This window comes from Streptomyces sp. Q2 (genome assembly GCF_056820935.1).
Genome location: NZ_JBXEJE010000060.1, coordinates 1 through 53,027, shown reverse-complemented (window position 1 = coordinate 53,027; position 53,027 = coordinate 1). Strand labels below are relative to the sequence as shown.

At 70.5% G+C, this 53,027-nt stretch carries 50 protein-coding genes and 1 pseudogene; 31 read left to right on the top strand and 20 right to left on the bottom strand.

Annotated features, from left to right (window positions below):
- Positions 1-506: zf-HC2 domain-containing protein (locus ACWBNA_RS42860; RefSeq protein WP_482710022.1), on the bottom strand; the 506-nt coding region annotated here is incomplete at its 3' end.
- Entirely contained in the window at positions 503-1,129 is a 627-nt protein-coding gene (locus ACWBNA_RS42855; RefSeq protein WP_482710020.1) for an RNA polymerase sigma factor, read from the bottom strand. The genes ACWBNA_RS42860 and ACWBNA_RS42855, both read right to left, overlap by 4 nt.
- Before the next feature lie 236 nt (positions 1,130-1,365).
- Here ACWBNA_RS42855 and ACWBNA_RS42850 point away from each other — a divergent pair, with 236 nt between their 5' ends.
- The 3 genes from ACWBNA_RS42850 to ACWBNA_RS42840 all read left to right on the top strand — a co-directional run bounded on the left by ACWBNA_RS42850 (position 1,366) and on the right by ACWBNA_RS42840 (position 4,845).
- A complete protein-coding gene (locus ACWBNA_RS42850; RefSeq protein WP_482710019.1) occupies positions 1,366-1,593 on the top strand; it encodes a hypothetical protein in 228 nt (75 codons plus the stop codon).
- Between the two features lie 403 nt (positions 1,594-1,996).
- The gene (gene malQ, locus ACWBNA_RS42845; RefSeq protein ID WP_482710026.1) at positions 1,997-4,045 is read left to right on the top strand and encodes a 4-alpha-glucanotransferase; all 2,049 of its coding nucleotides are present in this window, start codon (positions 1,997-1,999) and stop codon (positions 4,043-4,045) included.
- Positions 4,046-4,617: 572 nt separating this feature from the next.
- Positions 4,618-4,845 (top strand): hypothetical protein, encoded by a 228-nt coding sequence (locus ACWBNA_RS42840; RefSeq protein WP_482710025.1) that lies wholly within the window; start codon positions 4,618-4,620, stop codon positions 4,843-4,845.
- A gap of 105 nt (positions 4,846-4,950) precedes the next feature.
- Here the strand turns inward: ACWBNA_RS42840 and ACWBNA_RS42835 are convergent, their stop codons facing one another.
- On the bottom strand, positions 4,951-5,529 hold the full coding sequence (locus ACWBNA_RS42835; RefSeq protein ID WP_482710017.1) for a TetR/AcrR family transcriptional regulator: 579 nt from the start codon (positions 5,527-5,529) through the stop codon (positions 4,951-4,953).
- A gap of 135 nt (positions 5,530-5,664) precedes the next feature.
- Between ACWBNA_RS42835 and ACWBNA_RS42830 the strand changes: the two genes are divergently transcribed.
- Positions 5,665-7,119, top strand: coding sequence for an FAD-dependent monooxygenase (locus ACWBNA_RS42830; protein WP_482710015.1), 1,455 nt, complete (start codon positions 5,665-5,667; stop codon positions 7,117-7,119).
- A 57-nt stretch (positions 7,120-7,176) separates the two neighbouring features.
- Here the strand turns inward: ACWBNA_RS42830 and ACWBNA_RS42825 are convergent, their stop codons facing one another.
- The gene (locus ACWBNA_RS42825; RefSeq protein WP_482710013.1) at positions 7,177-7,683 is read right to left on the bottom strand and encodes a MarR family winged helix-turn-helix transcriptional regulator; all 507 of its coding nucleotides are present in this window, start codon (positions 7,681-7,683) and stop codon (positions 7,177-7,179) included.
- A 108-nt stretch (positions 7,684-7,791) separates the two neighbouring features.
- On the opposite strand from ACWBNA_RS42825, the gene ACWBNA_RS42820 reads away from it, so the two are divergent.
- Positions 7,792-8,751, top strand: coding sequence for an EamA family transporter (locus ACWBNA_RS42820; RefSeq protein ID WP_482710012.1), 960 nt, complete (start codon positions 7,792-7,794; stop codon positions 8,749-8,751).
- 205 nt (positions 8,752-8,956) lie between these two features.
- Here ACWBNA_RS42820 and pepN (ACWBNA_RS42815) read toward each other — a convergent pair whose 3' ends face one another.
- Positions 8,957-11,533, bottom strand: coding sequence for an aminopeptidase N (gene pepN, locus ACWBNA_RS42815; RefSeq protein ID WP_482710011.1), 2,577 nt, complete (start codon positions 11,531-11,533; stop codon positions 8,957-8,959).
- 233 nt (positions 11,534-11,766) lie between these two features.
- On the opposite strand from pepN (ACWBNA_RS42815), the pseudogene ACWBNA_RS42810 reads away from it, so the two are divergent.
- Positions 11,767-12,080 (top strand): annotated as a pseudogene (locus ACWBNA_RS42810) (DUF1203 domain-containing protein).
- A 19-nt stretch (positions 12,081-12,099) separates the two neighbouring features.
- Here the strand turns inward: ACWBNA_RS42810 and ACWBNA_RS42805 are convergent.
- On the bottom strand, positions 12,100-13,116 hold the full coding sequence (locus tag ACWBNA_RS42805; protein WP_482710010.1) for an aspartate-semialdehyde dehydrogenase: 1,017 nt from the start codon (positions 13,114-13,116) through the stop codon (positions 12,100-12,102).
- A gap of 358 nt (positions 13,117-13,474) precedes the next feature.
- On the opposite strand from ACWBNA_RS42805, the gene ACWBNA_RS42800 reads away from it, so the two are divergent.
- The gene (locus ACWBNA_RS42800; protein WP_482710009.1) at positions 13,475-14,014 is read left to right on the top strand and encodes a sigma-70 family RNA polymerase sigma factor; all 540 of its coding nucleotides are present in this window, start codon (positions 13,475-13,477) and stop codon (positions 14,012-14,014) included.
- 1 nt (position 14,015) lies between these two features.
- Positions 14,016-14,753 carry a hypothetical protein gene (locus tag ACWBNA_RS42795; RefSeq protein WP_482710008.1) on the top strand — a complete coding sequence of 246 codons (738 nt, stop codon included), beginning with the start codon at positions 14,016-14,018 and terminating at the stop codon, positions 14,751-14,753.
- A gap of 78 nt (positions 14,754-14,831) precedes the next feature.
- Here the strand turns inward: ACWBNA_RS42795 and ACWBNA_RS42790 are convergent, their stop codons facing one another.
- Positions 14,832-18,137, bottom strand: a complete 3,306-nt coding sequence (locus ACWBNA_RS42790; protein WP_482710007.1) for a S8 family serine peptidase — start codon at positions 18,135-18,137, stop codon at positions 14,832-14,834.
- Between the two features lie 261 nt (positions 18,138-18,398).
- Between ACWBNA_RS42790 and ACWBNA_RS42785 the strand changes: the two genes are divergently transcribed.
- The 3 genes from ACWBNA_RS42785 to ACWBNA_RS42775 all read left to right on the top strand — a co-directional run bounded on the left by ACWBNA_RS42785 (position 18,399) and on the right by ACWBNA_RS42775 (position 22,180).
- Entirely contained in the window at positions 18,399-18,926 is a 528-nt protein-coding gene (locus tag ACWBNA_RS42785) for an NUDIX hydrolase (protein ID WP_482710005.1), read from the top strand.
- 221 nt (positions 18,927-19,147) lie between these two features.
- Positions 19,148-20,911 carry a TIGR03767 family metallophosphoesterase gene (locus tag ACWBNA_RS42780; protein WP_482710004.1) on the top strand — a complete coding sequence of 588 codons (1,764 nt, stop codon included), beginning with the start codon at positions 19,148-19,150 and terminating at the stop codon, positions 20,909-20,911.
- A gap of 123 nt (positions 20,912-21,034) precedes the next feature.
- Positions 21,035-22,180, top strand: a complete 1,146-nt coding sequence (locus tag ACWBNA_RS42775) for a serine hydrolase domain-containing protein (protein WP_482710002.1) — start codon at positions 21,035-21,037, stop codon at positions 22,178-22,180.
- A 96-nt stretch (positions 22,181-22,276) separates the two neighbouring features.
- Here the strand turns inward: ACWBNA_RS42775 and ACWBNA_RS42770 are convergent, their stop codons facing one another.
- A complete protein-coding gene (locus tag ACWBNA_RS42770) occupies positions 22,277-23,344 on the bottom strand; it encodes a hypothetical protein (RefSeq protein ID WP_482710001.1) in 1,068 nt (355 codons plus the stop codon).
- A 209-nt stretch (positions 23,345-23,553) separates the two neighbouring features.
- Positions 23,554-26,133, bottom strand: a complete 2,580-nt coding sequence (pepN, locus tag ACWBNA_RS42765; protein ID WP_482710000.1) for an aminopeptidase N — start codon at positions 26,131-26,133, stop codon at positions 23,554-23,556.
- A 134-nt stretch (positions 26,134-26,267) separates the two neighbouring features.
- On the opposite strand from pepN (ACWBNA_RS42765), the gene ACWBNA_RS42760 reads away from it, so the two are divergent.
- The gene (locus ACWBNA_RS42760) at positions 26,268-26,930 is read left to right on the top strand and encodes a mycothiol-dependent nitroreductase Rv2466c family protein (protein WP_482709999.1); all 663 of its coding nucleotides are present in this window, start codon (positions 26,268-26,270) and stop codon (positions 26,928-26,930) included.
- A gap of 14 nt (positions 26,931-26,944) precedes the next feature.
- Here ACWBNA_RS42760 and ACWBNA_RS42755 read toward each other — a convergent pair whose 3' ends face one another.
- Entirely contained in the window at positions 26,945-27,178 is a 234-nt protein-coding gene (locus ACWBNA_RS42755) for a hypothetical protein (protein ID WP_482709997.1), read from the bottom strand.
- Positions 27,179-27,442: 264 nt separating this feature from the next.
- Here ACWBNA_RS42755 and ACWBNA_RS42750 point away from each other — a divergent pair, with 264 nt between their 5' ends.
- Positions 27,443-28,219: an SAM-dependent methyltransferase gene (locus tag ACWBNA_RS42750; protein ID WP_482709996.1), complete on the top strand. Its 777-nt coding sequence runs from the start codon at positions 27,443-27,445 to the stop codon at positions 28,217-28,219.
- A gap of 213 nt (positions 28,220-28,432) precedes the next feature.
- Here the strand turns inward: ACWBNA_RS42750 and ACWBNA_RS42745 are convergent, their stop codons facing one another.
- The 6 genes from ACWBNA_RS42745 to ACWBNA_RS42720 form a co-directional block, all read right to left on the bottom strand.
- Positions 28,433-29,329 (bottom strand): TauD/TfdA dioxygenase family protein, encoded by an 897-nt coding sequence (locus tag ACWBNA_RS42745; RefSeq protein ID WP_482709995.1) that lies wholly within the window; start codon positions 29,327-29,329, stop codon positions 28,433-28,435.
- Positions 29,330-29,341: 12 nt separating this feature from the next.
- Positions 29,342-30,721 carry an LLM class flavin-dependent oxidoreductase gene (locus ACWBNA_RS42740; protein ID WP_482709994.1) on the bottom strand — a complete coding sequence of 460 codons (1,380 nt, stop codon included), beginning with the start codon at positions 30,719-30,721 and terminating at the stop codon, positions 29,342-29,344.
- The gene (locus tag ACWBNA_RS42735; protein WP_482709993.1) at positions 30,718-31,452 is read right to left on the bottom strand and encodes an ABC transporter ATP-binding protein; all 735 of its coding nucleotides are present in this window, start codon (positions 31,450-31,452) and stop codon (positions 30,718-30,720) included. Before ACWBNA_RS42735 ends, ACWBNA_RS42740 begins: the two co-directional genes overlap by 4 nt.
- Complete coding sequence (locus ACWBNA_RS42730; protein WP_482709992.1) at positions 31,428-32,285, bottom strand: ABC transporter permease; 858 nt, start codon at positions 32,283-32,285, stop codon at positions 31,428-31,430. The genes ACWBNA_RS42735 and ACWBNA_RS42730 overlap by 25 nt, the downstream gene beginning before the upstream one ends.
- Positions 32,286-32,293: 8 nt before the next feature.
- The gene (locus ACWBNA_RS42725; RefSeq protein WP_482709991.1) at positions 32,294-33,358 is read right to left on the bottom strand and encodes an ABC transporter substrate-binding protein; all 1,065 of its coding nucleotides are present in this window, start codon (positions 33,356-33,358) and stop codon (positions 32,294-32,296) included.
- A 220-nt stretch (positions 33,359-33,578) separates the two neighbouring features.
- Positions 33,579-34,910, bottom strand: coding sequence for an ROK family transcriptional regulator (locus tag ACWBNA_RS42720; RefSeq protein ID WP_482710024.1), 1,332 nt, complete (start codon positions 34,908-34,910; stop codon positions 33,579-33,581).
- Between the two features lie 438 nt (positions 34,911-35,348).
- Between ACWBNA_RS42720 and ACWBNA_RS42715 the strand changes: the two genes are divergently transcribed.
- Positions 35,349-35,927: a biotin transporter BioY gene (locus ACWBNA_RS42715; RefSeq protein WP_482709990.1), complete on the top strand. Its 579-nt coding sequence runs from the start codon at positions 35,349-35,351 to the stop codon at positions 35,925-35,927.
- A gap of 186 nt (positions 35,928-36,113) precedes the next feature.
- Here ACWBNA_RS42715 and ACWBNA_RS42710 read toward each other — a convergent pair whose 3' ends face one another.
- Positions 36,114-36,836: an LPXTG cell wall anchor domain-containing protein gene (locus ACWBNA_RS42710; protein WP_482709989.1), complete on the bottom strand. Its 723-nt coding sequence runs from the start codon at positions 36,834-36,836 to the stop codon at positions 36,114-36,116.
- Between the two features lie 182 nt (positions 36,837-37,018).
- On the opposite strand from ACWBNA_RS42710, the gene ACWBNA_RS42705 reads away from it, so the two are divergent.
- Positions 37,019-39,289: a serine/threonine-protein kinase gene (locus tag ACWBNA_RS42705; protein WP_482710023.1), complete on the top strand. Its 2,271-nt coding sequence runs from the start codon at positions 37,019-37,021 to the stop codon at positions 39,287-39,289.
- A 76-nt stretch (positions 39,290-39,365) separates the two neighbouring features.
- Here ACWBNA_RS42705 and ACWBNA_RS42700 read toward each other — a convergent pair whose 3' ends face one another.
- The gene (locus tag ACWBNA_RS42700; RefSeq protein WP_482709988.1) at positions 39,366-40,805 is read right to left on the bottom strand and encodes an amino acid permease; all 1,440 of its coding nucleotides are present in this window, start codon (positions 40,803-40,805) and stop codon (positions 39,366-39,368) included.
- Between the two features lie 229 nt (positions 40,806-41,034).
- Between ACWBNA_RS42700 and ACWBNA_RS42695 the strand changes: the two genes are divergently transcribed.
- Positions 41,035-41,520, top strand: a complete 486-nt coding sequence (locus tag ACWBNA_RS42695) for a ribose-5-phosphate isomerase (RefSeq protein WP_482709987.1) — start codon at positions 41,035-41,037, stop codon at positions 41,518-41,520.
- 101 nt (positions 41,521-41,621) lie between these two features.
- Positions 41,622-42,431 (top strand): Fpg/Nei family DNA glycosylase, encoded by an 810-nt coding sequence (locus tag ACWBNA_RS42690; RefSeq protein WP_482709985.1) that lies wholly within the window; start codon positions 41,622-41,624, stop codon positions 42,429-42,431.
- Positions 42,432-42,482: 51 nt separating this feature from the next.
- Here the strand turns inward: ACWBNA_RS42690 and ACWBNA_RS42685 are convergent, their stop codons facing one another.
- Complete coding sequence (locus tag ACWBNA_RS42685; protein WP_482709984.1) at positions 42,483-43,712, bottom strand: GNAT family N-acetyltransferase; 1,230 nt, start codon at positions 43,710-43,712, stop codon at positions 42,483-42,485.
- 162 nt (positions 43,713-43,874) lie between these two features.
- Between ACWBNA_RS42685 and ACWBNA_RS42680 the strand changes: the two genes are divergently transcribed.
- From ACWBNA_RS42680 to ACWBNA_RS42635, 10 genes are all read left to right on the top strand, one after another.
- Positions 43,875-45,062: a SpoIIE family protein phosphatase gene (locus ACWBNA_RS42680; RefSeq protein ID WP_482709983.1), complete on the top strand. Its 1,188-nt coding sequence runs from the start codon at positions 43,875-43,877 to the stop codon at positions 45,060-45,062.
- 158 nt (positions 45,063-45,220) lie between these two features.
- Positions 45,221-45,547, top strand: coding sequence for a hypothetical protein (locus ACWBNA_RS42675; RefSeq protein ID WP_383874515.1), 327 nt, complete (start codon positions 45,221-45,223; stop codon positions 45,545-45,547).
- A 71-nt stretch (positions 45,548-45,618) separates the two neighbouring features.
- On the top strand, positions 45,619-45,933 hold the full coding sequence (locus ACWBNA_RS42670) for a pore-forming ESAT-6 family protein (protein WP_383874516.1): 315 nt from the start codon (positions 45,619-45,621) through the stop codon (positions 45,931-45,933).
- A 139-nt stretch (positions 45,934-46,072) separates the two neighbouring features.
- Positions 46,073-46,429, top strand: coding sequence for a DUF6507 family protein (locus tag ACWBNA_RS42665; protein WP_482709982.1), 357 nt, complete (start codon positions 46,073-46,075; stop codon positions 46,427-46,429).
- Positions 46,426-46,554: a hypothetical protein gene (locus ACWBNA_RS42660; protein WP_482709981.1), complete on the top strand. Its 129-nt coding sequence runs from the start codon at positions 46,426-46,428 to the stop codon at positions 46,552-46,554. Before ACWBNA_RS42665 ends, ACWBNA_RS42660 begins: the two co-directional genes overlap by 4 nt.
- A gap of 39 nt (positions 46,555-46,593) precedes the next feature.
- A complete protein-coding gene (locus ACWBNA_RS42655) occupies positions 46,594-48,039 on the top strand; it encodes a hypothetical protein (protein WP_482709980.1) in 1,446 nt (481 codons plus the stop codon).
- On the top strand, positions 47,993-48,865 hold the full coding sequence (locus tag ACWBNA_RS42650) for a hypothetical protein (protein WP_482709979.1): 873 nt from the start codon (positions 47,993-47,995) through the stop codon (positions 48,863-48,865). The genes ACWBNA_RS42655 and ACWBNA_RS42650 overlap by 47 nt, the downstream gene beginning before the upstream one ends.
- Positions 48,846-49,481, top strand: coding sequence for a pentapeptide repeat-containing protein (locus ACWBNA_RS42645; protein ID WP_482709978.1), 636 nt, complete (start codon positions 48,846-48,848; stop codon positions 49,479-49,481). The genes ACWBNA_RS42650 and ACWBNA_RS42645 overlap by 20 nt, the downstream gene beginning before the upstream one ends.
- Positions 49,482-49,603: 122 nt before the next feature.
- Positions 49,604-49,987 carry a hypothetical protein gene (locus ACWBNA_RS42640; RefSeq protein WP_482709977.1) on the top strand — a complete coding sequence of 128 codons (384 nt, stop codon included), beginning with the start codon at positions 49,604-49,606 and terminating at the stop codon, positions 49,985-49,987.
- A complete protein-coding gene (locus tag ACWBNA_RS42635; protein ID WP_482709976.1) occupies positions 49,984-50,346 on the top strand; it encodes a toxin-antitoxin system YwqK family antitoxin in 363 nt (120 codons plus the stop codon). Before ACWBNA_RS42640 ends, ACWBNA_RS42635 begins: the two co-directional genes overlap by 4 nt.
- A gap of 50 nt (positions 50,347-50,396) precedes the next feature.
- On the opposite strand, the gene ACWBNA_RS42630 is transcribed toward ACWBNA_RS42635, so the two are convergent.
- Complete coding sequence (locus ACWBNA_RS42630) at positions 50,397-50,810, bottom strand: ATP-binding protein (protein WP_482709975.1); 414 nt, start codon at positions 50,808-50,810, stop codon at positions 50,397-50,399.
- Positions 50,811-51,039: 229 nt separating this feature from the next.
- On the opposite strand from ACWBNA_RS42630, the gene ACWBNA_RS42625 reads away from it, so the two are divergent.
- The 4 genes from ACWBNA_RS42625 to ACWBNA_RS42610 form a co-directional block, all read left to right on the top strand.
- Positions 51,040-51,891 carry a helix-turn-helix domain-containing protein gene (locus tag ACWBNA_RS42625; protein WP_482709974.1) on the top strand — a complete coding sequence of 284 codons (852 nt, stop codon included), beginning with the start codon at positions 51,040-51,042 and terminating at the stop codon, positions 51,889-51,891.
- An 8-nt stretch (positions 51,892-51,899) separates the two neighbouring features.
- The gene (locus ACWBNA_RS42620; RefSeq protein ID WP_482709973.1) at positions 51,900-52,094 is read left to right on the top strand and encodes a DUF397 domain-containing protein; all 195 of its coding nucleotides are present in this window, start codon (positions 51,900-51,902) and stop codon (positions 52,092-52,094) included.
- A gap of 266 nt (positions 52,095-52,360) precedes the next feature.
- Positions 52,361-52,687, top strand: coding sequence for a hypothetical protein (locus ACWBNA_RS42615; protein ID WP_384302047.1), 327 nt, complete (start codon positions 52,361-52,363; stop codon positions 52,685-52,687).
- A gap of 57 nt (positions 52,688-52,744) precedes the next feature.
- On the top strand, positions 52,745-53,027 hold a 283-nt coding region (locus ACWBNA_RS42610), incomplete at its 3' end, for a pore-forming ESAT-6 family protein (protein ID WP_482709971.1).

Sequence of the window (53,027 nt, the reverse complement as noted above, 5' to 3'; positions counted from 1 at the left end):
GCCGCCGACGCCGCTGACGCGGACGCGGACGCGGACGCAGCGGTGGACGCCGGCGCGGGGGCCCGCGTGCGCCCGGGCACGGCCGTGGATGCCGGGGCGGGGACGGCTGCGGCTGTGGTCCGGGGTGCGTTGGGCGCGGTGTTCCCCGGCCCGCCGGGGGTGGCCACCGGCAGTGGTGTCGGGGTGGGTGCGGTTCTGGCCGTGGATGCCGGGGCGGGGACGGCTGCGGCTGTGGTCCGGGGGGCAGCGGGCGCCGTTTTCCCCTCGGCGCCCGCCGCACCCCACGGCACCGCCTCCCCTACGGCGGTCGGGGCCGCGCGCAGCACCGCGACCCGTACGTCCGCCAGTGCCACCCCCGCCGCCGTCTCCCGCACGGCCCGCGAGACGCGGGCCGCGCACCGGCCGCAGCTCTCCAGGTGTTTCTCCAGGGACCAGGCGTCCGGTTCCGGCAGGGTGCCGTCGCCGTAGCGGGTGACCAGGTCGTCGGACGCGTGCCAGCCGGTCATGCCGGGCCTCCCATCGGTGACGGGTTCAACTGGGCGAGGGCCGCGCGCAGTTCGGCGCGGGCGCGCATCGCACGGGACTTCACGGTGCCCTCGGGGATGCCGAGCAGCCGGGCCGTCTCGCGGGTGGTCAGCCCGTCGACGACCGTGGCGCGCAGCACCTCGCGCAGCTCGGGGGAGATCCGGTCGAGGGCGGTGCCGACGTCGCCGTACTCCAGGGCTGCCAGCACCCGGTCCTCCGCGGACGGCGCGGACGCGTACCCGGCGTGGGTCTCGTCGGCCGGCGAGTCCATCGGCGCCGTCCGCAGCCGCGCGGCCCGCTCGTGCGCCCGCCGCGCGTCGACCAGGCGCCGCGCGGCGATGGTCCACAGCCAGCCGCCGGCCTCCTCGCCGCGATGCCCGGCCGCCGACCGCCACACCGTGACGAACGTGTCCTGGAGCACCTCGCGCACGACCTCCGCGTCGGCGCAGCGCCGGGTCAGCCGGGCGTGCAGCCAGCCCGCGTGCCGGTCGTACAGCTCGGCCATCGCCGCCGACTCCCCGGCCGCGACCGCGCGCAGGAGCGCCGCGTCCCCCTCGTCAGCCTCGTTGGAGGTCTCCTCGTCCTTCTCCCGGTGGCCCCCCATGGGGCGGAACAGTCTCACACCCCGTCTATCGACCGGCTCCGGGCACCTGGTTCACGCGCGCCCCGAAAGACCTCCGGACGCCGTTGCCGTCGTGCGGCCTTTGCCCCAATCTGGAGATACCGCGCCGGAACAGAATGTGAGGAGAGGCACGTTGTACCTCTCGGTACGTCTGCCGCCGCGACCGCTGGGTAGGGCTGTGCGGTAACCGATCGTCGCCCTCGACAAGGAGGACCCCCGTGGTCGCATCGGCACACCTTCTGCTCCCGGCCCCTTCCAAACCCGAGGCGGAGCCGTCCGCCCCTTCCGAATTCCACTTCTGCGTGTTCAGCGCGGAGGGAGCCTGCGCCGACACCCCCCTCACCAGTGAACCGCCGTTGCCGGACGCCGAACCCCTGACCAGCGAGCCGCCCCTCGCCGACGCCGCCCCCCTGACCAGCGAGTCCGACGCTCACGCCGAGCACTAGAGCCCGTCTTCCGGATCCGCCCGGCGTCGCGGGCCCCGGCACGCGCGTATGCCGCGTTGTCGTCGGTCGCCGATTCCCCCACTCCCGACTTCGCCCGAGCGGGGGGACCCTGTCGCGTCGACTCCCTCCTCCGCCGTGCGGCCGCACGCACCAGGCCCGCTCGGCTCGGCCGAGGAGGCGCCGTGCCCGAAGCCGACCTGATCCGAAAGGCAGGCCCCAGATGACAGCACCCCGGTCGGACGAGCCGCCCACCGAGGACCTGTCCCGGCTCGCCGCGCTGCACGGCGTCGCGACCTCCTACAGCCCGTCCCCGGGCCGTACGGTCGCGGCCTCGGCCACCGCCGTCACCCGGGCCCTGGCCGCCCTCGGCGTCGACGCGGGCAGCCCCGCGGCCGTCGNGGACCTGTCCCGGCTCGCCGCGCTGCACGGCGTCGCGACCTCCTACAGCCCGTCCCCGGGCCGTACGGTCGCGGCCTCGGCCACCGCCGTCACCCGGGCCCTGGCCGCCCTCGGCGTCGACGCGGGCAGCCCCGCGGCCGTCGAGGGCGCGCTCGCCGCCCGGGACCGGGAACTGCGCGAGCGGCTGCTGCCGCCGACCGTGGCGTGCTGGAGCGGCGGCACGCCCGCCGCCCTCGACGCCCTCCCGGCCGGCACCCGCCTGCGCATCGAGACCGAGCAGGGCGAGACCCGCGCCGGCGCCGAACAACTCCCGCCCGGCGTCCACCGGTTGACCGCCACCGCCCCGGACGGCCGCACCGCCCACGCCCACCTGATCGTCGCCCCGCCCCGGCTGCCCGCGCCGCCCGGCCACTCGTACGGCCTCCTCGTCCAGCTCTACTCCCTGCTCTCACGGCGTTCCTGGGGCATGGGCGACCTCGGCGACCTCGCCGAACTGACCGCCTGGGCCGGCCGCGCGCTCGGCGCCGGATTCGTCCAGGTCAACCCGCTGCACGCGGCCGTACCCGGCGCCCCCACCGACCCGTCCCCCTACCGCCCCTCCTCCCGCCGCTTCCCCGACCCGGTCCATCTGCGGGTCGAGGACATCCCCGAGTACGCCCAGGTCACGGACCACGAGCGGGTGCGGACCCTGCTGGAGCGGGCGGAGCGGCTGCGGGTGTCGGTGCTGGAGAAGGGCGCCCTGATCGACCGGGACGCCGTGTGGGAGCTCAAGCGGGAGGCACTGGAACTGGTGCGGGACGTGCCGCTCGGGCCGGGCCGGCGCGCCGCCTACGTCGACTACCTCGCCGAACAGGGCGAGGCCCTGGAGGACCACGCCACCTGGTGCGCCCTCGCCGAGGTGCACGGCTCCGACTGGCACCGGTGGCCGGCCGCCCTGCGCGACCCCCGCTCGGCCGAAACGGCCCACGCCCGCGGGGAGTTGATGGACCGGGTGGACTTCCACACCCGCCTCGCCTGGCTCACCGACACCCAGCTCCGCGCCGCCCAGCGCGCGGCCCGCGAGGCGGGCATGCAGGTGGGAGTGGTCCACGACCTCGCCGTCGGGGTGCACCCCGGGGGCGCCGACGCGTGGGCGCAGCAGGATCACTTCGCGGCCGGCATGTCGGTGGGCGCGCCCCCGGACGCCTTCAACGCGCGCGGCCAGGACTGGGGCCTGCCGCCCTGGAGGCCGGACCGCCTGGCCGAGTCGGGCTACGCGCCCTTCCGATCCCTGCTGAGGGCCCTGTTCCGCTATGCCGGCGCCCTGCGCATCGACCACGTCATGGGCCTGTTCCGGCTGTGGTGGGTCCCGCAGGGCGAGCCGCCCACCGAGGGCACGTACGTCCGCTACGACGCCGAGGCCATGCTCGCCGTACTGGTCCTGGAAGCCTCGCGCGCAGGGTCGGTGGTGATCGGCGAGGACCTGGGCACGGTGGAACCCGGGGTGCGCGAGACGCTGCGCGAGCGGGGCGTGCTCGGCACGTCGGTGCTGTGGTTCGAGCGAGACTGGGACGGCGACGGCCGCCCCCTGCCCCCCGACCAGTGGCGTGCCGACTGTCTGGCCACCGCCACCACCCACGACCTGCCGCCCACCGCGGCCCGCCTCACCGGCGAACACGTCGAACTCCGCGACGGGCTCGGCCTGTTGACCCGCCCCCTGGACGAGGAACGGGCGGAGGCGTCCGCGGACACGGCGGAATGGCTCGCCCTGCTCGCGCGGCTGGGCTTCCTGCAAGGGTCGGGCGGCGGCATCGACACGTCCTCGGAGGAGGCCCAGATCCAGGCCGTCCACCGCTACCTCCTCCACACCCCGGCCCGCATGGTCGGCATCTGGCTCCCCGACACCATCGGCGACCGCCGCCCGCAGAACCTGCCGGGCACGTGGGACCAGTACCCGAACTGGCGGCTGCCGATCGCCGACACGGACGGGCGTCCGGTGACCCTGGAGGAACTGGCGGCTTCACCAAGGCTGCACGCCCTGGTGGACGTCCTGCGCCAGCCCGGGGCCGGCTGAAGCGGTCGGTCCGCGGGCGGTTGTACCGCCGGGGCAGGCGGTCAGCCCCTGGGGCGGCCGCGCCGCTGGGGCATGCGCTCAGCCCGCTGACGGCCGCGCCGCCGGGGCAGTCCGTCAGCCCCCGCGGGCAGTCGGGGTCAGGGCAGTCCGTCAGCCCGCGCCCAGTGGTGGTCAGGAGAAGCCCGTCAGCCCGCGGGCAGTCGTGCCGCTGGGGCGGCACGGGTGGGCGCGGGCGGCACCCGGAGGCGCCGGACGCGCGACCGTTCCGGGGCACTGCGGCGGGCGGCACCCGGAGGCGCCGGACCGCTCGACCCCTCCCGGGCACTCCGGCGGGCGGCACGCGACAGCGCGGGGCCGCGAGTCGCGGCTTCCCCGGCGGACGGCGCGTGACATCGCCGGGACGCGCACCGCACCCCCCGCCCCGGCCGAGGTACCTCATACGCACCCCCCGCCCCGGCCGAGGCCACCTCATACGCACCCCCGGACGCGCGCCCCTTTCGGCCGTTCGCTACTTTGGCTCCGTGAAGAAGAACGCCCTGCGCGCCGGCGCCCTGGCTGCCGGTACGACGCTGATGATGCTGCTCATGTCGTCCCCCGCGCTCGCGCTGACCCGCGACGACGGTGACGACCCCGGCACCGGCCTGAGCGTCATCGAGACGCTGGGCCTCTTCGTGGTGGCCCCGATCGCCCTGTTCGCGGTCATCGCCGGCCTGGTGTTGGTCCTCGACAAGTCCCACGAGTCCCACCGGGTGACGACCCGCAACATCAAGACCAAGGCCAAGGCCGGCTCCAAGGCCTGACCTGCTCGCACCGCGTGCTCCCTCAGGGCGCCGCCCCGCCGTACGTACGCGCATCCGCCGTACGTGGGCGAGGCCGGCGCCCTCGGTGCGTTTCCGCCCCGGACGTCAGGGGCTGGGTGCCGTCAGATACCGCTGCACCGTGGGCGCCAGCCAGGCCACGATCTCCTGGGGGTGCAACGCCACGACGGGCGGGAGCCTGAGCACATACCGGGTGAGCGCCAGCCCGAGCAGTTGGGTCGCCGCCAGCGCGGCCCGTGCCGGGACCTGCTCGGGGTCCGGGCACATCTGACGGGTGACCGGCATTACCTGGTCCCGGAATATGCCCTGCATGCGCTCGGCCCCGGCCTCGTTGGTCACGCCGACCCTGAGCAGGGCGGTGAGGACCTCGTTGTCCTCCCACATGTGGAGGAAGTGCGTCACGAGCGCCCGGCCGGCGTCCTGCCGGGCCAGTCCGCCGAGGTCCGGCAGTTTCAGGTCGACCGCGACCGCCGCCGCGAACAGGCCTTCCTTGTTGCCGTAGTAGCGCATCACCATCGACGGGTCGATGCCGGCGTCCTTGGCGATGGCGCGGATGGTGGCCCGCTCGTACCCGTCGGCCGCGAACCGCTCGCGGGCGGCGGTGAGGATCGCGTTGCGGGTCGCGTCGGAGCGCCTCGGCTGCGAGGAGGGGGTGCTGTCCGTCATGCCAACAAGTGTAGGCCAACAGATGTTGACTTCGGTGCCAACAAGCGTTGACCCCGGCCCGACGGCGCGCTACCTTCGTCAACAAGCGTTGGCAAACAGTCGTTGGCCAACAAATGTTGGCATCAGGAGGCCTCCATGGACGGCACCCGCACCCGCACCCCCCGCTCCGTGATCGTCGTCGGCTCCGGCCCCACCGGCCTTCTCCTGGCCGGAGACCTCGCCACCGCCGGCGTCCCCGTCACCCTCGTGGAGAAGCGCCCGGGCAAGGTCGGCAACCTCTCCCGCGCCTTCGTCCTGCACGCCCGCAGCCTCGAACAGCTCGACGCCCGCGGGCTCGCCGACGCACTGGAAGCCGCCGGCCGCCCCCTCGACAGCCTCCGCCTCTTCTCCCGGCTCACCATCGGCCTCGACACCCTCCCCTCCCGGTTCAACCACGTCCTGGTCCTCCCGCAGTACGAGGTGGAGCAGGTACTGAAGCGGCGGGCCGTCGAGGCCGGGGCGCAGTTCCGGTACGAGACCGAGGTGACCGGGCTGGCCCAGGACGCGGACGGCGTGACCGTCGAGGTCCGCACCGCCGCCGGGGCGACGGAGGAACTGCGCGCCACGTACGTCGTCGGCGCCGACGGCATGCGCAGCGTCGTACGGGACGCGATCGGGCTGCCCTTCCCCGGCCGCTCCGTGATCCGGTCCGTCGTCCTCGCGGACGTGAGGCTGGCCGAGGAGCCCGACACCCTGCTCACCGTCAACGCCGCCGGCGACGCCTTCGCCTTCCTCGCGCCCTTCGGCGACGGCTACTACCGCGTGATCGGCTGGAATCGTGCCCACGACGTCCCCGACAGCGAGCCCCTCGACCTCGAAGAGGTCAAGGAGGTCACCCGCCTCGCCCTCGGCCGGGACTTCGGGATGTACGACGCCCGCTGGATGTCCCGCTTCCACAGCGACGAACGCCAGGCCCCCGCCTACCGCGTCGGCCGGGTCTTCCTCGCCGGGGACGCCGCGCACGTGCACACCCCGGCCGGCGGCCAGGGCATGAACACCGGGCTCCAGGACGCGGTCAACCTGAGCTGGAAGCTCGCCCAGGTGATCGGCGGCCACGCGGCCCCGGAGCTCCTCGACACCTACCAGGCCGAACGCCACCCGGTCGGCAGGTCGGTGCTCCGCAGCAGCGGCGGCATCGTCCGCCTCGCCATGGCCAAGCACCCCTGGGAACGGGCGCTGCGGGCGGTCCTGGCCATCTTCCTCAACACCGTCGCCCCGGCCCGCCGCAAGGCGACCGGCAACATCACCGGCATCGGCTACCGGTACCGGGCCCCCCGAGGTGCCCACCGCCTCACCGGCACCCGCGTCCCGGACGTCGCCCTCGCCGACGGCGGCCGCCTCTACGAGGCCCTGCGCGGCGGACGGTTCGTGCTGATCACGCCGGACGGGTACGGCGAGGGCGGCGCCCGCAAGGACCGGCTGGTCGTGGCATGTTGGGCGAGCGACCGCCGTACGAGCGTCCTGGTGCGGCCCGACGGATACGTGGCGTGGGCGGCCGACAGCGCCGACCCGGCGACGATCGAGTCGGTCCTCGCCACCTCGGTGGGCTGAACCCCGCCGCTCCCGTTGCTCCGCTGAACCCGTTCCGTCCGCCGGCCCGGCCCGGCTCTAGGACGCCTCGGTGCCCGCCAGCAACTCCCGCAACAGGCCGGCCAGTTGGTCGGCCTGTTCGCCGTTCAGGGCGGATTTCAGGGCCTCCGTCTGGACGGCGAGGCCCGCGCCCACCGCCTCGTCGACGAGCTTCAGCCCCTTCTCCGTCAGGGTCACCTGCAGGCCCCGGCGGTCGTGCGGGTCGGGGGAGCGGCGCAGCAGGCCCGCCCGCTCCAGCTTGTCCAGGCGGCCGGTCATGCCGCCGGTGGTGAGCATCAGGGTCGCGGAGAGCTGGCGGGGGGAGAGGGCGTACGGCTCTCCGGACCGGCGCAGGGTCGCCAGGACGTCGAACTCGCCGCGGCCGATGCCGAGGGAGGCGTACGCCTTCTCCATGCGGTCGCCCATCGCGCGCGAGAGCCGGTAGATCCGGCCGAAGACCTCCATGGCGGCGGTGTCGAGGTCGGGCCGGACCGTGGCCCACTGCTCGATGATCGCGTCGACCGGGTCCTTGCGCTGTGCACTCATGCGGTGAGTATCCGCCCGGTTCCGGTCACCCGCAAGAAAGTAGCTTGACTGTCAGTCGCTTAGCGCTAAGCTACTTTCCATCAAGCTACCTCCTGAAGGGTGCCGGTCATGAAGCGGTCCGCGACCGTCCTGCTCACCGCCCTGGCCCCCGTCTCCTGGGGCACCACCTACGCCGTCACCACCGAGTTCCTGCCGGCCGACCGCCCCCTGTTCACCGGCCTCATGCGCGCTCTGCCCGCCGGCCTCGTCCTGCTGGCCCTCGCCCGGGTGCTGCCGCGCGGTGCCTGGTGGGGGAAGGCGACGGTGCTCGGCGCGCTGAACATCGGGGCGTTCTTCCCGCTGCTGTTCCTGTCGGCGTACCGGATGCCGGGCGGTATGGCGGCGGTCGTCGGATCGGTCGGACCGCTGTTCGTGGTGGGGCTCTCGGCGCTGCTGCTCGGGCAGCGGCCCACGGCCCGCAGTGTGATCACCGGGTTCGTCGCCGCGTCCGGGGTCAGCCTGGTCGTCCTGAAGGCCGCCGGGGCGCTCGACACCGTGGGTGTGCTCGCGGCCCTCGCCTCCACCGCCTCCATGTCCGCGGGCACCGTCCTGACCAAGCGGTGGGGCCGCCCGGACGGCGTGGGTCCGCTCGCGCTCACCGCCTGGCAGCTGACCGCGGGCGGCCTGCTCGTCGCCCCGCTCGCCCTCCTCGTCGAGGGTGCGCCGCCCGCGCTGGACGGGCGGGCGCTCGGCGGCTACCTCTACCTGGCGCTGGCGAACACGGCGGTCGCGTACTGGCTCTGGTTCCGCGGCATCGGCAGGCTCACCGCCACCCAGGTCACTTTCCTCGGCCCGCTGTCGCCGCTGACCGCCGCGGTGGTCGGCTGGGCGGCCCTCGGGCAGACGCTCACGCCGCTGCAACTGGCGGGCATGGCGCTGGCGTTCGGGGCGACGGTCGCGGGCCAGCTGCAACCGGCCCGTCAGTCCGTGGGCTGCGGCTCGCCGGGGGTGGGATGCGCAGCTCGGCGTTACGGGGCGCCTCCTGCGCCCACGCATGCTGCCGCAGCGGCACGATTGCCCGCAGCTTGACGGGGGCCGGGCGGGGGGTGGGATGCGCAGCCCGGCGTTACGGGGCGCCGCCTGCGCCCACCCTCTCCCACTCTCGGCTTCGCTCGAGCGGGGGGACCCCCATCGCCCCAGCGGCACGATTGCCCGCAGGTTGACGCGGTCGTGCGCGAGCGGGGGCGCCCGGTGATGTACCGGGCGCCCCCTGTCGTCGTACGTACGGCGGCCGCTACTCGGTGGCTGCCGCGTCCGCCGCCTGGGCCTTCAGGGCGCGCTCCACGCCCGCGCGGGACTCCGAGACGAGTCGGCGCAGGGACGCGTTGGGCTCCGCCGAGGTCAGCCACTCGTCCGTCTTGCGCAGGGTCTCCTCGGAGACCTGGATCGTCGGGTAGAGGCCGACCGCGATCTGCTGGGCCATCTCGTGCGAACGGGACTCCCAGATGTCCTTGAGCACCTCGAAGTACCGGTCCGTGTAGGGGGCGAGGAGTTCGCGCTGCCCCGTCTGGACGAAGCCGCCGATGACGGCCTCCTGCACGGCGTTGGGGAGCTTGTCGGACTCGATGACCGACGCCCACGCCTCCGCCTTGGCCTCCGGCGTCGGGCGGGCGGCCCGGGCGGTGGCCGCGTGGCGCTCGCCGGCCGCCGTCTTGTCGCGCTCGTACTCGCCCGCGATCTCCGCCTCGTCGAAGCGGCCCACCGCGGCCAGCCGCTGCACCAGCGCCCAGCGCAGCTCCGTGTCGACGGCCAGGCCCTCGATGGTCTGCGTGCCCTCCAGCAGGGCGTCGAGGAGGTCCAGCTGCTCCGGCGTCCGGGCGGTCGCGGCGAACGCGCGCGCCCAGGCCAGCTGGTGGTCGCTGCCGGGCGCCGCCGCGCGCAGGTGCGCGAGCGTGGCGTCCGTCCAGCGGGTCAGCAGGGCCTCGCGGGCGGTCGGGTCGGCGTACAGCTCGATCGCCAGCTTCACCTGGCGCTGCAGCGACTGCACCAGGCCGATGTCGGACTCCTTGCCGATGCCCGACAGGACCAGGGAGAGGTAGTCGCGGGTCGGGAGCTCGGCGTCCCGGGTCATGTCCCATGCCGACGCCCAGCACAGGGCGCGGGGGAGGGACGACTCGAAGTCGCCGAGGTGCTCGGTGACGACGGCGAGGGACTGCTCGTCGAGGCGGACCTTCGCGTACGACAGGTCGTCGTCGTTGAGGAGGATCACCGCGGGGCGGCGCTTGCCCACCAGCTGCGGCACGGCGGTCAGTTCGCCGTCGACGTCCAGCTCGATGCGCTCGTCGCGCACCAGCTTGCCGCTGTCGTCGTCGAGGTCGTACAGGCCGACCGCGATGCGGTGCGGGCGCAGGGTCGGCTCGCCCTTCGCGCCGGCGGGCAGCGCGGGGGCCTCCTGGCGGATCGCGAAGGAGGTGACGACACCGTTCGCGTCCGTCTCGATCTCGGGGCGCAGGATGTTGATGCCGGCGGTCTGGAGCCACTTCTCCGACCAGGTCCCCAGGTCACGGCCGGAGGTCTCCTCCAGCGCGCCGAGCAGGTCGGACAGGCGCGTGTTGCCGAACGCGTGCCGCTTGAAGTACGCCTGCACACCCGCGAAGAACTCGTCCATGCCGACGTACGCGACGAGCTGCTTCAGCACGGAAGCACCCTTGGCGTAGGTGATCCCGTCGAAGTTGACGAGCACGTCGTCCAGGTCGCGGATCTCGGCCATGATCGGGTGCGTGGAGGGCAGCTGGTCCTGCCGGTACGCCCAGGTCTTCATGGAGTTGGCGAAGGTGGTCCAGGAGTGCGGCCACCGGCTGTCCGGCGCGTGCGCCTGGCAGGCGATGGAGGTGTAGGTGGCGAACGACTCGTTCAGCCACAGGTCGTTCCACCACTCCATGGTGACCAGGTCGCCGAACCACATGTGGGCCAGCTCGTGCAGGATCGTCTCGGCCCGCGTCTCGTACGCCGCGTCCGTCACCTTCGACCGGAACACGTACTGGTCGCGGATGGTCACCGCGCCCGCGTTCTCCATCGCGCCCGCGTTGAACTCCGGCACGAACAGCTGGTCGTACTTCTTGAAGGGGTACTGGTAGTCGAACTTCTCCTGGAACCAGTCGAAGCCCTGCCGGGTCACCTCGAAGATGGCGTCCGAGTCGAGGTGCTCGGCCAGCGAGGGGCGGCAGTAGATGCCGAGCGGGACCGACTGGCCGTCCTTCTCGTACACGCTGTGGACCGAGTGGTACGGGCCCACGATCAGCGCGGTGATGTACGACGAGATGCGCGGCGTCGGCTCGAAGATCCAGACGCTGTCCTTCGGCTCCGGGGTGGGCGAGTTGGAGATGACCGTCCAACCCTCCGGCGCCTTCACGGTGAACTGGAAGGTGGCCTTGAGGTCCGGCTGCTCGAAGGACGCGAACACCCTGCGCGCGTCCGGCACCTCGAACTGGGTGTAGAGGTAGGCCTGGTTGTCGACGGGGTCGACGAACCGGTGCAGGCCCTCACCGGTGTTGGTGTACGCGCAGTCCGCGACGACCCGGAGGATGTTGCGGCCCTCCAGCAGTCCCGGCAGCGAGATCCGCGAGTCCGCGAAGAGGTCCGCGGGGTCGAGCTGGTCGCCGTTGAGGGTGATCTCGTGGACGGCCGGGGCGACCAGGTCGATGAAGGACTCCGCACGGCCCTCCGTGACGTCGAAGCGCACCGTGGTAACGGACCTGTAGGTACCGCCCTCCTGCGCGCCGGAGAGGTCGAGATCGATCTCGTACGAGTCAACGGTGAGCAGCTTCGCCCGCTGCTGCGCCTCTTCGCGAGTCAGGTTTGTGCCAGGCACGCGGTCATCTCCTCGATATGTGTGGGTTGCGCCATCCTTCCACGGGCCTGCACGGAACGCGATGTCCGATTCCCGCCGGTGGGCGGGGCGGACGGGCGTGAGCTTGGGGACATGACGACGTACACCGCACGACCCGTCTCTCCGGTGGTCCTGAAGGAGCTGCGCTCTGCTGACGACCGGGGACGCGAGATGGTTCCCATGACCGACGACGAGGGCGGGGGAGGATCGCCCTGGTGTCGTACGCCCCGCTGCGCCGCTGGGCGGCTCGGACGGGGACCGATTCGGGGGCGTACGACGAACAGGGTCCCGTCTTCATCCATGCGCAGGAGTGCTCGGGCCGGACACGGGCCGACTGCCCTTCACGAACGCGCACCGGACGGTGCGCCGGTACTCCGCCGACGGGCACATCCTGGGCGGGCGGCTGGTGGCGGCCCCGGAGGAGTTCGAGGACGCCTTCACGGAAGCGTTCGACGACCCGGCCGCGGCTGTCGTCCACGTCCGGGCCGTCGAATACGGATGCTTCCTCTACGAGGTGCGCAGGCCCTGAGGGGTCAGCTCCTGAGGGGTCAGCCCTTCAGCTCGGCCGCCACCAGCTCCGCGATCTGCACCGCGTTCAGCGCGGCACCCTTGCGGAGGTTGTCGTTGGAGACGAAGAACGCCAGGCCGTTGTCGACGGTCTCGTCCTGGCGGATGCGGCCGACGAACGACGGGTCCTGGCCGGCGGCCTGGAGGGGGGTCGGGACCTCGGTGACCGCCACGCCGGGGGCGCCGCCCAGGAGCTCCTTGGCGCGCTCCACGGTGAGGGGGCGGGCGAAGCGGGCGTTGACCTGGAGGGAGTGGCCCGTGAAGACGGGGACGCGGACGCAGGTGCCGGAGACCTTGAGCCCGGGGATCTCCAGGATCTTGCGGGACTCGTGGCGGAGCTTCTGCTCCTCGTCGGTCTCGTGCAGGCCGTCGTCGACGATGGAGCCGGCCAGCGGGAGCACGTTGTACGCGATCGGGGCGACGTACTTGTTCGGCGCGGGGAACTCGGCCGCCGAGCCGTCGTGGGTCAGCTTCGGCGCGTCCTCGCCGACCTTCTTGACCTGCTCGAACAGCTCGTCCACGCCGGCCAGGCCGGAACCGGAGACCGCCTGGTAGGTGGCGACGACCAGCGCCTCGAGGCCCGCCTCGGCGTGCAGCGGCTTCAGGACCGGCATCGCGGCCATCGTCGTGCAGTTCGGGTTGGCGATGATGCCCTTGGGGCGGTTGGCGATCGCGTGCGGGTTCACCTCGGACACCACGAGCGGTACGTCCGGGTCGCGGCGCCACGCGGAGGAGTTGTCGATCACGACCGCGCCCTGCGAGGCGACCTTTTCGGCCAGCGCCTTGGAGGTCGAGCCGCCCGCGGAGAACAGCACGATGTCCAGGCCGGTGAAGTCCGCGGTCGTCGCGTCCTCCACCGTGACGCCGTCCAGGACCGTCCCCGCCGAGCGGGCCGAGGCGAACAGACGCAGCTCGGTGACGGGGAAGTTCCGCTCCGTGAGGATCCTGCGCATGACCGTGCCCACCTGACCGGTGGCTCCGACGATTCCGACCCTCACGACGACTCCTTCTGCGTGCTCTCTGCGTGACGTACATGTGCCTGCTGCATGGCTGAGGTGTTTCCATCATGCGGTCAGTCCCGGTCCGCGTGTCCACTTCTTTGAGCGGAGTGCCCGAGGAATGGGACGTACCGGGCCCGGGGCGCGACTCCGGTTCTCCGCGCCCGACCCCGCTGAGCTGCAGAAATTGGTCCGGCAGTGGCCCCGCACCGCAAGCTGTGCTGCCCCACCCCTGCCCGCCGTGTCCCGCCGCACGCGAAGGTGTGACGTACGCCTCTGCGGTACGCCGCAAAAAAGGGCCGAACGTTTCGGCCCCCGGCGGCGTCCTAGAGGAAACGCGGCGAGAAGAGGGGGCGCTGTGCTGCGCAGAAAGGTCCGCCGGGGGCAGGGGGACGGCACGCACGACGTGCTGGACGACCCGCTGGACCCTGCTCAGGAACGCCGGGTGCGGGCGGTGCTCGCGCTCGGCGGGGTACCGCAGGCGGACCTGCCGGACGGGGTGCAGCAGGTCCGCCTGCGGTTGCTGGAACGCGCGGCGCGGGGGGACGAGGCGCCGCGCGACGTGTCCGCGTGGGCGGCGGTCGTCGCCTCCAACCTGGCCATGGACTGGCACCGGGCCAAGCGCCGCCAGGAACGCGTCGGGGAACGCCTCGCCTCCCTGCGCCAGTCCGACCATGCCTTGGACGAGGACACCAGCGTGCTGTCCCTCGCCGTCGCCCAGGGTCTGGACGAGCTGCCCGACGCCCAGCGCCAGGTCCTCGTCCTGCGTTTCTACGCCGACCTCCCGGTGCGCGGGATCGCCGAGGAGCTCGGCATCCCCGAGGGCACGGTGAAGAGCCGGCTGCACACGGCGGTACGGGCCCTGCGCGCCCGCCTGCACGAGGACGAGGTGGTGTGACGTGAGCGCCGAGCACGACGGACGCGCCGGCATGGACGCGCTGATGGCCGCCCTGACCGACGAGCCGCTGTCCGACGCCGCCCGGGCGGATGCCGCCTTCATGGCCGAACACCGTTCCGCCGAGGCCGATCTCGTGCTGCTGCGCGAGCAGCTGGGGATCATCGGGCGGACGCTCGCCGAACCCCCTGCGCCCGCCGAGGCTCCCGAGCCCGCTCCCGTACGACGCTCCCGCACCCGGCGGCGCACACTCAACCTCGCCTTCGGCGGCCTCGCGGTGGCGTCCGCCGCGGCTCTGCTGTCGGGCATGGCCTGGCTGCTGGCGCAGGCGGGGGGCGGCATGGCCGACGGGGCGGACAGCGGCAGCGCGGCCTCCAAGGAGGACTCCGGGGCCGGCTCCCTCTTCGGCAGCCCGTCCTACTTCGCCTGCTCCCGCCTGATCGCCGAGGGCCGGGCCACCAGCGTGGAGCAGCTCCCCGGCACCGAGTCGTACCGCGTCACCATCGACGTGACGCGCTACTACAAGCCGGAGAAGCCGGGCGCGGACGACAAGAAGGAGCTCACCTACGTGATCGACGGGAACATCGTCCCCGGCCTCCGCGTGGGCGACCAGGTGCTCTTCGCCGTCCCGAACGGCGAGCGCCAACCCGCGTACTGGCTCGTCGGCGAGAAGCAGATCGCCCAGGACCGGGCCCGGCTCACCGTCTCGGCGGCCGAGTCGCGCGGGCTGCCCTGCGCATGACGAAGGGCGGGCGCCCGCCGGTACCCCGACGAACGCCCGCCCTGACAGCCGTGACGACTACGGCGTGAGCCGCACCGGCTACGGCGTCACCTTCTCGATCTTCACGCTGCCGATGCCCGCGACCGTGCCGCGCGCGTTGAGCAGCTGGACCTGTCCGAAGAACTCACGGCCCTCCGGGGCGGCCGCGGCGGCGACGACGCTGCCGGAGACCGTGGTGGAGGCGCCCGTGGCGAGCTTCACCGGCGTCGAGTCGTCGACGGTGACGCTGCCGAGGGCGGCGGAGAAGAACACGTCCTGGTAGTCGTACGCGGTGGTGCCGGCCGGGATCGCGTAGCCGATGACCTCGATGGTGTAGGTGCCGGCGGCCGGGGCGGCCACGGACACGGACTCCTCCGAGTCACCGTCGGCCGAGCTGCCCGCCTCCTTGCCCGCCGCGTCGTACACGACGAGGTCGAGGTCGGCGGCGGCGTCGGAGACGTTGCCGATGGCGACGTCCAGGGACTTGGCGCCCGCGGGCACCGTGACCGTGGTGGTGTGCGTCTCGCCCTCGGCGATCGTCGGGCGGGCCGACTTGGCCGAGCCGAGCGGACCGCCGGCCAGCTTGCCGTCGATCGCGGCAAAGTTGTTCGTCACCTTCCAGGAGGCGACGGCCGGGGTGCCGACCTTGGCCTCGGGCACGGTCACGGTCTCCGGGTCGAAGGCCGCGCCGAGGACGGCGACGTCCAGCTTGTACGGGTTGTCGAGCAGCGGCGACGTACGGCGCGACTCGACCTCGATCTCCCAGACGCCCGCCACCGGGTCGGCGTACGAACGCACGTCGGGCCTGCAGCCGTTGCCGTCGAGGTAGTTGTTGTAGCAGTTCGGAGTGCTGGTGGTGTCGACCGGGACGCCGTAGGGGTGGATGGCGATGAACCGGGTCTGGCTCTTGTCCTTCAGCCCGCCGATCGCGACCTCCAGCGACTTGGCGCCCGCGGGCACGGTCACGAAGTAGGACCGGGTGCTGTTGCGCTGGACCGTGTTCGACGCCGAGTAGGTGTGCGCGAGCGGCGCGGAGACCACGACCGTCGTCATGACCAGCTTGTCGGTGCCCTCGGTCTTCGGGTCGTCGACCTCGAGGATCGCGCTCTTGAGACCCGCGGAGCCCGGCGCGGCCTGGACCTTGACGGTCACCGGCTGGTTGAGCGGCAGCTTCACCTCGTCGGAGCCGACGATCTTGAAGGTGCCGGCTGTGTTGTTCTCGAAGTGCAGCTCGTGGCGGATCGCCTTGTCGGCGCCGGACGTACGGGTGATCGTGACGTCGTACGTCTTCTTCTGGCCGGCCTTGAGGCCGCCCTCACGGTCGTACAGACCCGAGCCGAAGCCCGGGGTCTTCAGGAACTGGTCGATCGCGGTGTCGACCGGGGCCTTGACCGTGTAGTCGTGCGCGGTGGCGCCGTCGAGGATCGAGTCCCAGGCGTCCGGGATGTTGATGAGGCCGGCCCCCTCCTCGTACGCCTGCACACCACTGATGTGGTCGGCGGTCGAGGTGAGCGCGGTGCGCAGGGTGGCGGGGGCGAGGTCGATCTTCTTCGCCTTGGCGGCACTCAGCAGCAGCGCGGACGCACCCGCGGCCTGCGGGGACGCCATCGAGGTGCCCTGGAGCATGCCGTAGCCGGCCGGCAGGGCGTAGCCCGCCTCGGCGACCGGGGCGCCCGGCAGCCAGGTCTGGATGGTGTTGACGGCGGCACCCGGGGCGACCAGGGTGGGCGTGAACCCGCCTTCCTCACGCGGACCGCGCGAGGAGAACGGCATCATGGCGTACTTCTTCTCCACGACCGAGCCGTAGTTGGCGGCCCAGGTCTGCTTGGAGATGGACGCGCCGACCGAGATGACCTTGTCGGCCAGGCCCGGGTCGCCGATCGTGTTGGCACCGGGACCGGAGTTGCCGGCCGAGATGACCAGTTGGACGCCGTAGGTGTCGATGAGGCGCGTGTACAGCTCGGCGCGCGCGTTGTTGCCGTCGTTCAGCGTCGGCAGACCGCCGATCGACATGTTGACGATGTCGACACCGCGGTTGACGACCAGGTCGATCATGCCCTCGGCGAGCGCGACGTTGGTGCAGCTCGGGCCGAACACGCAGGCACGGGACGAGACGATCTTCGCGCCCGGCGCGGCACCGTTCATGTCGCCGCCGAACAGGCCGTTCGCGGCGGTGATACCGGCCACGTGCGTGCCGTGCTCGCTGGAGATCATGCCGATGTTGACGTAGTCGGCCTTGGCGCCGGCGGCGTTGTAGACGACGTCCTTGCGGATCTCGACGACGAACGGGATGCGCTCGGCGACCTCGGTCGCCGGGTTGTCCGTGCCGAAGTAACCGATCTGGTAGCCGTCCTTGTACGGCTTCATCGGCTGCTCGTCGGCGAAGTCGTGGTCGTCGTCGAGGTCGACGCGTACCGTGCCGGCGGCGGCGTCGTACAGCACGCCCCAGACGTCCGTGGTGTCGCCGTCGCGGTTGACGTCGCCCGCCTGGTCGCCACCGGCGGTCGCGGACTCGTAGAAGTAGTTGAACTTGTACGAGCCGGCCGGCGCCGTGAACGCCTCGGCCGCGCCGCCGACGGGGGTCGCGGAGAACGCCGGGCCGGCCACCGAGGCGAGCATCCGGCGCCACGAGCCGTCGCTGTCGGCGACCGGGTCGGTCGACGTCACCCAGTCGACGATCTTCCGCTCGCCGGTGGTGGTCTTCTGCAGCGCCGGGTGGGAGAGGTCCACACCCGAGTCGAGGACGCCGATGGTGACACCCCGGCCGTCCGCCTTCGGGTGTTCGTCCACGAAGTCGACGGCGCCCGTCTCGAAGGACGGGTTGTACGGGTTCTCGGCGGGGGTCTTCCTGTTCGGCGCCGGGTAGGCGGCCGAGGCCTTGCCCGCGGCGCCCTTGGCGGTGTCCGCGCTCGGCGTCGGGTCGTCCAGCGGGATGTCCTGCCGCAGGTCGATGCCGTGCACGGAGGACAGCTTCGCGGCGGCGGCGATGGCCGAGTCCGCCTTGCCGGTGGGGACCGTCGCGCGGACGTAGCCGAGCTTGTCGTAGGTCCGGCCGACCAGGCCGCCCTGGACCGAGTCGAGCTGCGCGGCGACCTTCTCGGTCTGTCCGGGCGCGGTCGCGACCATCATCGTGACGCTCTTGTCGCCGTCGGACTTGGCCTCGGCGAGGAGTTCGGCGTCGTCGGAGCCGAGCTTGTCGTGGGCGGACTTCACGCCCGGGTCGGCCGCGACGGGAACCTCGGCGTCGGCGAGGGCCATGGGTATCGGCCCCGCCGCGGAGAGCGCGGCCACCAGACCGGCGGCCACGGCTATCCGGGCCACGCGTCTCGCGCCGGATGTCGGTTCGAGCTGGGGGGTGAGGGTCATCGGCATCCCTTGTAGGTAAAGGAACGAGCGGGTGGCGGCCGGGACCGATCGGTCCTGGCCGCGATGGTCCGGAATGCGATCCCGGACGATCGCACAGCTTTACGCATGGGAAGGATGTTTAGGGAGAGTTGACCGAATCGATATGGGCGCATGGGGAAAACCCCCGGCGTCATTTGGGGAGATGGGCGATGAAAGGGGCAAGTCCCCCAAGGGGTGTGCTTCCGGGGGTAAGCGGTTGCCGTCCTGGGGTAACGTCCCCCGATGCGAAGGAAGTTGAGGGTGGCGGCCTACGCCCTGTGTGTCCGTGACGGACAGCTCCTGCTCTCCCGCTCCCCGGCACCGGACGGCGGCCCGCCCGAGTGGGTCCTGCCCGGCGGCGGCATGGAACACGGCGAGGACCCCCACGACACCGTCCTGCGGGAGGTGACCGAGGAGACCGGATACCGCATCGAGGTCACCGGCCTGCTCGGCGTGGACTCCTCCCGCCGCACCTTCCCCCGCCGCTTCGGCCGGAGCGTCGACCACCACGGCGTACGGCTCCTCTACGAGGGCCGGATCACCGGCGGCGACCTGAGCTTCGAGATCGGCGGCTCCACGGACATGGCGGCCTGGCACCACCTGGACGCCGTACCGGACCTGAACCGGGTGAGGCTGGTCGACGTCGGACTGCGGCTGTGGCGGGAGCGGCCGGCGCCGGGACGGCTCGACACCCCGGGGCAGGCCCCGCCGCCACGGCTCGAAACCCCCGGACAGACCCCGCCGGGACCGGTCCCCTACCCGGACAGATGAACGCGGAGTAACCGCCCCCGGGCCGTCCGGGGAGCGGTCGTGGACGCGCAGGGTAGTTCAAGATCGACGTACGGTGATCGGCGTTGCGCGTTGCGGCCTCGTTCACGCGCAGGTCATCCCCGGTGCCAACGATCCGTAGTGAGCGGGAAGTTCGCGTCAGCGCCTGGCAGCGATCACCCGCGACCACTGCCGACGCAGTTCGCACTCGGGGAGATCGCGCCATGTCGCGCACACGCTCTGTCGCCAGCTCCACGCTGGGGGTCAACCGCCGTACCGTCCTCGCCGCCACCGCGGCCGCGACCGTCTCCGCGGGCGTCGGCTACGCCCTGCGGCCCACCGACAGCCGCGCCGCCACCAACGCCTCCGGCACCGCCGCCGAAGGGACGACCGTCGCCCAGTCCCGCAGGGCACCCGCGGCGCCCCTCGCGCCGTACACCCGCGGCACCACGCTCGCCTCCGTCGCCGCCCCGCGGACGGGCTCCGGCTACCGGCGCCTCGGCGACGGGCCCGGCTGGAAGCGGCGGCTGCGGACCGAGCTCGCCGCGCCGCAGTCCGGCCGGGCCGGGCGCCGGACCACCCTCGCCGCGTTCGTGCAGCTCACCGACCTGCACCTGATCGACGCCCAGCACCCGATGCGCCTCGAGTACCTGCGCTCCGCGGACGCCCACGCCTGGCGGCCGCACGAGGCGCTGACCGTGCACGGCGCGGTCTCGCTCGTGGAACGGGTCAACGCGCTGCGGGGCGCCCCCGTCACCGGTGCCCCGCTGCACTTCGCGATGACGACCGGCGACAACACGGACAACAACGCGAGGACCGAGCTGGAGTGGTTCCTGACCGTCATGAGCGGCGGCCGGATCACCCCGAACTCCGGTGACCCGCGCCGCTACGAGGGCGTCCAGAACAGCGGCCTCAAGCAGTACTGGCAGCCCGGCACGAGCGTGCGCGACGCCGACAAGCAGCTCGGCTTCCCGCAGCTGGAGGGCTTCCTGACCGCCGCCGTACGGGAGTTGAACAGCCCCGGCCTCAACCTGCCCTGGTACTCCACCGTCGGCAACCACGACTCCCTGCCGCTCGGCTGCTACGGCCACGGCGACTCCTGGCTCGCCGAGTACGCCATCGGCGGCAAGAAGCTGATGAACCTGTCCGTGTCCGAGGCGAAGAAGCTCCAGGACGCCATCAAGAACGCCAAGGACCCCAAGGGGACCGCGTTCCGCGACTTCCTCAAGGCACACACCCGTGACATGCGCTCGGTCACGCCGGACGAGAAGCGCGCCCCCTACACGGCCGCCGACTACCTCAAGGCCCACCTCGACCCGGCCTACCGCGGAGTCGGCCCGGTCGGCCACGGCTACTCCTCCGCCAACCTCGACGCGGGCACCCAGTACTACAGCTTCCGCATCGCCGACGACGTCATCGGCATCAGCCTCGACACCACCGACGCGGGCGGACACTACAACGGCTCCGTCGGGACGGCCCAACTGAAGTGGCTGGACAAGACACTGCGCGACAACAAGGACTCGTACGCGGTCGTCTTCAGCCACCACACCAGCACGTCGATGACCAACACCCGCCCCGACCCGGCCCGTCCCGGCGAGCGGCGGCACACCGGCCAGGAGGTCGTCGCCCTCCTCGGCAGCCACGCAGGCGTCCTCGCGTGGGTGAACGGGCACATCCACCGCAACGACATCACCCCGCACTCCGCCCCCGACGGCCGCTCCTTCTGGGAGATCTCCACCGCCTCCCACGTCGACTACCCCCAGCTGGCCCGCGTCATCGAGCTGGTCGACAACAAGGACGGCACCCTCTCCCTCTTCACCACCTGCGTCGAGTCCACCGCCCCCCACCGCACCGACTTCACCGACCTCTCCCAGACCGGCCTGGCCGCCCTCTACCGCGAGCTCTCCTACAACGCCCCGGGCGCCCGGACGGACCTGGCCGGGGAGTCGAAGGACCGGAACACGGAGCTGCTGTTGAAGAAGGGCTGAAACCGGCTCAACCGCCCAGGCCGGCCTCAACCTCGGCGTATCCCGCCGGGTCTGTCCCCCCGACCCCGCTCGACGAAGCGACGCAGCGACGGCGAGCGGAACGACGACAACGGGGAGACAGACATGATCGTTCGGACGACCCTGGTGGCGGCGACGGCAGTGGCCCTCACGGCAGCCCTGGCAGCCCCCGCGATCGCCGCGGCACCCGCCGGCACCGGTGGTCGGCACGACGCGACCCGCGAGGCGATCGAGGCCGCGGTGACCGACGGCGTGCCCGGCGTGACGGCCACGGCGAAGGACGTGCACGGAACCTGGTCGGCGACCGCGGGCGTGGGCAACCTCAAGACGCAGAAGCCGCGTTCCCCGCACGACCACTACCGGGTGGGCAGCATCACCAAGACCTTCGTCGCCACGGTGCTGCTCCAACTGGAGGCGGAGGGAGAGCTGTCGCTGGACGACAAGGTGGACACATGGCTGCCGGGCCTGGTCCACGGCAACGGCCACGACGGCCGCCAGATCACGATCCGCCAGCTCCTCAACCACACCAGCGGCATCTTCAACTACACGGACGACGAAGAGCTGATCCGGACGTACTTCCTCAAGGACGGCTTCTTCAAGCACCGCTACGACCAGAAGGCGCCCGAGGACATGGTCGCGCTCGCCATGACCCACCAGCCGAACTTCGCGCCGGGCACGTCCTGGAGCTACTCCAACACCAACTACACCCTGGCCGCGCTGGTGATCGAGAGCGTCACCGGCCGCCCGTACGGGGCGGAGGTCCGCGACCGCATCACCGAGCCCCTGCACCTGCGCGCCACCTCGGTGCCCGGCACGCGTCCCACCCTCCCGCAGCCCAGCAGCCGCGCCTACGGCAAGCTGGCCGAGACGACGACCGGACCGACGTACGACGTCACGGAACTGAACCCCTCCCTGGCCTACGGATCCGGCGACATGATCTCCGACTCGACCGACCTGAACCGCTTCTACACGGCCCTGCTGCGCGGCCGCCTGCTCCCCGCCGAGCAGCTGAAGGCCATGAAGACCACGGTGCGGGCAGAGGGCGTCCCGAACGCCCGCTACGGCCTCGGCCTCATCGACCGCGAGCTCAGCTGCGGCGTCCACGTCTGGGGCCACGGCGGCGGCATCCACGGCTCGTCGTCGGAGGCGACGACCACCGCGAACGGCCGCCACGCCCTCGCCTTCAACTTCAACGGGGACTGGTCGGGGGACAGCGATGCGGTGGTGGAGGCTGAGTACTGCGGCAAGTAGCCGCAGGTGACCGCCGGCAACACCTGAGGAGGGGCCGTCGGGTGCAGCCCAGTCGGCCCCTCCTCTCCCCTCCTGGTGTTTGCCCCCGGCCGGTCACTACCGGGGCAGCACCACGACATACGCGGCTGGGTCGCGGTCGCCGGATGCCATCAGGGCGGTGCGGACCACCGCGGCCTGCTGCTCCCTGGCGTCGCGCAGCTTCCTCGGGGTGATGTGGACGACCGTGATGCCGAGCCGTTCCAGGTGCTCGCGCTTGCGGGCGTATTCGGACCAGAGGGCGTCGTCGTCCTGCCGATGGCCCTGGCGGGGGGCGCGGGTGTCCAGTTCCACCGCCACCGCCTGCTGGGGCCAGTACGCGTCCAGGCCGCCGAGGTGGGGGCCGCCGGGCAGACGCAGGTCCACGTTCCAGACCGGGTCGGGAAGGCCGTACTCCCGCACCATCCTGTACAGGCGGTCCTCCGCGATCGCCCGGCCCTCCGCGAGGAGGGAGTCCACGGCGTCCACCACGTGCGGGCGGCTCAGCAGCTTGGCGTTGTTCAACTCCCGTACCACCGCAGCCGGTTCGCAGTGGCCGCCGCGCACCGCCTCGGTCAGCAGCCGGCATACGGCGTCCGCGTCCGTCAGTTCGGTCACCGCGTCGGCGAGGGCGCGCGGGACCGGCGCGACCGGCAGACCGGTGACCTGTTCCGGGGCGGGCAGGGAAGCCGTACGGACGATGCGGACGCAGCCCGTCGAGCGCAGCCGGCGCAGGCGCGGGACGAGGACGTCGATCCGGTCCAGGGCCGTCAGTGGCGGCGTGGCGGAGAAGCCGTGCAGCGTCAGCGCCGCCAGGCCGGTGATCACCGCGTCGGGGTACACCGGCCGGTGCGGTTCCGCCGCCCCCGGCTGGGCCGGGACGCCCACCACCCGTTCCTTCGCCGCGTACATCAGCACCGCGTGCAGCCGCTCCTCGCGGGTCGGCGGGCCGGGGTGGAGCAGGAAGACGCCGGGGAGCGGTTGCTGCCAGGGACCTCCGGGGCGGCACTGCTCGGTCGCCTCGGCCGGTGTGACGCCGTGTGAGCGGAGCTGAGCTGCCGTCAGGACGTGGCGGTGCACCTCGGAGAGATGGCGCAGCGGGCGGGGGGAGAGTGGCGGGACCGGCGGCAGCGGGGTGTTGTGGTTCATGGCGTCCAGATTCCCGCGATCCGCCGGGCTCTTAACCGCTGTTACACGCTCGTCAACAAATCCGGACAAGGCAGAACTAAAGGACGGATGTTCGGATGCCGAGCAGACAGGGAAAACCCCTGGTCCATTCGGATGGGACCAGGGGTTACGGCTCCTCTTGCCCGGATTCCGTAACGGTCACGGAATGCCCCGTCGCGGGCCGGAGATCGTCAGCCCGCCGCTTTCGCGTCGCACGCCTGTCCGCGCAGCCCCCGCGCCAGGTCGTCCCGCGCCTCCAGCACCAGCCTTCGCAGCGCCGGTGCCGCGTCCTCGTGGGCCGCCAGCCACGCGTCCGTCGCGTCCAGGGTCTCCTGCGAGTGCTGGAGTGCCGGGAACAGCCCCTCGACCACGTGCATGGCGATCTGGATGGAGCGCTCCGACCACACCCGCTCGATCGCCGCGAAGTACTTCTCGGCGTACGGCGCGAGCAGCTCCCGCTGGGACGGCTGGGCGAAGCCCGCGATGGTCGCCTCGACCAGGGCGTTCGACAGGGCGTCGGACTCCACGAGCTGGGCCCACGCCTGCGCCTTGACGGCCGCGGACGGCCGGGCGGCGAGGCAGCGGACCTGGTGGCGCTTGCCGGACGCCGTGTTGTCGCGGACCAGTTCGGCGGCCAGCACCCCCTCGTCCGCGAACCCGTGCGCGGCCAGCGGCTGCAGGAACGCCCAGCGCAGCTCCTGGTCCACCTCCAGCCCCTCGATCGGGGCCGTGCCGTCCAGCAGGCCGCGCAGCAGCCCCATGTCGTCCGCGCCGGACGCCACGGTCGCGAAGAACCGCGCCCACGCCAGCTGGTGCTGGCTGCCCGCCTCCGCGGACCGCAGTTCCCGCAGCGCGCCCTCCGCGAGCAGCCGGCCGCCCGTCTCCCGCCAGGTGGGCGCCACGTAGTTGACCAGCGCCGAGTTGGCCCAGGCGTGCAGCATCTGCAGGACGCCGATGCCGGACTCGCGGCCCGCGAAGCGCAGCACCAGCTCCACGAAGTCCCGCGCCGGCAGCAGCGCGTCCCGCGTCATGTTCCACAGCGCCGACCAGCACAGGGCCCGGGCGAGCGGATCGGTGATGTCTCCCAGGTGACCCTTCAGGGTCTCCAGCGAGGTCTCGTCGAAGCGGATCTTGCAGTACGTCAGGTCGTCGTCGTTGACCAGGACCAGGTCGGGTGCCTCGGAACCGGCCAGTTCCGTCACGACCGTGCGCGGGCCCTCGACGTCCACCTCGGCCCGGGCGTACCGCTCGGGCGCCCCGGACGCGGAACGCCGGTACAGGCCCACCGCCACCCGGTGCGGGCGCAGCTCGGGATGCGACTCCGCCGCCTCCTGCAGCACCGCCAGCTCGTCGACTCGGCCGTCCGGGGCCAGCAGCACCTGCGGGGTCAGCGAGTTGACCCCGGCCGTCTGCAGCCACGCCCGCGACCACGCGCCCATGTCCCGGCCGCTGGTCTCCGCCAGGACCGACAGCAGGTCACCGAGGCGCGTGTTGCCGTACGCGTGCCGCTTGAAGTAGCGCCGTGCGCCTTCGAGGAACGCGTCCTGGCCGACGTACGCCACCAGCTGCTTGAGCACCGACGCGCCCTTGGCGTACGTGATGCCGTCGAAGTTGAGCTTGGCGTCCTGGAGGTCGCGGATGTCGGCGGTGACGGGGTGGGTGGAGGGGAGCTGGTCGGCGCGGTAGGCCCAGGCCTTGCGGCGGTTGGCGAAGGTGATCCAGCCGTCCTTGAAGCGGGTCGCGCCGACCAGGGCGAAGGCGCCCATGAAGTCGGCGAAGGACTCCTTGAGCCACAGGTCGTCCCACCACTCCATGGTGACCAGGTCGCCGAACCACATGTGCGCCATCTCGTGCAGGATGACGTTCGCCCGGCCCTCGTAGGAGGTCTGTGTGACCTTGCCGCGGAAGATGAACTCCTCGCGGAAGGTCACCAGGCCCGGGTTCTCCATCGCGCCGAGGTTGTACTCGGGGACGAACGCCTGGTCGTACTTCCCGAAGGGGTACGGGTAGTCGAAGTGGTCGTGGAAGAAGTCCAGGCCCTGTTTGGTGACGAGGAAGACGTCGTCGGCGTCGAAGTAGGGGGCCAGGCCCTTGCGGCACATGGCGCCGAGGGGGATCTCCAGGGTCGTGCCGTCGTCCAGGACCCGGGAGTACGCGTCCGTGACGTAGTGGTACGGGCCCGCCACCACGCACGTGATGTACGTCGAGATCGGCTTGGTCTCCGCGAACCGCCAGACTCCGTCGGTCGGTTCGCCGACGCCGTTGCTCCAGACCGTCCACTCCTCGGGCGCCCGGACCTCGAAGCGGAACGGCGCCTTGAGGTCCGGCTGCTCGAAGTTCGCGAAGACGCGGCGGGAGTCGGCCGGCTCGTACTGGGTGTAGAGGTAGACCTCGCCGTCCTCCGGGTCGACGAAGCGGTGCAGTCCCTCACCGGTCCGGGAGTACGCGCACTGCGCGTCGACGACCAGCTCGTTCTCGGCGGCCAGGTCCTCCAGGACGATCCGGGAGCCGTCGAAGACCTCGCCCGGGTCGAGGTCCTTGCCGTTGAGGGAGACGGCGGTCACAGCCGGCGCGATCAGGTCCGCGAAGCTCGACGCGCCGGGCTCGCTGCAACGGAAGCGGATCGTGGTCAGGGACCGGAAGGTCCGCGGTCCGTCCACGGTCTCGTCGCCGACGGCGGAGCGGACGTCGAGAGAGACCTCGTAGCCGTCCACGGACAGCAGGGCGGCCCGCTCCCGGGCCTCGTCGCGGGACAGATTCTCACCGGGCACAGGCGGCACTCCCTCGGGTGTGTTCAGTATGCGGACAGGCTGATCCTGCCATGGGGCACCGGCACCGGGCAGCGGGGAATGGGCGGGGACCGGTCACTGTTGCAGGTCGGAAAGACCCCTTGTAGAGGAGACCCATGTCCGAGACCGCGAGCACCTCCGGCAAGACCCCCGTCGACTTCTGGTTCGACCCGCTGTGCCCCTGGGCCTGGATGACCTCCCGCTGGGTCCTGGAGGTGGAGAAGGTCCGCGACATCGAGGTGCGCTGGCACATCATGAGCCTCGCGGTGCTGAACGAGGACAAGATCGACGAACTGCCCGAGGAGTACCGGGAGATGCTCGCGACCAAGGCGTGGAAGCCGGTGCGGGTGGCGACCGCCGCCTGGCAGAAGCACGGCGCCGACGTCCTCGGCCCCCTCTACACCGCCCTCGGCACCCGCTTCCACAACCAGGGCGAGGGCCCGACCGAGGAGGCGATCGCGGCGGCCCTGGCGGACGCGGGTCTGCCCGCCGACCTGATCGAGTACGCCGACCAGAAGGACTTCGAGTTCGAGGCCGAGCTGCGCGCCTCCCACAAGGAGGGCATCGACAAGGTCGGCCAGGAGGTCGGTACCCCGGTGATCGCCGTCCCCGGCCCCGACGGCGAGCAGATCGCCTTCTTCGGCCCGGTCGTGACCCCCGCGCCCAAGGGCGAGGAGGCCGCCAGGCTCTGGGACGGCACGCTCGCCGTGGCCTCGATCCCCGGCTTCTACGAGATCAAGCGCACCCGCACCAAGGGCCCGGACTTCAGCAACCTGTAAGCCCCTTGCGGGACTCACTCCGGCTCGGGCATCTTCTCCGGCGGGTGGAGCGGCTTGGCGTTCCACCGGTGGCGGATGTTGCGGCAGTCCCGTTCGTCGCTGACGCAGATCCAGTAGTCCTCCACGTACGTGCGGGGCTTCAGCTGCTTCAGCGTGCGGATGACCTGGCGCTCCCGGTCGTCCTTCGGCTGCCGATGCGGCTGGTAGGTCCCGCAGGTGTGGCAGGGGAGCATCTTCTCCTTGGGCATTCCGTCAGGATCACCCGGAACCTCGCATTTCGACAGCCTCCGTGAGCCGCGTGTTCACGGAGGCTCGTCGCGTGTGCCCCCGGGGCCGCCGTGTGTTTCCGGGCCGCCGGGTGTTCCCGGGGTCTTCCTTTCCGGTACCGCAGAGTGTCCGGCCCATCGCGCAGCGCGGCGATCGGTGGGCCCGGCGTGAACCGCGACGGTTTTGCCGCACTTCTCTCACTCATGTGCCGTGCGAACCGGCGGGTGGCGTAGCACGATGGGCGCATGACGGAGATCGACACGTCGGTGCCGCACTCGGCCCGGATCTGGAACTACTGGCTCGGCGGCAAGGACAACTACCCGGTGGACGAGATGGCGGGTGACGCGTACACCGCCGTCTTCCCCGGGATCGTCACCATCGCCCGCGGCAGCCGCGCCTTCCTCGGCCGCAGCATCCGGTACCTGGTGCAGGAGGCGGGTGTACGGCAGTTCCTCGACGTCGGCACCGGCCTGCCCACCGTCGACAACACCCACGAGGTCGCCCAGCGACTCGCCCCCGAGTCGCGGATCGTCTACGTCGACAACGACCCGTTGGTCCTCGCCCACGCCCGCGCCCTGCTCACGTCCACGCCCGAGGGCGCGACGGCGTACGAGGCCCTCAGTCTCTTCGAGCCGGAGCAGATCCTGAGCGCCGCCGCGAAGACCCTCGACCCGGACCGGCCCACCGCGCTGATCCTCAGCGGCATCCTCGGCCATGTCGCCGACTACGGCGGGGCCCGCACCATAGTCCGCCGCCTCATGGAGGGCCTCCCCTCCGGAAGCCATCTCTGCGTCAACGACGGCTCCCGGGGCACCGACCCCGACTACGAGCAGGCCCAGGACGCCTACAACAAGACCGGTGCGGTTCCTTACTTCCTGCGTCCCGTCGACCAGATCGCCGCCTTCTTCGACGGCCTGGAACTGGTCGACCCCGGCGTGGTGTCGGTGCCGCTCTGGCGTCCCGACGGCACCGCCGCCCCCACCCCGATCGGCCAGCACGGCGGCCTGGCCCGCAAGCCCTGAGCCCTGCCCGCAGACGACGAGAAGCCCCCGCGAGTCACGTCCTCGCGGGGGCTTCCCGTCATTCCGCCGGCCAGGTGAAGGGTGAGAAGACGATCACCAGGCTCTTATTGCACATAGCTTGCAACTGCACGCTATCAACGAGAAGGGTGAACGAGAAGCAGGCCCTCACGTGTCGCACGTGAGGGCCCGCCGCCGGCAGAGTTGGGCGCGTTTCTACGCCGCCACGGAGGTGTAGTGGGAGGCGTCCCCCTCGATCACGTAGCTCTCCTTGCCCTCCACGCCCACCGGCACGTCACCGGCGACCGTCACCCGGTGCAGGCGGCGGGGCAGGCCGTCGTAGTTGTCGATGGCGTAGTGCTGGGTGATGCGGTTGTCGAAGAGGACGAGCTGGTTCTCCGACCAGCGGTGGCGCAGGACGTTCTCCGGGCGGGTGACGTACGCCTGGAGCAGGTCGAGGATCTTGCGGGACTCGCCCGTCGACAGGCCCACCAGACGCTGTGCGAACCCGCCGATGAACAGGCCGCGTTCGCCGGTCAGCGGATGGACGCGGACGACCGGGTGGGCCGTGCGGTACTTGATCGACGTGAACTGGGCGCGGGCGGCGGCCTGCGCCTCGTCGACCGTCTCCTCCGGTACGGCGTAGTCGTAGTCGTTGGTGTGCTCCGCCCACAGGGTGTCGGCCAGCAGCCGCAGCGGCTGCGGCAGGTCGCGGTAGGCGGCCGCGGAGTTGGCGATCAGGGTCTCGCCGCCGTACGGCGGGACGGTGATGCTGCGCAGGGTGCTGGCCTGCGGCGGGTTGAGGACGAAGGTGACGTCCGTGTGCCAGTTGTTGGCGGCGCGGCCCCGCTCGCTGTCCACGGGCAGGACGTTCGGCACGCCCTCGACGGACGGCACGGTCGGGTGGGCGGTCGTGATGTCCCCGAAGTGCCGGACGAAGGCCTGCTGGCCCTCGTCGTCGAGGTCGACGTCGTCGAAGACCAGGGCCTTGTGGATGTTCAGCGCGTCGCGGAGGGCGACGACCGTCTCCTCGGCGAGGGGCTTGGCCAGGTCGAGGCCGGCGATCCGGGCACCGATGTCGGCGGTGAGCTTGCTGATCTCGAATTCGGACATGTGCGGGTCCTCTCAGACTCGGGCGAGGGCGGATTCCTCGACGGATCCCCCGGCGGACTGCTCGGCGGGCGTGACGTACTGGTTGGCGGGGCGCGGCAGCCCGTATCGCTCCCGCAGGGTCCGGCGCGGTCCGTATTCCGTGCGGAGCAGGCCGCGGGTGCGCAGGATCGGGACGACGTGGTCGACGAAGGTGTCGAGGCCGGAGGGCAGGACCGCGGGCATGATGTTGAAGCCGTCGGCGGCGCCGTGCGTGAACCAGGTCTCGATCGCGTCGGCGACCTGCTCGGGCGTGCCCGCGAAGGTGAGGTGCCCGCGACCGCCGCCGAGCCGCCCGACCAGCTGCCGGACGGTGAGGCGTTCGCGCCGGCCGAGTTCGACGATGAGGGTGTAGCGGCTCTTGGCGCCCTCGATGGCGCTCTCCGGCGGCAGGTCGGCGGGGAGCTGTGCGTCCAGCTCCAGCGTCCCCGGCTCCAGTTGCAGCAGGCTCTCCAGCCGGGCCACTCCGTGCGTGTACACGATGTGGTCTTCGAGGAGCTGCTCCTTGGTACGGGCCTCCGCCTCCGTCGACCCGATCACCGGGACGATGCCGGGCAGCACCTTGATGTGGTCGGGATCGCGGCCGGCGGCGGCCGTACGGGACTTGAGGTCGGCGTAGAAGGCCTGCGCGTCCTCGACGGTCTGCTGGGCGGTGAACACGGCCTCCGCGTACCGCGCCGCGAAGCGCTTTCCGTCCTCGCTCGATCCCGCCTGGACGAGCAGCGGATAACCCTGCGGGGTGCGCGGGACGTTGAGGGCGCCCTCGACGCTGAAGTACGTCCCCTGGTGCCGGGGCGGATGGATCTTCGTGTCGTCGCCCCAGACGCCGGACGCCTTGTCGGCGACGATCGCGTCGTCCTCCCAGCTGTCCCACAGCTTGAGGGCCACGTCGAGGAACTCGGCGGCGCGGGCGTAGCGCTCGGCGTGCGCGGGTTCGGCGGCGAGACCGAAGTTGCGGGCGGCCTCGGCACCGGCCGTGGTGACGATGTTCCAGCCCGCCCGGCCGCCGCTGATGATGTCGAGCGAGGCGAACTTGCGGGCCAGGTTGTAGGGGGAGTTGTAGGAGGTGGAGGCGGTGGCGATCAGGCCGATGTGCTCGGTGGCCGTCGCCAGCGCGGTCAGCAGGGTGAGCGGCTCCAGGGCGCCGGCGGGCCGCTGGGCCACGCTTCCCCACAGCTGCGGTCCGTCGGCGAGGAACAGCGAGTCGAAGGTGCCGCGTTCGGCGATCCGGGCGAGGTGGACGTAGTGGGCGAGGTCCACGTGCGCGTACGGGTCGCTCTCCGGCAGCCGCCACGACGCCTCGTGGTGGCCGGTGGTCATCAGGAACGCGTTCAGGTGGAGCTGTCTGGTGGTCACTGGTGGTCCTCCGTCACGCCGAGGGCGGCCAGCAGCCGCTCCCGGTACTCGCCCAGCAACGGATCCCGGTAGGAGCGCGGATGCGGGCGGTCGATGGTCAGGTCGAGGCCGATACGGCCCTGGTCGAGGACGAGGACCCGGTCGGCGAGCACGATCGCCTCGTCCACGTCGTGGGTGACGAGCAGCACGGAAGGCCGGTGGCGCTCCCACAACTCCCTCAGCAGCACGTGCATCCGGATCCGGGTGAGCGCGTCGAGGGCGCCGAACGGCTCGTCGGCCAGCAGGAGTTCCGGCTCGCGGACCAGGGAACGGGCCAGGGCGGCGCGCTGGGCCTCCCCGCCGGACAGCTCGCTCGGCCACGCGCGTTCTCGGCCCTTCAGGCCCACCTCGGCGAGGGCCTCGCGCCCCTTCTGCTCCGCCTCCTTGCCGTCGAGCCCCAGCAGGACGTTGTCGAGGACGCGCTGCCAGGGCAGCAGCCGGGAGTCCTGGAAGACGACCGACACCCGTTCCGGCGCGGTCAGCCGACCGCTCCCCGCGACCTCGTGGTCGAGGCCGGCGATCGCCCGCAGCAGCGTGCTCTTGCCGGAGCCGCTGTGCCCGAGCAGGGCGGTGAACTGACCGGCGGGGAGGTCGAGGTCGATGCCGTCGAGGACCGTGCGTCCCTCGAACGACCTGGTCAGGCCTCGGAGCTGGACGGCCGGGCGGGTCAGTTGCTGAGCGTGCGGCGCCATGACAGCACCCTCCGTTCGATCAGACGGACCGCGCTGTCGGAGATCAGGCCGAAGATGCCGTAGACGACCAGGCCGACGAGAATGACGTCCGTCTGGCCGTAGTTCTGCGCCTGGAACATCATGTAGCCGAGCCCGCTGGTGGCGTTGATCTGCTCCAGCACGACCAGACCCAGCCAGGAGCCGGTCACCCCGAGCCGCAGCCCGACGAAGAAGCCGGGCAGCGCGCCGGGGATGACGATCCGCCGGATGAAGGCGTATCGCGACAGGCCCTGGACCTCGGCGAGTTCGACGTACCGGTGGTCGATGCCGGACAGCGCGGAGTGCGTGTTCAGGTAGATCGGGATGTAGACGACGATCGCGATGATCGCGACCTTGAAGGTCTCGCCGATGCCCAGCCACAGGATGAACAGCGGGATCAGGCCGAGCGTCGGGATCGCCCGGTTGAGCTGGACGGACCCGTCGATCAGCGCCTCGCCGGTCCGGCTGAGCCCGGCGGCCAGGGCGAGGGCGATGCCCGCGGTCAGGCCGATCGCGAAGCCCGATCCGGCGCGTTGCAGCGAGGTCAGGATGTCGTGGGGCAGGGTGCCGTCGGTCCACAGGTGGACGCCGGTCTCCAGCACCGTCCAGGGCGCCGGGATCGCACCCGGGTCGAGCTGTCCGGCGGCGGAGGCGGCGGCCCACAGGGCGAGGATGAGGGCGGGACCGAGGAGACGGGTGGCGGGCAGCCGTCTGCCGGGGGAGAGGCGGCGGCGCCTGCGGACCTGGGGACTGTCCTCGGTCGCGATGACGGGCGTGGTCGCGGTCGCGGTGGTCGAGGTCGAGGTCGTGGTCACGGTGGCGCTCACCTCCGGTACTCCGCGGGTACGGACTTCGCCGCGATGCCCTCGAAACGCCGGTCGAAGAGCGAGTCGACCTTGAGCTTCTTCACGAAGCCGCCCTCCGCCAGCAGATCGGCGGTCTCCTGCTCCCACTTCACGGCCTCGTCCCAACTCGGCGGGAACAACGGCTTGTTGGCGAGCTCGGTGATCGACCGGGCCTGCGCGAGGCTCAGGTTCTGCGTCTTGACGTAGAACTCCTCGTTCCAGACGTCCGGGTGCTCGTACTGCCACACCTGGCCCTTCGCCCAGTACGGGATGTACGCGGCGACCGCGGCGGCCTTCGCGGAGTCGGACAGCACGGAGGCCGGCGCCCACAGCAGGTTGAGCAGGTCCACGACGTCGGTGGTGATGGCGTGGGCACCCTTGGACTCGTACTGCTGGAGATAGGCGGGCGCCTGCTGGTTGGCGAGCGGCGCGATGTCCACCTGGCCGGACTGCAGGGCGGTGAGGAACTGGTTGCTGGTCAGCGGCACGAGTTCCACGTCGTCGTACGCCAGCCCGGCCTTCTTCAACGCCCGCAGGAGTACGACGCCTTGGGCCTGCCCCTGCGAGAAGGCGAGCTTCTTTCCCTTGAAGTCCTCGACCGAGCGGATGTCACTGCCGGGCTTGGTGGCGAAGAGGTAGTTCGGCTTGCGGGTGATGTTGATCGCGACGATTTTCGCGTCGTAGCCCTGGAACCGCGCCTGAATCGGCGGAATTCCCGCGTTGTTCGCGACGTCCAGGGACCCGGCGCGGAAGGCGTTGATGACGTCGGGTCCGGCGCCGATGTTCGCCCAGCTGCTCACTTTGAAGGGCAGGTCGTCGAACTTCGCGAGCTTGAACTGGAGTTGCTGGACGTTCTGGTACGAGGCGATCTTGAGGCTGGTGCCGGCGGGGACGGTCTTCGCCAGCGGTTCGGAGAGGGACGTCTTCGAGGTCGCGGCGCTGCTGTCCGCGCAGCCGCTGAGGCCGGCGGCAGCGGCGGAGACGCCGAGCAGGGAGGTGAGAAAGAGCCGCCGGTCGATTCCGGGCAGGGGTGGGGAAGGCATGGGAGGTCTCCGTGAGCCGAGAAGTGAAGCGAGAAGTGAAGGGAAACGCGCGCGATTCCGGGCAGCGAAAAGCCCGGGGCCCGACAAGGGAATTCACGCGGGAACAGAGGTGGGCGCGCGCTTCAAGCGCGGCAACGCGTCAGCAACAGAGGGTGCGACAGCTCATGACCAGGATGTTCCTTTCTTCGGACCGGCCCTGTCAACATTCCGCGTTTCTGAATTAAGTCCGCTCAGGTGAGGCGGCCAGTGGATCCCGATAGAGCACGTCCAGAGCCACTGATCCACCGGCCACGGCAAGCACGGAATCCCCGAAACTCGTCGGCACCACGGCCGCCGCCCGCTCCGCCCCGACCTCGTCCCGCAGCGCGGAAAGGCAGTCCGCGCGATGCAGGACGCCGATCTCGGTGACGACGACGGTCTCCGGATTGAGCACGTCGAGCAGCAGCCCGACCGCCCGCCCGACCCGACGCGCCCGGTCCACCAACAGCCTCGCGGCGGCCAGGTCGCCGTCGGCCGCCGCGGCGACCACGTGCATCGGGTTCACGCCGTCGGTGACACCGGTCTCCCGCGCCCGCCGGCACAGGGTGCGCTCGCTCAACTCGGCCTGCAGGCAGCCGGTGCGCCCGCACTCGCAGACCTCCGTGCCGCCCGGCACCGGCAGATGCGCGATGGCACCCGCCTGGCTGCGCGGTCCGTGGTGCACCTCGTCGTGGGTGGCGAACGCCGCGTCGACCACGTTCCCGACGAACAGGTGCAGCACGCTCCCGCTGCCGCGCGCCCGCCCGAACAGCCGCTCCGCGTTGACCAACGCCCGCGCATGTCCGTCCACATGGACCGGCAGCCCGGTGTGTGCGCCGACCACATCGCGCACCGGCACGTCCCGCCAGCCCAGCAGCGGATGCGCGACCACGGTCCCGGAGTCCCGGTCCACCCAGCCGCCGACCGCCACCCCGACACCCAACGCCCGGCATCCCGGAGCCCCGGCCAGCAGCGCCCGCAGCCCGTCGGCGGCCCGCGCCAGCACCTGCGGGGGTTCAACAGCCCCGGCCGTGTGCTTCAACCGCCGCTCGGCCACCACCCGGCCGCGCAGATCCAGCAGCGCGACCGTGGTGTAGGGCACGGCCACATGGACCGAGCCCACGACGAACCGCGAGTCGTCCAGGTCGACCGGCACATGGGGGCGGCCCACACCCTTGGACTGCCGGGGTACGGCCGCCTCACGGATCAGACCGAGCCGCGCGAACCGGGCGCAGTAGTCGGTCACCGACGCCGGAGACAGCCCGGTCAGCCGGGCGATGGTGCTGCGCGCGACCGGCCCGTGCTCCAGCACGGAGCGCAGCACGACACTGGCACTGGTCCGGCGCCGGTCGGGATCGGCGGCACGCGGAACCGAAGAGACAGGAGACGAAGGGGTGCGAGACGACGAGATGGGAGACGAAGAGGTGCGAGACGAAGAGGTGCGAGACGTAGAGACGGGAGACGAAGAGGAGGCAGGAGGGGGTGCAGCCGCGGTGCGGGGCATGGGATTCATCCTCGGGAACGGGTCCGACAGTGCGCCGACTCAGGAGTCGAGGCGCACCGGATCCGCTCCGCCGCCCCGACCTACCGGCGGCGACAGACGGCCGTGCCCACGCGTCGCAGGTCGACGTGGCGACGCGACGAGAAGTTCCGGGCTTGGGCAACCATGCGCCCGAAGCTAGCAAAACGGTCCCGCGCTGCCCAGACGGCGACCGACGGGCGAGACGGCGGGTGTCCACGCCGCGCACCTCATTGGCGGGACCCGACAGATCACGCTTGCCGCGCCTTCGTATCCCACACCACGTCACCTCAGTGACCGGCATCACCTCGTGGCCGGTGTAACCCGCATCTTTTGTCCGGAGCCCACCAAGCCCGCGTTCCCCCCTTTGTCGAGCGCTGACGGTGATCGGTCCGAGGGCGCTGGGATAGCGTCGCGGTGTCCCCCGTGCCCACACCATCTCGCGGAGTCCCCATGAGCACCGCTGCCGCCGTCCCCGCCCGCCCGGGTCAGGTCCTCGCCGACCTGCTCCCCGCCTCCCGTGTCCGGGACGTGGTCCTCGTGGTCGGCGGCGCCGCGCTCACCGGCCTCGCCGCCCAGATCGCGGTGCCCGTGCCGGGCTCCCCGGTGCCGGTGACCGGTCAGACCTTCGCCGCGCTGCTGGTCGGCACGACGCTCGGCGCGAGCCGCGGCCTCTCCGCGCTGGTCCTGTACGCGCTCGCCGGTCTCGCCGGGGTGCCGTGGTTCGCGAGCGGCACCTCCGGGGTCTCCGTCTCCTTCGGCTACATCCTCGGCATGATCCTCGCGTCCACGGTCGTGGGCGCCCTGGCCCGCCGCGGTGCCGACCGCTCGATGCTCCGGATGGCTGGCACCATGCTCGTGGGCGAGGCGATCATCTACGCCGTCGGCGTCCCGTACCTCGCCTACGCGGCCGACCTCTCGGTGTCCGCCGCGATCGCGGCCGGCCTGACCCCGTTCCTGATCGGCGACGCCGTGAAGGCGGCCCTGGCGATGGGCCTGCTGCCCTCGGCCTGGAAGCTCGCCAAGCGCTGACCTGGTCGGCTGTCCGGAAGAGGTTCGCCAGGTCGTACCGCGACTTCACCTCGGCGAGCCTCTTCCGCGTTTCCGCGTCGTGCGGCCCTCCGGTCCGATCGCCCTCCCCGAAGGCGCAGTTGATGGAGGCATGACCTGACAGGTTCCGTCAGGTCATGCCTCCCGTGTTTCCCTCGCTTTCCGGCGTCAGATCTTTTGCTGCGCCGGCCGCCGCTGCGACCACCACAGCCCGGCCGCGCCGGCGGCCATCAGCGCCGCGCCCGCCGCCCCCAGCGGCAGGACGTCACGTTCGAAGCCGGTCTTCGGCAGTTCGTCGCCGCCCGGACCGACCGGCTTGTTGTCGGTGCCGAGCAGCAGCGGGGTGGCCGGGGCGTTCGGCGACGGGTTCGTCGTACCGAACGGAACCGGTCCCTGCTGCCAGAACGTCTTCTTTCCGTCGCTGGTCTGCACCGGCAGACAGATCTTTCCGGTCTTGCCGAGATCGAACGTCGCGTCCACGGCGTACGACTTCGACTGACCGGCCGCGAGATTGTCGACGGGGCAGGCGAAACCACTGTTCGAGCCCTCCGGCAGATCCTTTTCGTCAATCGGAGAGCAGCCTTGAACGTTCTTGACCGAAAGGCCGTCGAAACCGACGACCAAAAGCCTGATCTTTCCGCTGTCCTTGGTTCCCTCGTTCTTCACCGTGGCGGTGATGTCGGTTTCTTGCGAGCTGTTGTCCACCGAGATCTTCTCGGGCAGCAGCGTGGTCAGCTTCACGCCTGCCGGCGCCTCGTCAACGGCCTTTCCCCCCTTGCTGCTCCCGGGCCCCTGGTCTTCCGCACCGGCGGTTCCGGAAAGGATCATCACGGTCGCGAAAGATGCCGTGACCAGCGATCCCGCGATGGTCGTCGCACGACGAGAACTCATGTTCGTCCCCCTTGGCTGCGCCTGAATTCGCAGTACTTGAAGAGGTACCACAAGATTTCTCCGCACTATGCTGGTACGGCGTGAAGTGTGACCATTGTGTTCCACTCGGGAACATCCGGAAGGCGTTGAGGGGGTGCAGCGGATTGCCGGGGAATACGAGGAGCGGTGGAGTTCCAGGGCTCCTGGTGACGGGGCGCTATCGCCTGGTCGAGAGTATTGGCCAGGGGGGAATGGGACGGGTGTGGCGAGCCGTCGACGAAATACTCGACCGGCCGGTCGCCGTCAAGGAGATGCGCATAGACGGCCTCGACGCCGAGGATGCCCGCACCCGTCGCGAACGCACCCTGCGCGAGGCCAGGGCCACCGCCCGGATCGACCACCCCAATGTCGTGCGCGTGTACGACGTCGTGGACGAGGGCGAACGCCTGTGGATCGTCATGGAGTTGGTCGCCGGCCGTTCCCTCGAACGTGTCATGGCGGAGGAGGGCCCGCTCGGCCCGCGTGAGACGGCTCGGCTCGGACTCGGCCTGGTGCAGGCGCTGCGTCAGGTGCACGACCGGGGCGTCCTGCACCGGGACATCAAGCCCGGCAACGTCCTGGTGGAGAACGGCGCCCGGCGGATCGTGCTCACGGACTTCGGCATCGCCGCGATCCAGGACGCCAAGGCGCTCACCATGGTCGGCATGCTGGTCGGCTCGCCCGACTACATGGCCCCCGAGCGGATCTCCGGCCGCCTTCAGGGCCCGCCGTCCGACGTGTGGTCCCTCGGCGCGACACTGTGCGCGGCCCTGGGCGGCCGCTCCCCGTTCTCCCGCGACACCACGCTGGCGACCCTGCACGCGGTCCTGTACGAGGAGCCCGAACTCCCCGCGACCGAAGGCCCGTTGCGGGACATCCTGGCGGCCCTGCTGGAGAAGGAGCCAACGGTCCGACCCGGCCTGGCGGAGCTGGAGGCGTCCCTACGGCCGCTCGCGTATCCGGCACCGCCGACGACACCGACGGTTCCGGTGGGCGGAGGAGGGGCGGGCGTCGCTCATCAGGAGGAGGCGGCGGCGGCCCCGGACGCGGAGTCGGCTGAGGGGAGTCCGGTCGCGGGCGGACCGGTCGCGGGGATGCCGGTCGAGGGCCGGCCGGTCGATGAACGGGGTGAGGAGCCGCAAGCAGAGCCTGAGCCGGCGGCCGAACCGGAGGGACCGGACATCCAGGACGCGACGCCACCCCTGTCGTCGGCACCCGAGGAGTCGCCCACACCCCCGTTCGTGAACACCCGGCACCTGCGCACGATGCGCGACCCCAGGACTCCGGCACCGGCACCGGTCCGGGAGCACGCACCGACACCGGTCCCGGAGCCCGCACCGGCGCCGGTCCCGGAGCACGCACCGGAGCCGGGGGCCGCACCCGTACCGAGGTCCGGCCCCGCGCCCACCACCGACCCCGCGCCCACCACCGACCCCGCGCGGGCCACTGACCCCGCGCCCACCACCGACCCCGCCCTCGCTCCCCAACCCGCCAGCGCCTCCACCGAGGCCGCGTCGGGGCTGCGCTCGGAGACCCGCTCCGAGACCCCGTCCGGCAACAGCGAGGGCACCGCACCAGCCGGAGCGGCCCCGCCCGGCGCAGCCGCATCCCCAGGGGCAGCCGCACCCGACACCCCCACCCACTCCCGCAGGATCAGCGCCGCCCCCACCGTCACCGGTGTCTCGCTCGTCCGCGCCCAGGCGGAGACCGAACGCCGTCCGGCGCCCTCCCCGGACCCCCTTCCCATGCCGCCCGGCGAACTGCCCGGCCCCGCAGTCCCGGCGGACCCCCGGCGGCACGGGCGGCGCGCGGGACGCCGTACGGGCCTCGTCGCCGCCGTCGGCCTGGTCACCGCCGGCGCGGTCGTCGCGGTCGTCCTCGCGTCGGCCGACGGCTCACCGGACGACAACCGGGCGGGAGGGTCACCGTCGGCCTCCTCGTCGCCGTCCCCGTCCACCACACGCAGCGAGGGCCCCTCGCCCACGGTCGAAGGCACGTCGCGGCCGCAGAGTCTGCCGCCGGGCGCGCACCGGGAGGCGGGCGGGTTCGCGTGGGCGACGCCGGCCGGCTGGCGGCGGGACATCAAGACGGGCGCCGAGGTGCACTACACGTCCCCGGACGGCAAACAGGAGCTCGCCGCCAAGTCCTCCCTCGCGCGCGGCGACCTGATGGAGACCTGGCGGACCTCGGAACAGAACGCCCACCAGGGCAGGGACTACCAGAAGATCCGGCTGGAGGAGACGACGTTCCGTGGCAACCCGGCGGTCGTCTGGGAGTACACCTTCACCCTGGAGGGCGTCCCCTGGCACGCCCGGCTGCTGGGCTTCAACGAGGGCGGCAAGTCGTACCAGATCAACACCTGGTACCAGCCGGACATCGAGACGCAGGCCCTCACGACGTACGACGAGGTCAGGGACAGCTTCACGGTGTTGTGAGGGTGTGGTGGGGAGACACGAGGGAGGGGCCCGTACGCCGTGAGGCACGGGCCCCTCCCTCGTCCACGGGCCGCGATCAGACCTTCGTGACCGCGCGCTCGCCCTTCACCTTCTCCTTCACGAGGGAGATGACGATCACGCCCGCCGCGACCAGCAGCGACAGCACCACGGTCTCGCGGCCGTCGTGCTCGGTGTCGGTCAGCATGTAGCCGAGGACGAACACGATGAGCGCGGCCGTGGCCCAGGTGAGGTACGGGTACAGCCACATCTTCACGACGAGCTTCTCCGGCGACTCGGCCTGGATGATCTTCCGCATCCGCAGCTGCGAGAAGCAGATCACCAGCCAGACGAACAGGGCCACCGCACCGGAGGAGTTGACCAGGAAGAGGAAGATCTTGTCCGGGGAGAGGTAGTTGAAGAAGACGGCGACGAAGCCGAACACGACCGACGCGAGAATCGCCGTCATCGGCACGCCCCGGCTGTTGACCCGTGCGAACGACTGCGGCGCGTCACCGCGCCGGCCGAGCGAGAAGGCCATCCGGGAGGCCGTGTAGAGCCCGGAGTTGAGACAGGACAGCACCGACGTCAGCACGATGAAGTTCATGATCTGACCGGCGTGCGCGATCCCGAGCGAGTCGAGGGCGGCGACGTAGGAACCGTCGTCCTGGATGGACTTGGCGTCCCACGGCAGCAGCGTCACGACGACGAAGATCGAGCCGAGGTAGAAGACGCCGATCCGCCAGATGATGCTGTTGGTCGACTTTGTCACGGCCCGCTGCGGGTCCTCGGACTCGCCGGCGGCGAGGGTCGCGATCTCGCTGCCCATGAAGGAGAAGACGACGAGCAGTACTCCGGTGAGGATGGCGCCTGGCCCGTTGGGCAGGAAGCCGCCGTGGTCGGTGAGGTTGCCGAGCCCTGCCTGGTCGCTGTCGGCGCCGGGCAGCACGCCGAAGACGGCGAGTCCGCCGATGATGATGAACGCACCGATCGCCACGACCTTGATCCCGGCGAACCAGAACTCGAACTCGCCGTAGGACCCGACGGACACGAGGTTGGTGGCGGTGAGCACCACCATCACGATGAGGGCCCACCCCCACTGCGGTACGGCGGGAATCCACCCTTCGAGGATCTTCGCGCCGGCGGTGGCCTCCACCGCGAGGACGACCACCCAGAAGAACCAGTACAGCCAGCCGATGGAGAACCCGGCCCACGGCCCGAGCGCCCGGTCGGCGTGCGCGGAGAACGAACCCGAGGTCGGGTTGGCGGCGGACATCTCGCCGAGCATCCGCATCACCAGCACCACGAGCGTGCCGACGAGTGCGTACGACAGGAGGATGCCGGGGCCCGCGGTGGCGATGCCGGAGCTGGATCCCACGAAGAGTCCGGCCCCGATGACACCGCCGATGGCGATCATCGAGAGATGGCGGTTCTTGAGTCCTGCCTGGAGGTCGCCGCCGGGTTCGCCGGGGGCTCCGGGGTCGTTACCAGCCTTGGGAAGGGTCGGCTGCGAGGTCATAGGAGGGGGATTCCTTTGCGCCGGGTGAGCTCTTCCCGCACAGGGGGAGGTGCGGGTCCCGTACGAGCGGCGTACGAGTCGGTCCAGTGAATCGGAGGCGAAGAGATTGGTGAACCTTTGATTCCAGATCGTTACTTGAGCTTTTCCTGAGGTTCTGTAGTATTGCCCACAGTTTTCGGGATCGGCCCCCCGGGCTGCTGCCCGGAAACGCCCGTGTCACACTCGTCCCATGCGCGTGTATCTCGGCTCCGACCATGCCGGCCTCGAACTCAAGAACCACCTCGTCCAGTGGCTCAAGGAAGCGGGCCACGACCCGGTCGACTGTGGTCCCCACATCTACGACGCCCAGGACGACTACCCGCCGTTCTGCCTCCGCGCCGCCGAGCGGACGGCCGCGGACCCCGACGCCCTCGGCGTCGTCATCGGCGGCTCCGGTAACGGCGAGCAGATCGCCGCGAACAAGGTGAAGGGCGTGCGGTCGGCCCTCGCCTGGAGCGAGGAGACGGCGTCCCTCGGCCGCCAGCACAACAACGCGAACGTCGTCGCGGTGGGCGCGCGCATGCACACCCAGGAGGAGGCGACCGCGTTCGTCGAGACCTTCCTGAACACGCCCTTCTCGGGTGACGAGCGTCACATCCGCCGCATCGAGATGCTGTCCGCCTACGAGACCACGGGCGACCTGCCGCCGATCCCGGCACACCACCCGCAGCAGTAGGCGCTACGGCACCTTTTGACCCACCTCGTCGGGGTGGTGGGTGGGCACAGGCCGGGGGTCTGGGGGCGGAGCCCCCAGTTGGTACAGGAAAGAAGGGCGCCGTGCCGGAGGGGCACACCATTCACCGGTTGGCGCAGGACTACGCCGCCGCGTTTCTCCGCACGGCACCGCAGGTGACCAGCCCCCAGGGCAAGTTCACCGACTCCGCCGCCCTCCTCACCGGTACGGAACTCACCGCCACCGAGGCCCACGGCAAGCACCTGTTCCTCGGCTTCCGCGCCGGTGAGTGGATCCACATCCACCTCGGCCTCTTCGGCAAGGTCACTTTCGGCCCGGCCCCGGCGCCCCCGCCCACCGACACGGTGCGACTCCGGCTCGCCAACAGCACGTCGTACGTCGATCTCCGCGGCCCGACGACCTGCGCCCTGATCACGGACGCCGAGAAGGACGCGATACACGACCGCCTCGGCCCCGACCCCCTCCGCGAGGACGCCGACCCGAAGGCCGCGTACCGGCGCGTCTCCCGCAGCCGTACGACGATCGCCGCCCTGCTCATGGACCAGAAGGTCGTCGCCGGCGTGGGCAACGTCTATCGCGCCGAGGTCCTCTTCCGGCACCGCGTCGACCCGTACCGCTCCGGCATCAGCATCACCCCCGCCGAGTGGGACGCGATCTGGCAGGACCTGGTCGACCTCATGCGCGAGGGCGTCCGCAACAACCGCATCGACACCGTCCGTCCGGAACACACCCCGGAGGCGATGGGCCGGCCGCCACGCGTCGACGACCACGGCGGCGAGGTCTACGTCTACCGCAGGGCCGATCTGCCCTGCCACATCTGTGGCGGCGAGATCCGCACCGCCGATCTCGCCGCCCGCAACCTCTTCTGGTGCCCGGCCTGCCAGCAGCCCTGAGGCCGGTCCAGGTGCCGTGCGGCAGCCGGCAGCCGCAGCCCTGAGACCGGTCTAGAAGCCGTGCGGCAGCCAGGGCGCAACCGTCGATCCGAACCCGACGGCCGCCTCCGCCAGCGCCCCCTGCCGCAGCTCCCGCACCCGCCCGGCCGCGCCCAGCGAAGCCAGGCTCACCCCACCGAGGTACGCCGCCCCCAACTCCCGTACGGACAAGGCGAGATCGGCCGCATCCGTCGTACGACCGCACGACGCGCCCTTCGCGTCGCCGGTGAGCCGCCAACGCCCGGCGTTCCAGCCGCAGAAGTCGTCCTCGACCTCGAACACCACATCCACCGGCGCCTGATACGTCCGCGCCTCCAGCGCGGCGCCGACGTCCACCAGCCGGACGTACAACGAGTCCCGCACGAGCGGCCGGCACCGCCGGATGTCGGACACCAGGGACAGCCACGGTTCGTCCGAGGGCCGTCCCCGCGCGGTCAGCGTCGACGTCAGGTCGATCCCGAACAGGAACCGCCACAGCGCGGCATGCGCCGCCGCGTCCAGGGCTTCCGCGTCCTGCACGACCACGACGCCCTTGGGTCCCGCGGCGTCCCAATCGGGCTTGACCCGGTAGCGCGAGTACCCCACGACCTCGCCGTCCCGCTCGGCCAGCACGCACTGCAGCGGTGACGCCCCACCCCGGCCGCTCTCCGGATCGAGCACCATGACCCGCTCCCACCCGGGCAGCCGCGCCAGCATCCCCGGCCGGCCGGACACCTTGCGCGCGTACACCGCCTCGCACACGTCGAGGACGTCGGCCGGCGCGGCGTACCGCAGCCGTACGTCATCGGTGCCGGGCGGTACGGACAGCCCGACCCGCGCCGTGTCGACCTCGACGTTCACGCAGTGCGTCGCCGCGCCGTACCCGAACCGGCCGTAGATCCCGGGCTCCGAGGCCGTCAGGACGGCCAGCGGCCAGCCCCATTCCCGTACGTCGTCCAACTGCCGCCGCATCATGGAACGCAGCACCCCGCGCCGCCGGTGCGTGGCGGCCACGCTGACCATGGTCACCCCGGCCGCCGGAACCGCGGCGCCACCCGGCACGGTCAGGCGGAAGCTGAACGCCCCCGCCGTGCCCACGCACGCGTCACCGTCCCAGACCCCGACAGAACGGTCGATCTCGGTGAGCGAGCGCCACAGCTCCCGCTCCTCGGACGTCTCCGGGACCCCGCCGAAGGCGCGGATCAGGTTGTCGTACCACTGGTCCCAGTCGTTCCGCTGCAGTGCCCGCACGTCAGTCCCCATGAATCATGCCTACCAGGGCATTGCGGGACGGGCCAGGGAATTTCGCCTTGATGGCGCCACGATGGCTTTCTGTGAAGTTCACTGTGGAGTTGAGCCTCGGACGGGGGACAAGTGGGACCTCCCGTGCCAAGCACCTGGTCCGATGGATAGGGTCCCGAACTAATGGCAGCAGGACGAGAGCGGCGCGCGGAAGCCGAGACGTTCGCGGCCCGGTGCAAGATGCAGTGGCACCGGGTCCGCGTCGGCCTGCGCAGAAGCGCCGTCGACTACTTCCGAGGCGACGGCTCCGACTGGGTCGCGCTCGCCGGTCTGCTCATCACCGTTCCCCTGATCGCGGCCACGACACTGGCCAACTCGGTGTGGTGCTCACCGGCCGCCCTGGTCCTGCCGATCGTCGCCGGCGGCCTGCTGCTGCGCCCGGCGAGCCTGCTGAGCCTGTACGCGGCGGCGGCGACCGCGCTGATCGTGGAGTCGGTGCAGCTGGGGCCGTACACGGAGGGCCCGTCCAGGGTCACCCCGGGCGTGGTCCTGGTGGTGGCCGCCTGCGGGTTCTTCGGTCTCCTCATCGCCCAGTTCCGCAGCCGCGTCGGCGTACCCTGGCGGCGCGGCGGCACCATGCTCTTCGACCTGCGCGAACGCATCCGCGTCCAGAGCAAGCTGCCGCAGCTGCCGCAGGGCTGGCACCGGGAGATGGCGCTGCGCCCGGCGGGCGGCCAGTCGTTCTCCGGTGACTTCGTTGTCGCGGCCCGCACGAATGGCGGCCGCACGATGGAGGTCGTCCTGACGGACGTGTCCGGCAAGGGCATGGACGCGGGGTCGCGCGCACTGCTCCTGTCGGGAGCCTTCGGCGGCCTGCTCGGCTCTCTGCCCCCGCACGCGTTCCTGCCGGCGGCGAACGGCTACCTGCTCCGCCAGGACTGGGACGAGGGCTTCGCGACGTCGATCCACCTCGTCCTGGACCTCGACTCGGGGGACTACGAGCTCTACTCCGCGGGCCACCCGCCGGGCCTGCAGCTCAGCGCGGGCAGCGGCCGCTGGGAGGAGAAGGCCGCCGAGGGCCCGCTGCTGGGTGTGTACGACGGTGCCCAGTTCGACCCCGTGAAGGGCTCGCTGCGCCCGGGTGACGTGTTGATGCTGTTCACGGACGGTTTGGTGGAGACGTCCGATCGCGACATCGTCGAGGGCATCGACCGCCTCACCGGCGAGGCCGACCGCTATGTCGCCGGCGGCTTCCACGGCGCGGCCTGGCACCTGATCGAGGCGGTGGCGAAGGACGTCAACGACGACCGGGCGCTGCTGCTGATCTGCCGTGAGGGACCGACGGCGTCGTCCGCAACATCCGCCCACTGACCCTTTGTCCGCATGTGTGCTCATGCCTTGGTCATGGGTTTGTGCTGCCTCTGTAACTACCGTCGGCTCCCGATTGCCTGGGCAATCAGGGAGTTGGTAGAGATGTAATGCACACGATGTGGTGATGAGGAACCCAAGGACCCGACGGGGGAGGCCTGATGAAGTTCGACATGGGCGCGCAGACGCTGTCGCAACTCCAGCGTGATTCGCGGGGGTCGAGCGACGATCTCGGCTCGCTGATCCGGCAGTTGGTGGATGCGGCGACGCCGCTGGAGGGCAAGTTCAACGGTTCGGGTCGGGCGATGTTCGACCAGTTCAAGGCGCAGGCGGACAGGATCACGGCTGACTTGAACGGGTCGCTGTCGGCGATCCTCGGTGGCCAGTCGGGGATGGACTCGGCGTTCAGCTCGGGTGACCAGGAGCAGGGCGACAACGCGAAGCAGCAGATGGGTGCCGCGAACTTCGACGCGGCGCGCTTCCGCTGATCTGGACCTTCGTGTGAGCTTGACCTTCGTGCTGTGCGGGCTTTCTTTCAACTCTCGGGGAGTGGTGTGTGATGGCGGGTGCCAATGCGGATCGTCGGTCGTACGACACGGGTGCGTCGGCTGATGCTCAGTCGAACATCCAGGTGGTGATCGGTCGGCTCGAAGAGGTGATCGGCAACCGTGACCGTCAGGTCAAGACGGCGATGGCGGACTTCACGGCGGATGGCGTGGCGGACGAGTACCACGGCAAGGAACAGCGGTGGACGAACGCCTCCAACGAGGTGAAGAACATCATCGCGCTGCTGAAGTCGACGCTGGAGAAGAACGACGGCACGGCGCAGTCGACCATCCAGCGGGCCAAGGCCGCGGTCGACAACATCGGCTGACCGGCCTCGTCGCAGGCAGGGCGCAGAGGCGTAGAGCAGTGGGGCCGTAGGGCTCTGCAGGTCTGTTGGACTGTGGGAACTTCGGGATACGGGGGCTGTTGTGTCGGGCTGGGATCTCAAGCCGCAAGGTATCTCCAGTGTGTTGAAGACGACGGGTGAGACCGCGTCGAACCTGGAGAAGTACGCGAAGGCGTTCGGCGAGCATCTGACGTCGGCGGCGACCAGCGCCGGCACCATCTCCGCCGAGGGCGGCGGCGGTGGCGGCGAGGGCGGCGAGAAGGCCGCGGGCGGCCTGGTCGCCCTCGCGTTGTCGCAGTACGCGGAGCGGGCGTCGAAGGACCTGCAGTACGTCGCGGCCCGGGCGGGCAAGTCCCTGCAGGGCGCGGTGGACGCCACGACGGCGTACCTGAACGGCGACCTGGAAATGGCGGCGGAGGCCCAGCGGAACACGCTGGCCGCGCCGAAGCTGGACATGCCGGGGGTCGGCAAGCGGTGATCCAGCCGGACCAGATTCCCCAGTTCACGGGCAACTTGCCGCAACTGGAGACCGACCACGCGGCCTTGAAGAAGGACGCGGGCAACGTCCGCAAGACGGGCGAGGAGGTCCACTCCCAGTTCTAGGGCCTGTCGGCGTATTACACGGCTCCGGAGGCGGAGCAGTTGTTCGCGACGACGAAGCCGGTCAAGGACCGCGCGGACACCTTCGCCGACGACCTGGAGACGGTGTCCGGTGCGCTGTCGTCGTACGCGACGGAGATCCGCCCCCTCGTCGACAAGCTGAAGCAGCTCAAGGCGGACGCGACGACGTTCGTGACGTCGGTCAAGGACGACGACGAGTGGGAGTACGACGAGGACAAGGTCGACGAGCACAACCAGATCCGGGATGACATCACCGCGACGGTGGCGGCGTTCTGGGCGGCCGAGCGCACCTGCCACAACAAGATCACCGCCTTGTGGGGCGGGACGCAGATGGTGGCCGGCGACGGTTCGGAGCGTAAGGACCAGTACGGCTTTGCGGCCGACGACCTGAAGAACGCGAAGCTTCCCTGGGGTGACCCGGTGGAGGAGAAGCACCACTGGTACGAGGTCGGCCACTGGGTGAAGTCGTTCGTGTGGGACGGCCTGATCGTGGACGGCGTCTGGGGCACGATCAAGGGCCTCGGCACGCTGGTCGGGTTCGGCGGCTGGGACGCGATGGGCCAGGCCTGGAAGGGCCTCGCCCAGTTGGCGACCGGCCTGACCCTCAGCATGATGCCGGGCGCGCAGCTGGCGTTCTGGGCGCTGCCGGACGACAAGTTGCCGTCTTGGATTCGTGATTCGCGCACCGCGATGAAGGAGACCGGCAAGGCGCTGGTGGCGTGGGACGAGTGGGGTAAGAACCCCGGTCGTGCGGCTGGTGCGGTCACCTTCAACGTCCTGACGACCGTGTTCACGGGTGGTGCGGGCGCCGGTGTCGCGGGTGCGGGCAAGGCCGGTGCGGTGGCGAAGGTGTTGTCGGTGGCGGGCAAGGCGGGCAAGGTCATCGACCCGATGACCTACATCGCCAAGGGCGCGGGCGCTGGCCTGTCGAAGATCGGCGACATCACGAAGGGCCTGCGGGGCGTCGGCGCGATCGATATCCCGACCCTCCCGGAGAACGCGTTCACTCTCCCCGAGGGCTCTTTGAGGCTCCCGGACGGCACCGTGCGGTTGCCCGAGGGTGCCGCGATCCCGGAGGGCGTGACCCGGCTGCCCGACGGCAACATCCAACTCCCGCGCGACACCCCGGTCCTGCCGGCCGGCACGACGAAACTGCCGAGCATGGACGGCTTCCCCGGCCCAGTACATGGACCCGGACGGCAACCTCCTCGACAACCAGGGCAACGTGGTCGACAACGTCGACAACGCCCCCATGGACGTGGTGGACAGGCCGACGTCGGGCAACCCGGCCGACGGCGCAGACGTGCCGCGAGTGGACTCCCCAGTGAAGGAACCGGCGTTGGTGGGCGCGGGCGCCCATACCGCCGAACAGGCGGGCCAGCACGTCCGACTTGGCAGCGACCTCGGCGACGTGGGGCGGGTGGGAGAGGACGTCCCCACCACGCCTGCGGTGCACGCGGGCGGTGACGTACCCGCCGTCCACGCCGGAGGCGACCTCCCTGGCGGCAGCGCGGGCGACCACCTGCCCGGAGGAACAGCGCACGAGCATGGTGCGGGCCCGTCCGCCGGTCATGAACCGCCGACCGGTCATGACGGTGAACACAGTGGTGGTCACGCTGACACGCCTGCTGGAAACGGGCACGAGATCCCCGGTGGCGGCAACGAGCAGCCGACGACCGGTGGCCACAGTGATGGACCCACCACTGGTGGCCATGACGGCCCGTCCACCAGTGGTGACGGGCCGAATGGCCCCGATGCGGGGACGGGACCGGACCTCCCCCGCGGAAACGACCCGTTGCCCGAAATGACGCCGGAAGAACGTGCGGCACACTGGCAGCATCTGGATGAGGTCGAACAGCGCAGCCCAGAAGATTTCGATGCCTTGCAGCGCGACCCGGACAAGAATGGCGGCATATCGGAACCATCGAAGGACGAGGGGCGTGTGGGCCTCGATCTTCGGGAGCAGCAGCGGCTACCCGACGACATCCAACGGCCCACTGAGGCGGACCGCGGTGAGTTCTACTCGCCGAGTACTGGCCGATACTATGACATCAAGGGAGTGCACTCGGACTGGCCGCCGTTCAACAACGTTCGCGACAAGTCGCAGCCGTTCCGCGGTGCGTATGATCCGCTGAACAACGGGCGATGGGTCAACAAGCTTCATGAGCAGATCGTCGCGAAGGGGCGAATTGTCATCCTGGACCTCAGAAACGCGAATCAGGCGGCGATCGACGACGTGAAGTCAATCGTTGAAAAGAATGGCTGGGGAGACGATGTCATCTGGTACCCGTAATGGGTGGACCCCCGTCGGATTGCCGCGGAACGAGACCGCTGCCCAGAGGCTGCGCGAGTGGCTCGAAGGAGAGGGCGGGCTCGATGCCGTAGGGCTTGACTTCAGCGGTGCGGACCTCTCGTACGGTAACTTCTCCGAGTCATGGTTCACCGACGCGAAGCTCATTAACACTCGCCTTGTCCAAGCGGAGTTGTATCGGTCGGATGCCCAGGGAGCGGACCTCACCGGAGTAGATCTCACGAGCGCTTCCCTTGTGCGGGTCAATCTGGATGATGCCATTCTGAGAGACGCGGTTCTGGATGCTGCGAACCTGGTGAAAGCTTCGCTTTATGACGTCAACGCTTCAGGCGCAAGTTGTCGTGGCACTCATTTCATGGGAGCATCGCTGCTGGGTGTCGATTTTCGTTCAGCTGATCTCCGTGACTCTGTTTTCGATGAGAATTCGTTCCAAGTCACACTGGATGCGAACACGAAGATCGAAGCGATGAGCGGAACCGTTTTCGGGCCAGCGGTCGTTGTCGAGAAAACGGGACCTCGAGAGCTGTCCGGCAGTGAACTCGAGGAGTGGTTGCGCAGCAAGGGTGGCAACGTGCGCGTCATCGACGTGCGGAAGTAGGCGCCGGTGCTTCGCCAGAACATCGGCAGCGTTCGACTGGGTCCGCAGGGGTGACGCCCCTCTCCGAATCCCGACGCGGTTCCCGCGGGGCGGCGCTCCAGGATGCCGACCGACCAGGCTGCATGAAGATCGCAGATCACTTCCAAGAGCTATGGTCGCCTTCCTTCGAGGCGCCGAGTGGGAGTGTGCGGGATTTTCTTGCTGACTCGGCATACGGCGATGAGCAGGGGATCACCCAGTATTTGCTGGCCGGGCATGACCTCTTCAGTGTTATGGGCTCTTCCGAGGACGTCCTGGGCTCCGGTCAGACCGTCATGGGTGGCGACTCCATCTACTCGGACGGGGAGTGGGTGTGGCGAGGGGATCTCTGGTTCTATGTGAGAACGCATCACGTCACTCTGCCGACTGAATTCCTGGAACGAATCAGGAATTTCGCCTATGTCATGCCGGATGAGGACTTGTCCAGCCTCATGGAAATCGCCAAGGAAATCCGCACTCGGCTGTGAAACGCATCGACCTCGATGATCCCGAAGTGGACCTCGACTATGCCCAGCGACTCCTGTACCGGGGTGAACTCTTCACCGGTGAGGTCGAGGAGTACCTCGCAGGACATCGTGTGAGTCTGGTTACTTACACGGATGGGTTCCGGGACGGCCCGTTCTGCGAGTGGCACAAGAGTGGGGTCCTTCGCGCAGAGGGAACGATGCGTATGGCGCGCCTGTCCGGGGAGTACAAGAGCTGGCACGAGAACGGCGTTCTCGAGACGAAGAAGCTGCACAGCGCGGACGGCTGGACTCCGCTCTCCCACCACGAGTGGGACGAGGAGGGGCGCCCGACCCGCGCTTGGGAGAACACGACTCCGTAGGGGTAGGGCCCACGCCTCGCTGGGCCTCGCCCCCCGCGTTTATTGCCGTACTAGGCAGCCTTCAACTCGCACCACACGTACTTGCCCCGGTTGCCGTGTCTGCTCAGCGGCTGCCAGCCCCAGGTATCGGCGCACGCCCGGACCAGTGCCAGCCCGCGTCCGTCCTCGTGGTCGGGCTCCTGTTCCGGCAGCCGTGGCGGTTCAGGCGGTTCGGGATCCGCGTCCCACGCGCCGATTCGCAGGACACCCGCCGACCAGCGCACGCGCAGGGCGGCGGGCCCCTTCGTGTGCCGTACGGCATTGGAGACCAGCTCGGCCGCGAGGAGTTCCGCCACATCGACCAGGCCGATCAGTCCGTGCATCGTCAGGATCAGGCGCAGGGTGCGGCGGCTGACGGTGACCGCGCGTAGGTCGTTGGGGATGTAGAGGGAGTACTCCCACGGTTCGGCTTGGTTTTCGGGCACGCGTGAACTCCGTTCAAGTGGTGGGGGGTTGCGGTCGTCGGGCGGTGGCAGTGCCGCAGCCGTCATGGCAGGACGGGGCGGTGCGCTTCCGGTACCCCGGTGTTTCCGCAGCGTGTGCGTCGCGTCACCGACGGTAGGGGATAATGTTTCGGTTGGGCAAGCCGGTCGCGTAATCTGCCCTCCGAACGAGTCGCGCCTGCTGGTGCGTTGAAAACCCGAGGGGCAGTCGATGACGACGAGGCGCGAACCAACGGCACGTCAGATGCGCCTGGCGGTCGAGCTGCGGAGACTCCGCGAGGCGGCCGGCCTCAGCGCCAGGGAAGCGGCGGCGCTGCTCGGAGTGAGCCCCGTCCAGATCAGCCACATCGAATCCGGTCTTTCGGGGGTGAGCGAGGAGCGACTGCGCCGCCTCGCGTCCTACTACGTCTGCACTGACCACGCCTTCGTGGATGCCCTGGTCGCGATGGCCACCGACCGGACGCGCGGTTGGTGGGAGGAGTTCAAGGGTCTCCTGCCCACTTCATTCCTCGATCTCGCCGAGTTGGAGCACCACGCCACGTTCTTGCGGGAAGCCCAGTTCCTGTTCATCCCCGGCCCGCTTCAGACGGAGGACTACGCCCGCGCCGTCTATGCCGACCGGGTGCCTGAGCTTCCCCGTGAGGAACTTGAGTTGCGCGTCCGGCACCGCATGCAGCGCAAGGTCATTCTCGAGGGCCCCGAGCCCATCCAGTACGAGGCGGTCGTCCACGAGGCCGCGCTGCGCATCATGGTCGGCGATCGAGCCGCCTCACGAACTCAGCTTGCCCGCCTCCTCCAACTCTCCGAAGGGGATCACATCACCGTCCGTGTCATCCCCTTCGACCTGGAGGGTTTCGCCGGTGCCGCGAGCGCGATGACGTACGCGGGAGGCGCGGTGCCCAAGCTGGACACCGTGGTGCGCGATGCACCCCACGGTGCCGCCTTGGTCGACTTCGAAGCCCAATTGGAGGCCTTTCGAACGCTCTTCCGTAAAGTGGAGGCAGCGTCGCTCGACCCCGTTCGGTCGCGTGACTTCATCCACGGGCTGATGAAAGAGCTGTGAGGCGTTCCATGGAGACCCCTGACAACTGGCGGAAGTCGTCCCACTCGGGCCCTGGCGACGGCGATTCCTGCGTGGAGATCGCAAACGACCTCACGCGGGTGGCGATACGAGACTCCAAATACCCCTCCTACGGAACCCTCCTCTTCCCGACCGGAACCTTCGCCGCATTCGTCGAGTCCCTCAAGGCCGACTCCGCCGTGTGATCGCCCGTACGCACGTCGCCCGTGTCCATGGGGCGGGATGACGCGGTCTTGCCATGGAGGCGCCGTGGCTGGTTCTCGACCACCGCTGCCAGGGGCGGTCTTCGTCAACTCACCTACGTGGTAAGGGGATCCCCGCCGAGTCGTGGTGCTCCTGTGCGTGCTGAGGGCTTTGATTGCACAGACAACTATCGGGTTGATAGAGATGGGGGAGACTTGCGAGGCGGACCGGGCACGGTCCGCCGTAAAAGCCCGACGGGGGAGGCCTGATGAAGTTCGACATGGGCGCGCAGACGCTCTCGAATCTGCAGCGTGATTCGCGGGGGTCGAGTGATGACCTGGGTTCGTTGATCCGGCAGTTGGTGGATGCGGCGACGCCGTTGGAGGGGAAGTTCAACGGTTCGGGTCGGGCGATGTTCGACCAGTTCAAGGCGCAGGCGGACAGGATCACGTCGGATCTGAACGGGTCGTTGTCGGCGATCCTGGGTGGTCAGTCGGGCATGGACTCGGCGTTCAGCTCGGGTGACCAGGAGCAGGGTGACAACGCGAAGCAGCAGATGGGTGCGGCGAACTTCGATGCGGCGCGTTTCCGCTGAGGTTGGCCCTCTTCGTGCGGTGCGGGCTGTGTTTCGACCTTTGGGGAGTGGTGTGTGATGGCGGGTTCTGGTGCGGATCGTCGGTCGTACGACACGGGTGCGTCGGCTGATGCTCAGTCGAACATCCAGGTGGTGATCGGTCGTCTGGAAGAGGTGATCGGTAACCGTGACCGTCAGGTGAAGAACGCGATGGCGGACTTCACGGCGGATGGCGTGGCGGATGAGTACCACGGCAAGGAACAGCGGTGGACGAACGCCTCGAACGAGGTGAAGAACATCATCGCGCTGCTGAAGTCGACGCTGGAGAAGAACGACGGCACGGCGCAGTCGACCATCCAGC

Coding starts and splice junctions, on each gene's coding strand:
- ACWBNA_RS42855 (WP_482710020.1), bottom strand. CDS start 1,129: ATGGGGGGCCACCGGGAGAAGGACGAGGAGACCTCCAACGAGGCTGAC.
- ACWBNA_RS42840 (WP_482710025.1), top strand. CDS start 4,618: ATGATGCTGCTCATGTCGTCCCCCGCGCTCGCGCTGACCCGCGACGAC.
- ACWBNA_RS42835 (WP_482710017.1), bottom strand. CDS start 5,529: ATGACGGACAGCACCCCCTCCTCGCAGCCGAGGCGCTCCGACGCGACC.
- ACWBNA_RS42830 (WP_482710015.1), top strand. CDS start 5,665: ATGGACGGCACCCGCACCCGCACCCCCCGCTCCGTGATCGTCGTCGGC.
- ACWBNA_RS42825 (WP_482710013.1), bottom strand. CDS start 7,683: ATGAGTGCACAGCGCAAGGACCCGGTCGACGCGATCATCGAGCAGTGG.
- ACWBNA_RS42820 (WP_482710012.1), top strand. CDS start 7,792: ATGAAGCGGTCCGCGACCGTCCTGCTCACCGCCCTGGCCCCCGTCTCC.
- ACWBNA_RS42790 (WP_482710007.1), bottom strand. CDS start 18,137: ATGACCCTCACCCCCCAGCTCGAACCGACATCCGGCGCGAGACGCGTG.
- ACWBNA_RS42785 (WP_482710005.1), top strand. CDS start 18,399: ATGCGAAGGAAGTTGAGGGTGGCGGCCTACGCCCTGTGTGTCCGTGAC.
- ACWBNA_RS42780 (WP_482710004.1), top strand. CDS start 19,148: ATGTCGCGCACACGCTCTGTCGCCAGCTCCACGCTGGGGGTCAACCGC.
- ACWBNA_RS42775 (WP_482710002.1), top strand. CDS start 21,035: ATGATCGTTCGGACGACCCTGGTGGCGGCGACGGCAGTGGCCCTCACG.
- ACWBNA_RS42770 (WP_482710001.1), bottom strand. CDS start 23,344: ATGAACCACAACACCCCGCTGCCGCCGGTCCCGCCACTCTCCCCCCGC.
- ACWBNA_RS42760 (WP_482709999.1), top strand. CDS start 26,268: ATGTCCGAGACCGCGAGCACCTCCGGCAAGACCCCCGTCGACTTCTGG.
- ACWBNA_RS42755 (WP_482709997.1), bottom strand. CDS start 27,178: ATGCCCAAGGAGAAGATGCTCCCCTGCCACACCTGCGGGACCTACCAG.
- ACWBNA_RS42750 (WP_482709996.1), top strand. CDS start 27,443: ATGACGGAGATCGACACGTCGGTGCCGCACTCGGCCCGGATCTGGAAC.
- ACWBNA_RS42745 (WP_482709995.1), bottom strand. CDS start 29,329: ATGTCCGAATTCGAGATCAGCAAGCTCACCGCCGACATCGGTGCCCGG.
- ACWBNA_RS42735 (WP_482709993.1), bottom strand. CDS start 31,452: ATGGCGCCGCACGCTCAGCAACTGACCCGCCCGGCCGTCCAGCTCCGA.
- ACWBNA_RS42725 (WP_482709991.1), bottom strand. CDS start 33,358: ATGCCTTCCCCACCCCTGCCCGGAATCGACCGGCGGCTCTTTCTCACC.
- ACWBNA_RS42715 (WP_482709990.1), top strand. CDS start 35,349: ATGAGCACCGCTGCCGCCGTCCCCGCCCGCCCGGGTCAGGTCCTCGCC.
- ACWBNA_RS42710 (WP_482709989.1), bottom strand. CDS start 36,836: ATGAGTTCTCGTCGTGCGACGACCATCGCGGGATCGCTGGTCACGGCA.
- ACWBNA_RS42700 (WP_482709988.1), bottom strand. CDS start 40,805: ATGACCTCGCAGCCGACCCTTCCCAAGGCTGGTAACGACCCCGGAGCC.
- ACWBNA_RS42695 (WP_482709987.1), top strand. CDS start 41,035: ATGCGCGTGTATCTCGGCTCCGACCATGCCGGCCTCGAACTCAAGAAC.
- ACWBNA_RS42685 (WP_482709984.1), bottom strand. CDS start 43,712: ATGGGGACTGACGTGCGGGCACTGCAGCGGAACGACTGGGACCAGTGG.
- ACWBNA_RS42680 (WP_482709983.1), top strand. CDS start 43,875: ATGGCAGCAGGACGAGAGCGGCGCGCGGAAGCCGAGACGTTCGCGGCC.
- ACWBNA_RS42675 (WP_383874515.1), top strand. CDS start 45,221: ATGAAGTTCGACATGGGCGCGCAGACGCTGTCGCAACTCCAGCGTGAT.
- ACWBNA_RS42670 (WP_383874516.1), top strand. CDS start 45,619: ATGGCGGGTGCCAATGCGGATCGTCGGTCGTACGACACGGGTGCGTCG.
- ACWBNA_RS42645 (WP_482709978.1), top strand. CDS start 48,846: ATGTCATCTGGTACCCGTAATGGGTGGACCCCCGTCGGATTGCCGCGG.
- ACWBNA_RS42640 (WP_482709977.1), top strand. CDS start 49,604: ATGAAGATCGCAGATCACTTCCAAGAGCTATGGTCGCCTTCCTTCGAG.
- ACWBNA_RS42625 (WP_482709974.1), top strand. CDS start 51,040: ATGACGACGAGGCGCGAACCAACGGCACGTCAGATGCGCCTGGCGGTC.
- ACWBNA_RS42620 (WP_482709973.1), top strand. CDS start 51,900: ATGGAGACCCCTGACAACTGGCGGAAGTCGTCCCACTCGGGCCCTGGC.
- ACWBNA_RS42615 (WP_384302047.1), top strand. CDS start 52,361: ATGAAGTTCGACATGGGCGCGCAGACGCTCTCGAATCTGCAGCGTGAT.